Source organism: Pseudomonas sp. MYb60 (assembly GCF_002979555.1).
Classification (GTDB): domain Bacteria; phylum Pseudomonadota; class Gammaproteobacteria; order Pseudomonadales; family Pseudomonadaceae; genus Aquipseudomonas.
On the sequence record NZ_PCOZ01000007.1, the window covers coordinates 1 to 55,845 of the forward strand.

General features: G+C 60.4%; 55 protein-coding genes, 1 tRNA gene and 1 pseudogene (1 of these 57 only partly in view). 35 read left to right on the forward strand and 22 right to left on the reverse strand.

Annotated features, from left to right (window positions below):
* The 13 genes from CQ041_RS13350 to CQ041_RS13410 form a co-directional block, all read left to right on the forward strand.
* Positions 1 to 108: electron transfer flavoprotein subunit alpha (locus CQ041_RS13350; RefSeq protein WP_099421406.1), on the forward strand; the 108-nt coding region annotated here is incomplete at its 5' end.
* A gap of 72 nt (positions 109 to 180) precedes the next feature.
* A complete protein-coding gene (locus tag CQ041_RS13355; protein WP_105522939.1) occupies positions 181 to 996 on the forward strand; it encodes an ABC transporter substrate-binding protein in 816 nt (271 codons plus the stop codon).
* Positions 997 to 1,005: 9 nt separating this feature from the next.
* Complete coding sequence (locus CQ041_RS13360) at positions 1,006 to 1,368, forward strand: DUF4398 domain-containing protein (RefSeq protein WP_105522940.1); 363 nt, start codon at positions 1,006 to 1,008, stop codon at positions 1,366 to 1,368.
* Positions 1,365 to 2,180, forward strand: a complete 816-nt coding sequence (locus CQ041_RS13365) for an OmpA family protein (RefSeq protein WP_105522941.1) — start codon at positions 1,365 to 1,367, stop codon at positions 2,178 to 2,180. Before CQ041_RS13360 ends, CQ041_RS13365 begins: the two co-directional genes overlap by 4 nt.
* 356 nt (positions 2,181 to 2,536) lie before the next feature.
* Positions 2,537 to 3,976: a PLP-dependent aminotransferase family protein gene (locus CQ041_RS13370; RefSeq protein ID WP_105522942.1), complete on the forward strand. Its 1,440-nt coding sequence runs from the start codon at positions 2,537 to 2,539 to the stop codon at positions 3,974 to 3,976.
* Positions 3,977 to 4,079: 103 nt separating this feature from the next.
* A complete protein-coding gene (locus tag CQ041_RS13375; RefSeq protein WP_105522943.1) occupies positions 4,080 to 4,571 on the forward strand; it encodes a translation initiation factor 2 in 492 nt (163 codons plus the stop codon).
* Positions 4,572 to 4,732: 161 nt separating this feature from the next.
* Positions 4,733 to 4,987, forward strand: a complete 255-nt coding sequence (locus CQ041_RS13380; RefSeq protein WP_105522944.1) for a YkgJ family cysteine cluster protein — start codon at positions 4,733 to 4,735, stop codon at positions 4,985 to 4,987.
* Between the two features lie 40 nt (positions 4,988 to 5,027).
* Complete coding sequence (locus tag CQ041_RS13385; RefSeq protein ID WP_105522945.1) at positions 5,028 to 5,633, forward strand: START domain-containing protein; 606 nt, start codon at positions 5,028 to 5,030, stop codon at positions 5,631 to 5,633.
* 103 nt (positions 5,634 to 5,736) lie between these two features.
* Positions 5,737 to 5,973, forward strand: a complete 237-nt coding sequence (locus tag CQ041_RS13390; protein WP_105522946.1) for a hypothetical protein — start codon at positions 5,737 to 5,739, stop codon at positions 5,971 to 5,973.
* A 214-nt stretch (positions 5,974 to 6,187) separates the two neighbouring features.
* Positions 6,188 to 6,529, forward strand: coding sequence for a ribonuclease E inhibitor RraB (locus CQ041_RS13395; RefSeq protein ID WP_105522947.1), 342 nt, complete (start codon positions 6,188 to 6,190; stop codon positions 6,527 to 6,529).
* 398 nt (positions 6,530 to 6,927) lie between these two features.
* Positions 6,928 to 8,337: a circularly permuted type 2 ATP-grasp protein gene (locus CQ041_RS13400; protein WP_105522948.1), complete on the forward strand. Its 1,410-nt coding sequence runs from the start codon at positions 6,928 to 6,930 to the stop codon at positions 8,335 to 8,337.
* 4 nt (positions 8,338 to 8,341) lie between these two features.
* Positions 8,342 to 9,292: an alpha-E domain-containing protein gene (locus CQ041_RS13405; RefSeq protein WP_105522949.1), complete on the forward strand. Its 951-nt coding sequence runs from the start codon at positions 8,342 to 8,344 to the stop codon at positions 9,290 to 9,292.
* Entirely contained in the window at positions 9,289 to 10,092 is an 804-nt protein-coding gene (locus tag CQ041_RS13410; protein ID WP_105522950.1) for a transglutaminase family protein, read from the forward strand. The genes CQ041_RS13405 and CQ041_RS13410 overlap by 4 nt, the downstream gene beginning before the upstream one ends.
* A 50-nt stretch (positions 10,093 to 10,142) precedes the next feature.
* Here the strand turns inward: CQ041_RS13410 and CQ041_RS13415 are convergent, their stop codons facing one another.
* Positions 10,143 to 10,949 (reverse strand): cytochrome c, encoded by an 807-nt coding sequence (locus tag CQ041_RS13415; RefSeq protein ID WP_105522951.1) that lies wholly within the window; start codon positions 10,947 to 10,949, stop codon positions 10,143 to 10,145.
* Between the two features lie 649 nt (positions 10,950 to 11,598).
* Between CQ041_RS13415 and CQ041_RS13420 the strand changes: the two genes are divergently transcribed.
* The 3 genes from CQ041_RS13420 (at position 11,599) to CQ041_RS13430 (ending at position 15,870) form a co-directional block, all read left to right on the forward strand.
* The gene (locus CQ041_RS13420; RefSeq protein WP_105522952.1) at positions 11,599 to 12,804 is read left to right on the forward strand and encodes an acetyl-CoA C-acetyltransferase; all 1,206 of its coding nucleotides are present in this window, start codon (positions 11,599 to 11,601) and stop codon (positions 12,802 to 12,804) included.
* A 16-nt stretch (positions 12,805 to 12,820) separates the two neighbouring features.
* Entirely contained in the window at positions 12,821 to 14,968 is a 2,148-nt protein-coding gene (locus CQ041_RS13425) for a 3-hydroxyacyl-CoA dehydrogenase NAD-binding domain-containing protein (protein ID WP_105522953.1), read from the forward strand.
* A 170-nt stretch (positions 14,969 to 15,138) separates the two neighbouring features.
* Entirely contained in the window at positions 15,139 to 15,870 is a 732-nt protein-coding gene (locus tag CQ041_RS13430) for an amidotransferase (RefSeq protein ID WP_105522954.1), read from the forward strand.
* Here the strand turns inward: CQ041_RS13430 and CQ041_RS13435 are convergent.
* The 3 genes from CQ041_RS13435 to CQ041_RS13445 all read right to left on the reverse strand — a co-directional run bounded on the left by CQ041_RS13435 (position 15,848) and on the right by CQ041_RS13445 (position 18,563).
* Positions 15,848 to 16,819 (reverse strand): magnesium and cobalt transport protein CorA, encoded by a 972-nt coding sequence (locus tag CQ041_RS13435; RefSeq protein ID WP_105522955.1) that lies wholly within the window; start codon positions 16,817 to 16,819, stop codon positions 15,848 to 15,850. The two genes, CQ041_RS13430 and CQ041_RS13435, sit on opposite strands and share 23 nt — an antisense overlap.
* A gap of 128 nt (positions 16,820 to 16,947) precedes the next feature.
* On the reverse strand, positions 16,948 to 17,670 hold the full coding sequence (locus tag CQ041_RS13440; protein ID WP_105522956.1) for a 1-acylglycerol-3-phosphate O-acyltransferase: 723 nt from the start codon (positions 17,668 to 17,670) through the stop codon (positions 16,948 to 16,950).
* A 200-nt stretch (positions 17,671 to 17,870) separates the two neighbouring features.
* On the reverse strand, positions 17,871 to 18,563 hold the full coding sequence (locus CQ041_RS13445) for a crotonase/enoyl-CoA hydratase family protein (protein ID WP_105522957.1): 693 nt from the start codon (positions 18,561 to 18,563) through the stop codon (positions 17,871 to 17,873).
* A 336-nt stretch (positions 18,564 to 18,899) separates the two neighbouring features.
* Here CQ041_RS13445 and CQ041_RS13450 point away from each other — a divergent pair.
* Positions 18,900 to 18,989: transfer RNA gene (locus CQ041_RS13450), tRNA-Ser, on the forward strand.
* Between the two features lie 122 nt (positions 18,990 to 19,111).
* Here CQ041_RS13450 and CQ041_RS13455 read toward each other — a convergent pair.
* The gene (locus CQ041_RS13455) at positions 19,112 to 19,447 is read right to left on the reverse strand and encodes a hypothetical protein (RefSeq protein ID WP_105522958.1); all 336 of its coding nucleotides are present in this window, start codon (positions 19,445 to 19,447) and stop codon (positions 19,112 to 19,114) included.
* Positions 19,448 to 19,628: 181 nt separating this feature from the next.
* A complete protein-coding gene (locus tag CQ041_RS13460) occupies positions 19,629 to 20,000 on the reverse strand; it encodes a DUF2784 domain-containing protein (RefSeq protein ID WP_105522959.1) in 372 nt (123 codons plus the stop codon).
* A gap of 109 nt (positions 20,001 to 20,109) precedes the next feature.
* Between CQ041_RS13460 and CQ041_RS13465 the strand changes: the two genes are divergently transcribed.
* Positions 20,110 to 20,796 carry an HAD-IA family hydrolase gene (locus CQ041_RS13465; protein ID WP_105522960.1) on the forward strand — a complete coding sequence of 229 codons (687 nt, stop codon included), beginning with the start codon at positions 20,110 to 20,112 and terminating at the stop codon, positions 20,794 to 20,796.
* Positions 20,797 to 20,866: 70 nt separating this feature from the next.
* Here CQ041_RS13465 and CQ041_RS13470 read toward each other — a convergent pair whose 3' ends face one another.
* A complete protein-coding gene (locus tag CQ041_RS13470) occupies positions 20,867 to 21,613 on the reverse strand; it encodes a 3-oxoacyl-ACP reductase family protein (RefSeq protein ID WP_105522961.1) in 747 nt (248 codons plus the stop codon).
* Between the two features lie 126 nt (positions 21,614 to 21,739).
* Here CQ041_RS13470 and CQ041_RS13475 point away from each other — a divergent pair, with 126 nt between their 5' ends.
* A complete protein-coding gene (locus CQ041_RS13475) occupies positions 21,740 to 22,663 on the forward strand; it encodes a LysR family transcriptional regulator (RefSeq protein ID WP_105522962.1) in 924 nt (307 codons plus the stop codon).
* 134 nt (positions 22,664 to 22,797) lie between these two features.
* Here the strand turns inward: CQ041_RS13475 and CQ041_RS13480 are convergent, their stop codons facing one another.
* The 3 genes from CQ041_RS13480 to CQ041_RS13490 form a co-directional block, all read right to left on the reverse strand.
* Positions 22,798 to 23,526 carry an aspartate/glutamate racemase family protein gene (locus CQ041_RS13480; RefSeq protein WP_105522963.1) on the reverse strand — a complete coding sequence of 243 codons (729 nt, stop codon included), beginning with the start codon at positions 23,524 to 23,526 and terminating at the stop codon, positions 22,798 to 22,800.
* Between the two features lie 13 nt (positions 23,527 to 23,539).
* Positions 23,540 to 25,066: an NCS1 family nucleobase:cation symporter-1 gene (locus CQ041_RS13485; RefSeq protein ID WP_105522964.1), complete on the reverse strand. Its 1,527-nt coding sequence runs from the start codon at positions 25,064 to 25,066 to the stop codon at positions 23,540 to 23,542.
* Between the two features lie 405 nt (positions 25,067 to 25,471).
* The gene (locus CQ041_RS13490; protein ID WP_105522965.1) at positions 25,472 to 26,206 is read right to left on the reverse strand and encodes a phosphoadenylyl-sulfate reductase; all 735 of its coding nucleotides are present in this window, start codon (positions 26,204 to 26,206) and stop codon (positions 25,472 to 25,474) included.
* A 153-nt stretch (positions 26,207 to 26,359) separates the two neighbouring features.
* Here CQ041_RS13490 and thrH point away from each other — a divergent pair, with 153 nt between their 5' ends.
* Complete coding sequence (gene thrH / locus CQ041_RS13495; protein WP_105522966.1) at positions 26,360 to 26,977, forward strand: bifunctional phosphoserine phosphatase/homoserine phosphotransferase ThrH; 618 nt, start codon at positions 26,360 to 26,362, stop codon at positions 26,975 to 26,977.
* Positions 26,978 to 27,117: 140 nt separating this feature from the next.
* On the opposite strand, the gene CQ041_RS13500 is transcribed toward thrH, so the two are convergent.
* The 6 genes from CQ041_RS13500 to CQ041_RS13525 all read right to left on the reverse strand — a co-directional run bounded on the left by CQ041_RS13500 (position 27,118) and on the right by CQ041_RS13525 (position 32,520).
* Complete coding sequence (locus CQ041_RS13500; RefSeq protein ID WP_105522967.1) at positions 27,118 to 27,474, reverse strand: type II toxin-antitoxin system HigA family antitoxin; 357 nt, start codon at positions 27,472 to 27,474, stop codon at positions 27,118 to 27,120.
* Positions 27,474 to 27,776: a type II toxin-antitoxin system HigB family toxin gene (locus CQ041_RS13505; RefSeq protein WP_105522968.1), complete on the reverse strand. Its 303-nt coding sequence runs from the start codon at positions 27,774 to 27,776 to the stop codon at positions 27,474 to 27,476. The genes CQ041_RS13500 and CQ041_RS13505 overlap by 1 nt, the downstream gene beginning before the upstream one ends.
* A gap of 228 nt (positions 27,777 to 28,004) precedes the next feature.
* Entirely contained in the window at positions 28,005 to 29,348 is a 1,344-nt protein-coding gene (pabB, locus tag CQ041_RS13510) for an aminodeoxychorismate synthase component I (RefSeq protein WP_105522969.1), read from the reverse strand.
* Between the two features lie 111 nt (positions 29,349 to 29,459).
* Complete coding sequence (locus CQ041_RS13515) at positions 29,460 to 30,446, reverse strand: alpha-L-glutamate ligase-like protein (protein ID WP_105522970.1); 987 nt, start codon at positions 30,444 to 30,446, stop codon at positions 29,460 to 29,462.
* The gene (locus CQ041_RS13520; protein ID WP_105522971.1) at positions 30,446 to 31,978 is read right to left on the reverse strand and encodes an inactive transglutaminase family protein; all 1,533 of its coding nucleotides are present in this window, start codon (positions 31,976 to 31,978) and stop codon (positions 30,446 to 30,448) included. The genes CQ041_RS13515 and CQ041_RS13520 overlap by 1 nt, the downstream gene beginning before the upstream one ends.
* 5 nt (positions 31,979 to 31,983) lie before the next feature.
* The gene (locus CQ041_RS13525) at positions 31,984 to 32,520 is read right to left on the reverse strand and encodes an ATP-dependent zinc protease (protein ID WP_105522972.1); all 537 of its coding nucleotides are present in this window, start codon (positions 32,518 to 32,520) and stop codon (positions 31,984 to 31,986) included.
* A 267-nt stretch (positions 32,521 to 32,787) separates the two neighbouring features.
* On the opposite strand from CQ041_RS13525, the gene CQ041_RS13530 reads away from it, so the two are divergent.
* The 6 genes and pseudogenes from CQ041_RS13530 to CQ041_RS26835 form a co-directional block, all read left to right on the forward strand.
* On the forward strand, positions 32,788 to 33,498 hold the full coding sequence (locus CQ041_RS13530) for a GntR family transcriptional regulator (protein ID WP_105522973.1): 711 nt from the start codon (positions 32,788 to 32,790) through the stop codon (positions 33,496 to 33,498).
* Positions 33,498 to 34,391: a methylisocitrate lyase gene (gene prpB / locus CQ041_RS13535; RefSeq protein WP_105522974.1), complete on the forward strand. Its 894-nt coding sequence runs from the start codon at positions 33,498 to 33,500 to the stop codon at positions 34,389 to 34,391. Before CQ041_RS13530 ends, prpB begins: the two co-directional genes overlap by 1 nt.
* Before the next feature lie 40 nt (positions 34,392 to 34,431).
* Positions 34,432 to 35,559, forward strand: a complete 1,128-nt coding sequence (prpC, locus tag CQ041_RS13540; RefSeq protein WP_105522975.1) for a 2-methylcitrate synthase — start codon at positions 34,432 to 34,434, stop codon at positions 35,557 to 35,559.
* A 139-nt stretch (positions 35,560 to 35,698) separates the two neighbouring features.
* Positions 35,699 to 38,293, forward strand: coding sequence for a Fe/S-dependent 2-methylisocitrate dehydratase AcnD (gene acnD, locus CQ041_RS13545; protein WP_105522976.1), 2,595 nt, complete (start codon positions 35,699 to 35,701; stop codon positions 38,291 to 38,293).
* A 9-nt stretch (positions 38,294 to 38,302) separates the two neighbouring features.
* A complete protein-coding gene (prpF, locus tag CQ041_RS13550) occupies positions 38,303 to 39,493 on the forward strand; it encodes a 2-methylaconitate cis-trans isomerase PrpF (protein WP_105522977.1) in 1,191 nt (396 codons plus the stop codon).
* Positions 39,494 to 39,511: 18 nt separating this feature from the next.
* Positions 39,512 to 39,892 (forward strand): annotated as a pseudogene (locus CQ041_RS26835) (MmgE/PrpD family protein); the annotation flags it as partial.
* Positions 39,893 to 39,898: 6 nt separating this feature from the next.
* Here the strand turns inward: CQ041_RS26835 and CQ041_RS13560 are convergent.
* Genes CQ041_RS13560 through CQ041_RS13580 form a run of 5 tightly spaced genes read right to left on the reverse strand, consistent with a single transcriptional unit; the run spans position 39,899 to position 45,381 of the window.
* Positions 39,899 to 40,627: an alanyl-tRNA editing protein gene (locus CQ041_RS13560; RefSeq protein WP_105522978.1), complete on the reverse strand. Its 729-nt coding sequence runs from the start codon at positions 40,625 to 40,627 to the stop codon at positions 39,899 to 39,901.
* Between the two features lie 2 nt (positions 40,628 to 40,629).
* Complete coding sequence (locus CQ041_RS13565) at positions 40,630 to 41,622, reverse strand: serine O-acetyltransferase (RefSeq protein WP_105522979.1); 993 nt, start codon at positions 41,620 to 41,622, stop codon at positions 40,630 to 40,632.
* 37 nt (positions 41,623 to 41,659) lie between these two features.
* The gene (locus tag CQ041_RS13570; RefSeq protein WP_105523240.1) at positions 41,660 to 42,574 is read right to left on the reverse strand and encodes a PLP-dependent cysteine synthase family protein; all 915 of its coding nucleotides are present in this window, start codon (positions 42,572 to 42,574) and stop codon (positions 41,660 to 41,662) included.
* A 24-nt stretch (positions 42,575 to 42,598) separates the two neighbouring features.
* Complete coding sequence (moeB, locus tag CQ041_RS13575; protein ID WP_105522980.1) at positions 42,599 to 44,461, reverse strand: molybdopterin-synthase adenylyltransferase MoeB; 1,863 nt, start codon at positions 44,459 to 44,461, stop codon at positions 42,599 to 42,601.
* A gap of 26 nt (positions 44,462 to 44,487) precedes the next feature.
* Complete coding sequence (locus CQ041_RS13580; protein WP_163002049.1) at positions 44,488 to 45,381, reverse strand: DMT family transporter; 894 nt, start codon at positions 45,379 to 45,381, stop codon at positions 44,488 to 44,490.
* Between the two features lie 160 nt (positions 45,382 to 45,541).
* Between CQ041_RS13580 and CQ041_RS13585 the strand changes: the two genes are divergently transcribed.
* On the forward strand, positions 45,542 to 46,966 hold the full coding sequence (locus tag CQ041_RS13585) for a PLP-dependent aminotransferase family protein (protein ID WP_105522982.1): 1,425 nt from the start codon (positions 45,542 to 45,544) through the stop codon (positions 46,964 to 46,966).
* A 127-nt stretch (positions 46,967 to 47,093) separates the two neighbouring features.
* Here CQ041_RS13585 and CQ041_RS13590 read toward each other — a convergent pair whose 3' ends face one another.
* A complete protein-coding gene (locus tag CQ041_RS13590; protein WP_003193298.1) occupies positions 47,094 to 47,912 on the reverse strand; it encodes a pyruvate, water dikinase regulatory protein in 819 nt (272 codons plus the stop codon).
* Positions 47,913 to 48,090: 178 nt separating this feature from the next.
* Here CQ041_RS13590 and ppsA point away from each other — a divergent pair, with 178 nt between their 5' ends.
* The 8 genes from ppsA to CQ041_RS13630 form a co-directional block, all read left to right on the forward strand.
* Entirely contained in the window at positions 48,091 to 50,466 is a 2,376-nt protein-coding gene (ppsA, locus tag CQ041_RS13595) for a phosphoenolpyruvate synthase (RefSeq protein WP_105522983.1), read from the forward strand.
* Between the two features lie 105 nt (positions 50,467 to 50,571).
* Entirely contained in the window at positions 50,572 to 51,549 is a 978-nt protein-coding gene (locus CQ041_RS13600) for an alpha/beta fold hydrolase (RefSeq protein ID WP_105522984.1), read from the forward strand.
* Between the two features lie 184 nt (positions 51,550 to 51,733).
* Complete coding sequence (gene rraA, locus CQ041_RS13605; protein WP_105522985.1) at positions 51,734 to 52,225, forward strand: ribonuclease E activity regulator RraA; 492 nt, start codon at positions 51,734 to 51,736, stop codon at positions 52,223 to 52,225.
* Between the two features lie 25 nt (positions 52,226 to 52,250).
* A complete protein-coding gene (locus CQ041_RS13610) occupies positions 52,251 to 53,246 on the forward strand; it encodes a zinc transporter ZntB (protein WP_105522986.1) in 996 nt (331 codons plus the stop codon).
* 86 nt (positions 53,247 to 53,332) lie between these two features.
* Complete coding sequence (locus CQ041_RS13615; RefSeq protein WP_005790375.1) at positions 53,333 to 53,578, forward strand: hypothetical protein; 246 nt, start codon at positions 53,333 to 53,335, stop codon at positions 53,576 to 53,578.
* 2 nt (positions 53,579 to 53,580) lie between these two features.
* Complete coding sequence (locus CQ041_RS13620; RefSeq protein WP_003175519.1) at positions 53,581 to 54,405, forward strand: mechanosensitive ion channel domain-containing protein; 825 nt, start codon at positions 53,581 to 53,583, stop codon at positions 54,403 to 54,405.
* An 87-nt stretch (positions 54,406 to 54,492) separates the two neighbouring features.
* Positions 54,493 to 55,083, forward strand: coding sequence for an RNA polymerase sigma factor SigX (sigX, locus tag CQ041_RS13625; RefSeq protein ID WP_010208495.1), 591 nt, complete (start codon positions 54,493 to 54,495; stop codon positions 55,081 to 55,083).
* Between the two features lie 107 nt (positions 55,084 to 55,190).
* Positions 55,191 to 55,845 carry the 5' portion of an OmpA family protein gene (locus tag CQ041_RS13630; protein WP_105522987.1) on the forward strand. 326 nt of this gene lie beyond the right edge of the window, so the window shows 655 of its 981 coding nt (coding positions 1-655); the start codon lies at positions 55,191 to 55,193; its stop codon lies beyond the right edge, outside the window.

Consider the following 55,845-nt stretch of genomic DNA (forward strand, 5'->3'; position numbering starts at 1 on the left):
ATCGTCGCGATCAACAAGGACGAAGAAGCACCGATCTTCCAGGTGGCCGATTACGGCCTGGTGGCGGACTTGTTCGAAGCCGTACCTGAGTTGGAGAAGCTGGTCTAATCCAGTCGCTTCACTTATAAAGAGCCCGGTCCTTGTGACCGGGTTTTTTTTGCCGTTTTGGGAGGGAGTGTCATGGAGTTGCGCCGTTGGACCCTATTGCTGGGCCTCACCCTGTTGCCAGGCCTGTCCTTGGCCGCGGGCAAATGCGAGCGCCTGGTGATCACCGGCAGCCCGGACGCACCGCCGTTGCTCTGGCGCGACCCGCAAGACCCCACGCACCTGATCGGCGCGACTGCCGAGGTACTGCAGCAGATAGGCAAGGACCTCGGCGTGAAGATCGACCTGCTCTACGGTGGCAAGCGCGCCCTGGCACTCGACGAAGTGCGCAGTGGGCGCATGGACATACTCGCCGACGCGCCGCTGAACCTGGGCGAGCTGGAAACTCTCGACTACATCCACCCGGCCTTGGTGCACACCGACTACCTGGTGTGGACACGCAAGGATTCGGCGCTGGCCTATGCCACGGCTGCCGACTTGCACGGTCATAAGGGCGCTGTTTCGGAGCGGGCACGCTTGAGCGCCGCCTTTGAAACCTTCGCCGGCCAGCAACTTACCCTGCAACGCCTGCCGAGCCTGACGCCCGCCTTTCAGAAACTGCTGCTCGGCGAAGTCGACTACGTACTGGCGGGGCGGTATTCCGGCATGGCCATGGCCCAGAGCCTGGGGATGAGCAACGACCTGGTCGGGCATGACGTGCCGGTCGATCAACCCGGCCTGTACCTGGCGATTTCCCACAACTCGGCCTGCAATGATCCGTGGTTGCGCGGACAGCTCGCCAAAAAGATGACAGAATTGCCCGCGTCTGGTCTGACGCAAGCCGCACTGCAGCGCAATCTGGAGCGCTGGAAGGCCCAGTTGCAGCAACCCGTCAGCACCCCAACAAAGTAGGGATTTTCAGTGACTCTTCGACCTCTTTTCGCGGCCCTCGCCGTTGTCGCTCTGGCGGGATGTGCTACCGATCCTGCGCCGAATGAACAAATGCGCCTCACCCAGCAAGCCTTGGAACAGGCCAGTGCCGTGGGTGCCAACGCGGATGAATCGCCTGAAATGAAGCTGGCCGAAACCAAGTTCGCCCGCGCCAAGGGCAGTATGGCTGATGAGTCCTACAAGAACGCCCGCATGCGCGCCGAACAGGCCGAACTGGATGCGCGCCTCGCCGAAGCCCAAGTGCTGACCCGCAAGAGCCAGGAACAACTCAACGTGCTCAACACCCGCATCACGCGCCTGCGCAAGCAATTGCAGTTGGGAGAAGCCCAATGAGCCCGTTGATCCGTGGTCTGAGCTGTGCGCTGTTGATGGGGAGCGCGGTATTGGGCGGTTGCGCCAGCCACCCTGACAGCGAGCAGGCCCTGCAACTGGCAGGCGACGATTTCCAGAAGGTCAAGGAAGACGCCAACGTCCTGCGCATTGCGCCCAAGGACGTGATTCGCGCGGGTGAGTCCCTGGCCCGCGCCGACCGCTTGTCCAGTTATTGGGGCAGTGCCGGCGACGTGGTGCACTACGCCTACCTGAGCCGACGCTACAGCGCCATCGCCCGCGAACACACCGAGCAGGCACTCAACGAAGAGCGCGGCGCCAAGCTCGAACTGGAGCGTCAACGGCTGCAACTGGCGCTGCGCGAGAGCAAGCTGATCAGCGTGCAGCAACAGGGCAAGTGGCTCGAAGAGCAGATCGCCAGCCTGACCACTACCCAGACCGATCGCGGCCTGGTGATGACCCTGGGGGATGTGCTGTTCGACACCGGCGAAGCGGAGTTGAAAAACTCGGCCAACCGTACAGTGTTGAAAATCGTGCAATTCCTGCAATTGAACCCCAAACGCGTGGTGCGCATCGAGGGCTACACGGACAATACGGGCGGCGAGCGTGAAAACCTCAAACTGTCCCATGACCGTGCGCAATCGGTGGCCGATGTGCTGGTAGACCTCGGCATCGACGAAAAACGCATTCAGGTCGAGGGTTATGGCGACCAGTTCCCGGTGGAGGCCAACGCGTCCGAGCGGGGCAGGGCGCAGAACCGCCGGGTCGAAATCGTCTTCTCCGACGAAAAGGGCCAGCTCGGCGCCTCTCGGTAGGCGCCGGACACTGATCCAACTGTGTGGGGCTTGCCCGCGAAGGAGTTGGATCAGCCAATATTTCACTGGCCAGCTCCCACATCGGATGTGTGTCGAGCCCGAAAAAAAGCCCACCACCCGTCCCCTGCAGGAGCGGGCTTGCCCGCGAAAGCGGCGTATCAGTCAATATTTCAGTGGCTGACACACCACTTCGCGAGGGCAAGCCGGCTCCCCTATCTGTTTGTGTAGCCCCACACAGTTTTTACTGTCACTGCGGCCCACGCTCGACTATTCTCGCAACTGTCCCCGTACACTTTCAAACTGTGCCGGTATGTTTCACACAAAAATAAAATACCCGTGAAATCGAGTGCTGCGTCATGACCAATCTGTTGCTTTACCAACGTATCGCCCAGCAACTGGCTGAGGATATCCGGCGCGGTGTCTATCAACCAGGGGAGCGTGTGCCGTCGGTGCGCAAGATGAGTTCCCAGTTGAACGTCAGCCATGCCACGGTGTTGCAGGCTTACGCCAACCTGGAAGACCAGGGGCTGATCCGCGCGAGGCCGCAGTCCGGGTATTACGTGCACCAGACCCCGGCGCTCACCGCGCCGACGCCGGACATCGCGCGAGTCGAGCGCCCCGGGTTGGTCACCCGCAGTAGCATCATCCAGCAGGTATTGGGTGAATCGCGGCGCGAAGGGGTGTTCCCGCTGGGTGCCGCCGTGCCGAGCGTGGACTACTTGCCGGTGCGAGCGCTGCACCAGCAACTGGCCAAGGTCACGCGCTTCCAGAGCCCGCGGGCATTCAGCTATATGTTCAGCCCCGGATTCGAGCCGCTGCGCCGCCAAGTGGCGATCCGCATGCGCGATGCCGGCGTGGTGGTGGACCCGTCCGACGTGGTGATCACCCACGGCTGTGTGGATGCGTTGCAGATGTCGCTGCGAGTGCTGACGCGGCCAGGCGACCTGATTGCCGCCGAATCACCGACCTATTACGGCTTGTTGCAATTGGCTGATCTGCTGGGGCTGAAAGTCATCGAGATCCCCAGCGATCCGTCCACCGGCATGAGCCTTGAGGCCTTGCAACTGGCCGCCAACCAATGGTCGATCAAGGCCCTGGTATTGACCACGCGGCTGAGCAATCCACTGGGCGGAACCATGCCCGAGGAGCGGCAGAAACAGTTGCTGCGCCTGGCGTCGGACTTCGATATCCAGATTGTCGAGGATGATATCTACGGCGAGCTGATGTTCGAGGTCGGCCGCACCAAGGCCCTCAAAGCCTATGACCGTCTGGACCGGGTGATCTATTGCTCGAGTTTTTCCAAGACTTTGTCGCCGGGGGTGCGCATCGGCTGGATGATCGCCGGCAAATACCAGCAGGAAATCCAGCGCCTGCAGATGTTCAGCACTCACTCGGCGTGCAGTGTCACCCAGATGGGGGTTGCGGCCTACCTGGAGAACGGCGGCTATGACCGCCATTTGCGCTACATCCGCCAGGAGTACCGCAAGAACCTCAGTGCCTTCCAATTGGCGGTGCAGCAGTATTTCCCCGAAGGCACTCAGATGACCCGTCCGACCGGCGGTTTTATCCTGTGGGTCAGTTTGCCTGGGCGGGTCAATACCCAGGAACTGCACGTGCGTGCATTGCAACAGGGCATCAGTATTGCGCCGGGGTTGATCTTCAGTAATACCGAACAGTTCAACCACTGTATCCGGCTCAATTGCGGTACGCCGTGGAACCGTGAAGCAGAGCGTGCGCTGATGACGTTGGGGATGCTTGCCAACCAGCTGTGTCAGGAAACGGCGGCGGGGTTTTAAGCTGGAAAATGCGCGCTAACCGATAGCTGGCTAATCACTGTGCTTGTCATGCCGTGCACAACAAGCGAGCATATGGCCCTCTGCCTTTAATGCTGTAGGCGACATGACCTCGATTTTTCGCACTGCTTTGGTGATTGGCCTGTTAAGCCTGTGTAACGTCAGTACAGGGCTGGCGGCAGCCCCTGTGGCTGACACCCAGCCGGCCGCCAACACCCAGCAGCAAGCGCCCGCGAAAAAACCAACCGCGTCCCAGAAGGCCCCGGCGGCGAAAAAAAAAGCCACCACGGTGAAGAAGCGCGCTGCGAATACGCGTAAATCCAAGGCATCCCGCGAGGTGACGCAGACTCAACTGGCACCCGCACAGTTGGACCTGTCCCTGCCCTCGGACATGGTCAGGCATTTGCAACCCATCGGCACCATGCCCAAGCCCGCGAGCGTGCCGCTGCTGCCGCCGATGTTCGGTGAGAAACCCACTGACAACAGCGCCTTCCAGATCAACGGCCGCTTGCTCAGCAATGAGATGAAGCTTCAACTGCGCAACGAAGAGCGGCGAGATGTGGAAGGCGCCGCGTTGGAATTCGAGTTCAAGCAGTAATCTTTTCCTGCAAAGGTGACGTGCGCCGTCGACCACCTGTCGCAGACTGGTCGGTCACTTTTGTTTTGCGCGAAAAACCCCTGTTGGACCATTTTAAAACGGCTGTTTAAGGGCGTAACCTAGCCCGGCCATCCCATTGAGTCATCGAGGACCTGCTGGTCATGAATTGCCGTGAAGGCTGTGGCGCTTGCTGCATCGCCCCCTCCATCAGTTCGCCCCTGCCTGGAATGCCCCACGGCAAACCGGCGGGCGAACGCTGCCTGCACTTGTCGGTCGAACAGCTGTGCCAACTGTTCGGGCAGCCCGAGCGACCTGCGGTGTGCAGTGATTTCAAGGCGGATATCGAGGTCTGCGGCAGCGACCAGGCCGACGCCATCCGGTTGATCGGTTGGTGGGAGCAGATGACGGCGGCTTGATGGGCTTAACTATCGGAACTTCGACAATAAGGAATACAAAATGGGTTCGCTGAAACGAATGGCTGTGCTCTGTGGTTTTAGTCTTGTGTGTGCTGCCACCGCCCAGGCCGACGACTGGAAAGTCGCCAAGGACGATGACGGTATTACGGTTTCTCTGAGCGACGTGGCTGGCTCGAAGTACAAAGCCTATCGCGGCGTGACGGTGATCAAGGCGCCGCTGGCCAAGATTGTCGCGTTGCAGGAAGACGTGGCTGGGGCCTGTTCCTGGATCCACGAGTGCAAGTCCCAGAAACTGGTAGACAAAAAGGGTGATGAAAGCTGGACCTACACCCAGTTCAAAGCCCCGTTCCCTGTGACCGATCGGGATTCCTACCTGCACATCACCACCACCCAGGGCGCCGACGGCAGCCTCACGCGCAAACTGGAAGGCGTGCCGACCTACAAGCCTGACGAAAAAGGCTACGTACGGGTGGCCCAGGTGGAAGGCTTCTGGAAACTGGTGCCCAAAGGTGACAAAGAAACCCAGGTTACTTACCAGGTGCACACCGAGCCAGGTGGCAGCGTACCCTCGTGGTTGGCCAACAAGTTCGTGGTGGACGCGCCGTTCAACACCTTGAAGGCGCTCAAGGATCACGCCGAACAGTAAGTGCAGCCTGTCAGGTGCCCCCTGCCTTGAGTGGAACGTTTGCCGAGCCCTTCAGGTCAAGATAGTGGTAAGCCCACACACGGGTTTTATCGAGGAGGCACCGATGCAAAAGTGGCAAATTACCTTCGTTGATGATCACGGCGAAACCGCCGTTCGGGAGTTCACCTGTGAACAGAAGCCCAGCCTCGAAGACGCTGCGCACATGATTCGCAATGAGCTGGTGCCCGTCGCCGCCGAACTCGACCTCAATGACCTTGAAGGGCGTAAGCCTGAGCCGACGGTCAAGATCCTCAAAGACCAGAACAGTATTCAAATCGTCGATATCTCCCCTGTTGCCTGAATATTCCCTGTCTGCACGTCACGCCTCCACTGGTGGAGGTGATAGCTTCGCGCTACTCTGCAATCGAGATCAGCGAATGAATCGCTAAGCTCTGGTCTTGTCAGCTACATGCTTGTTTTCCAGCGGTGAGGTCATTGCCGTAGCACCCGCGCCAGTCAGGCGCGGGCTTCGGAAAGCACGGAAAGTCTATCCATCGGTTAGAGGAGCACTTTTCATGAGCACAGCCTATCAAGAAGACATCAGCACCCACGTACTGCGCCGCATGAAAGAAGGCGGTTTTGATTTCTCGCGTTTCCACCCCATCGAGTTCTACGCCATTTTCCCCGATGAAGAACGGGCGCGAAGGGCTGCGGGCGAGTTTCGCGGGGAATCCCTGAATGCCCAGGTCAGTGCGCGCGACGATGGCGCCTGGTACCTGGAACTGAGCAAGATCATGTTCGCCACCTACGACGGCATAGGAGACTTCGAGCAGGACTTTGAAGCAGTGGTTGAACCTTTGGGTGGCGTGCTTGAAGGGTGGGGCGTCAAGCAGGAAGTGCGTGGTTTACCCATGTAGCGCGAAATGAGCAACACAGCGTATCGGCTGGCCTTAGGGTCGGCCGATTTTGTTTGTGCCGTGGGAAAATTATTCTGAACTTGCGAGCCATTTTTGCGCACCAAAAAAAAAGCCACCCGCTGAGGGTGGCCTAAAGGGAAGAGCGATGCGCTGAAGGTTGTTCAGCTGATGGCGCGATTATCCGCACGCCTGGCCGGGCAGTGAAATCAACTCTGGCTATGCTGTTGATAGACAAAGCCCGCATTGGGATGAAGCGCGGGGCAGTGCGCCGCGCATTCTGCGCACCAGGACGGTGCGACAAGAACTCTGTGGTTATTCAACCGATTGATTTTTAAGTGTTTATGCCGCTGGCACGGGCCTTGCGAAGGTTCCTGTGCCTGGGTGACAAGGAGTTCGGCATGATCCGCACTTATTACGATGAAATGTACGATGGGGCAGGGCAGGTACGCCCCCATTACCGCGAGTTCGCCCGCTGGTTGGCCGAGACCCCTGCTGAACTGCTGGCCCAGCGCCGGCGCGAAGCCGATTTGCTGTTTCACCGCGCCGGCATCACCTTCACGCTCTATGGCGACGAACAGGGCACGGAGCGCCTGATCCCCTTCGACACTATCCCGCGCAGCATTCCGGCCAGTGAGTGGCGGATCGTCGAACGCGGCTGTATCCAGCGGGTCAAGGCATTGAATATGTTCCTGGCCGACCTGTATCACGAGCAACGCATCATCAAGGCCGGCATCATTCCCGCCGAACAGGTGCTGGCCAATGATCAGTACCAACTGGCCATGCAAGGGCTGACCCTGCACCGCGATCTTTATTCCCACGTCTCCGGTGTCGATCTCGTTCGCGATGGCGACGGCACCTACTACGTGCTGGAAGACAACTTGCGCACCCCCAGCGGCGTCAGCTACATGCTGGAAGACCGCAAGATGATGATGCGCCTGTTTCCGGAATTGTTCGCCGCCCAGCGTATCGCGCCCATCGACCATTACCCCAACCTGCTGCTGGACACCCTGAAAAGCTCCAGCCCGCTGGATAACCCCAGCGTCGTGGTGCTGACGCCAGGGCGCTTCAACAGTGCGTTCTTTGAGCATGCATTCCTGGCGCGGGAAATGGGCGTGGAGCTGGTGGAAGGCGCCGACTTGTTCGTGCGCGACGACCACGTGTTCATGCGCACCACCGACGGGCCCAAGGCGGTAGACGTGATTTACCGTCGACTCGACGACGCCTTCCTCGATCCGCTGGCGTTCAACCCCGAATCCATGCTCGGCGTGCCGGGCCTGCTCGCCGCCTATCGCTCCGGCAATGTGGTGTTGGCCAATGCCATCGGCACCGGGGTAGCGGATGACAAGTCGGTGTACCCCTTCGTCACCGAGATGATCCGTTTTTACCTGGACGAAGAACCTATCTTGAAGAACGTGCCGACATTCCAATGCCGTAAGCCAGACGAACTGTCCCACGTACTGGCCAACCTGCCAGACCTGGTGGTTAAGGAAACCCAAGGCTCCGGCGGCTACGGCATGTTGGTCGGGCCAGCCTCCAGCAAGGCTGAAATCGAAGCCTTTCGCGCCCGGATCAAAGCCAAGCCCCACGCTTATATCGCCCAGCCGACCCTCTGTTTATCCACCTGCCCGACCTTCGTCGAAAACGGTATTGCGCCGCGCCACATCGACCTGCGCCCGTTCGTGTTGTCGGGCAAGGAAACCCGCGTGGTGCCCGGTGGCTTGACCCGGGTGGCGCTGCGCGAAGGCTCGCTGGTGGTCAACTCGTCCCAGGGCGGCGGCACCAAAGACACCTGGGTGGTCGAGGACTGATGCCATGTTGAGTAGAACTGCCTCGGATTTGTACTGGATGTCTCGCTACCTGGAGCGCGCGGAAAACCTCGCGCGCATGCTCGATGTCAGCTATTCGTTGTCGCTGATGCCCCAGGACGGGCGCGGCGATGGCCTGCACGAACTGGCGATGCCGCTGTTGATCACCGGTACCCTGGATGACTATCACGAACGCCACGGCGACCTGCACGCCGAACGCCTGCTGCATTTTTTTGCACTGGATGCGGCCAACCCGGCGAGTATCTACAGTTGCCTTGGTGCGGCGCGGGCCAGTGCCCATGCGGTACGTGGGCGAATTACCGCTGACATGTGGGAAAACATCAACGCCACCTGGTGGGATATTCGCGAGATCGCCCAGCAAGGCTTGAGCCGCTATGGCATGAGCCGCTTCTGCGAGTGGGTCAAGGAGCGTTCACATCTGTTCCGTGGCGCCACCTACGGCACCATCATGCGTAACGACGCGTTCCGCTTCATTCGCCTGGGCACCTTCATCGAGCGCGCCGACAATACGCTGCGCCTGTTGGACGCCCGCTACGAAATGGCGGGCGAGCGCGCCGAAGCCGTCACCGATGGCACGGCCCACGCCTACTATCAATGGAGCGCCTTGCTGCGTGCGTTGTCGTCGTTCGAGGCCTACACCGAGATCTATCGCGACGCGCCAGGCGCCCGGCAAGTCGCAGAGCTGTTGCTGTTGCGCGCCGATGTGCCGCGTTCGCTGCGCGCCTGCAGCGAAGAGATCGACCAGATCCTCGCGAGCCTGCCGGGGCTCAATGGCCGGCCGGCCCAGCGCCTGGCCGCCGAGATGGATGCGCGCCTGCGCTTTACTGCCATCGATGAAATCCTCGAGGAAGGCCTGCACGCCTGGCTGACCGACTTTATCCCCTTGGTCCGCCAGTTGGGCGATGCCATCTACAGTTCCTACCTGGAGGCGGCATGAGACTCTCCATCAGCCACGAAACCACCTACCACTACGAAGATCAGGTGCGCGCCAGCATCCAGTACCTGCGGCTCACGCCCCATGACAGCGAGCGCCAACATGTCCTGAGCTGGCAACTGGACCTGCCCCGCCCGGTGCGCGCCCAGGTAGACCCGTTCGGCAACATCCTGCACGTGTTGACCCTGGATGAGCCCCACGATGCCATCATCATCGGCGCCCGTGGCCAAGTGGACATCGACGAGTTGCGCGAGGCGGAGCACGAAGCGCAGTCGGCGTTTCCGTTCCTGCGCTGCACTCGCCTCACCGAGCCGGATGAGGCCCTGCGTGGCTTCGCCGCCCAGCACTGCCATCAGCGCCGTGACCGCACGGCGTTGATCGACCTGATGCAGGCCTTGAATCAATCGATGGTCTACACGCCCGGTGCAACGGAAGTCGACACCAGTGCTGCCGAGGCCTTCGCGGGCGGGGCCGGGGTCTGCCAGGACCACACCCACGCCTTCCTGGCCTGCGCCCGCAGCCTGGGGATTCCGGCGCGGTATGTGTCCGGCTATCTGTACAGTGAAGACAGCACCCACCTCGCCAGCCACGCCTGGGCCGAAGCGTGGCTGGACGACGCCTGGTACAGCTTTGACGTGACCAACCAACTTGCGCGCCCGGAGCGGCATTTGAAATTGGCGGTTGGCCTGGATTACCTCGACGCTTGCCCGGTACGCGGCATGCGGCGTGGAGGGGGGCATGAGCAGATGCATGCCAAGGTGTTCGTGGCGCCTACTCCGGTAATTTCCGTGCAGCAGCAATAGCCGCCCTAACAGTAAAGATCCAAGGTCGGAGCGGGGGAGCTACGCCGGGTTCAGGGCTGCGGTTTGCGTCCCGCCATGTGCTTGAGGTAGCTCACCAGCCAGTCCAACTCATGGTCCGGCAACACACCCGCAGCAAACCCCGGCATCTTCGCCTGTGGCCAATGTCTCAGGCTCTGCGGATCGCGGATGTATCGCTTGAGGAAATCCCCGCTGAAATATTCCGTCGGGTTGTAGGGAATGTTCAGGTCCGGACCCATCTGTGCATCGCCCGCGCCATTGAGGCGATGGCAGGCCAGGCAGTTTTTCTGAAACAGCGCAAAACCCTGGTTGATCGGGTCACTCGCCGAGAGCCTGGGGTCAGGCAGCAATGCCGGAAAACGCTCCGCCACGGTCTTCAACTGCTGGATGGCGGAGATCTGAAAAGGCCACTGCTCGGGGCTGATATGCCCGGCCTGCGGGTTGGTCCATACCAGGTAGAACGGCCCGGCGCTCGGTTTGCCTGCTGCCAGCGCAGGCCACGGATGAGCCGGGTCTTCAACCGCCAACCACGCGCGGGCACCCTGTTGTTCCAGCAGGGGGGCGGCGGCAAGTTCAGCGGCGAAGCCATCCAGGGCTACCGCTTGCAGGTGGCTCTGAGGTTTCAGGCCCGGCAGGAGAACCGTCAGCGGCACTGCGCGATAGGTCATGTCGCGCTTGTAGGAAACGTCGTTAACCACGTGCACGGTTTGCGCTTGGGGGTGATTGAGCAGCTCTGCGGTCTGCCAGGTGTGGCGGGCGTGGTCGAGCTTGACGGTCAATGACGCGGCACCTACCGGCAGGGCAATCAGCAGGCCCAAGAGGGCGAAAATCGATTTCAAGAGGCGGGCCCCAGCTACGTGTCAATATGGCCAACCATACCTGAAATCCACGTGCAAAAAGACAGCCCCTGTGACAGGACCGCTACACGCAATGTCCCGGCAGGGGCTGCCAAAAGCTGCCATCCTGATGCTGTACACGCACGGAATGTGGGGGTTGAGGGATCACCCGATAACCTTGGTTAAATTGGGCAAGATCAGAATCAGTGTGGTGGCGAAAAGAATGAGTCCCGCCTGACGTACTTTCGAATGTTTGAACATGGCTGACCGCCTTTTGTTGTTATTCCTGAGCGTCAAATACGTGCCGTTTTTATTTCAGTATGGCGAGATGACGTGTCACTTTTCTTACAGTTGCTCCAGCAAAACCCGGCAGCAACTTCCTACTGATTCAACCTTAGAGCCCACGTTCTTCGTGGCTTAGATCCATTTCGTATCAGCTAATAAGCAAGTCCTCTAAAAACGGCATGAGGCCTATCGCCATCTTGGCGCCAGACCCTTGGCTAGACAGCTAAAACGATTAATCGGTGGAATAGCTTAGGTGCCTACCGTTCGTCCGACTGAGAGGGTCATTCGCAATGAGCGCATCCGTCATTGAAACCGTGTCAATCGGGCCTAAGGTAGAGGCCTACCTGCACAGCGGCGCGAGAACTCCATGACCCAAGCTCTGATCTATGACGCGATACGCACGCCCCGTGGCAAGGGCAAGGCTGACGGCGCGCTGCACAGCGTCAAGCCGGTAAACCTGGTGGCCGGCCTGCTCACCGCGCTGGCCCGGCGCAGCGACCTCGATACCCAACAGGTGGATGACATCGTCCTCGGCTGCGTCACCCCCGTGGGCGACCAGGGCGCCGACATTGCCAAGACGGCTGCGCTGGTGGCGGACTGGGACATCAGCGTGGCGGGCGTGCAGGTCAACCGCTTCTGCGCGTCGGGCCTGGAGGCGGTCAACCTCGGTGCGATGAAAGTACGCTCCGGTTTCGAAGACCTGGTGGTGGTTGGTGGTGTCGAGTCCATGTCCCGCGTGCCCATGGGCAGCGATGGCGGCGCCTGGGTGCTCGACCCGCAGACCAATCTGCACAGCCACTTCACGCCCCAAGGCATCGGGGCAGACCTTATTGCGACCCTGGAAGGCTTCACGCGCCAGGACGTCGACGCCTTCGCCCTACAGTCCCAGCAGAAAGCGGCCAGGGCTCGTGCGGACGGTTCCTTCAGCAAGTCGCTGATTGCGGTGCAGGACCAGAACGGCATCGTGCTGCTGGACCACGACGAATTTATCCGTGGCGACTCCACCCTGGACGGCTTGGGCAAGCTCAAGCCCAGCTTCGAAATGATCGGCCAGATGGGGTTCGACGCCACCGCACTGCGGGTGTACAGCCAGGTGGAGCTTATCCATCACGTTCACACACCGGGCAATAGCTCCGGGATCGTCGACGGCGCCGCGCTAATGTTGATCGGCTCCGAGGCCAAGGGCCGCGAATTGGGCCTGCCACCTCGGGCGCGTATCGTCGCCACAGCAGTGACCAGCACCGACCCGACCATCATGCTGACCGGGCCGGCCCCGGCAACCCGCAAGGCCTTGGCCAAGGCGGGGTTGCGTGTCGAAGACATCGACCTGTTCGAAGTCAACGAAGCGTTTGCGTCCGTCGTCCTGAAATTCATCAAGGACATGCGCATCGATGCTACGCGGGTCAACGTCAATGGCGGTTCCATCGCCCTGGGTCACCCGCTGGGCGCCACCGGGTGCGCGATCCTCGGCACCTTGCTCGACGAGCTGGAAGCGCGCCAGCAGCGTTACGGCCTGGCCACTCTGTGCGTCGGCGGTGGCATGGGCATCGCCACGATTATCGAACGTCTCTGAGCCTCAGGAATCCGTCATGACCCAAGCGATTCGTTACGAAAAAGGCCAGGACCAAATCGTGGTGCTGACCCTCGACATGCCCGGCCAGAGCGCCAACACCATGAACGGCGTGTACCGTGAGGCCATGGCGGCCACCGTCGCACGCCTCGAAGCAGAAAAGGACCACATCGCCGGGGTGGTGATCACGTCGGCCAAGAAGACCTTTTTCGCCGGCGGCGACCTCAATGAACTGATCAAGGTCGACAAGGCCAACGCCAAGGGTTTCTACGACAGCGTGGGGGTACTCAAAGCCCAGTTGCGTCGCCTGGAAACCCTGGGCAAACCGGTGGTGGCCGCTATCAATGGTGCGGCGCTCGGCGGTGGCTGGGAGATTTGCCTCGCCTGCCATTACCGCATTGCGTTGGACGATTCCTCGGTGCAGCTTGGCCTGCCTGAAGTCACCCTGGGCTTGTTGCCGGGCGGTGGCGGAGTGGTGCGCATGGTGCGCCTGCTGGGGCTGGAAAAGGCCTTGCCGTATTTGCTCGAAGGTAAAAAGCTACGCCCGCAACAGGCACTGCAAGCGGGGCTGATCCACGGTTTGGCGGCGAATCGCGATGAGCTGCTGGCCAAATCCCGTGCCTGGATTCTGGCCAATCCCGAGCCCCGGCAGCCTTGGGACGCGAAGGGCTATCAGATTCCCGGTGGCACGCCGTCCAGTCCAAAAGTTGCGCAAATGCTGGCTATCGCGCCGTCGATTTTGCGCAGTAAAACCCAGGGCTGCTTCCCGGCGCCGGAGAAAATCCTCTGCGCGGCGGTTGAAGGCGCTCAGGTGGATTTCGACACCGCCCACCTGATTGAAACCCGCTACTTCACCGAACTGGTTACAGGCCAGGTGGCGAAGAACATGATCGGCACGTTCTGGTTCCAGCTCAATGAAATCAACGCCGGCAGTTCAAGACCCCAGGGAATCGCCCCCTGCGTCACCCGAAAAGTCGGGGTGCTCGGCGCCGGGATGATGGGCGCGGGTATCGCCTACGTCAGCGCCTGCGCGGGGATCGAGGTGGTGCTCAAGGATATCAACCTGGCGGCGGCCGAGAAGGGCAAGGCGCATTCGGCGGCGCTGCTGGACAAGAAGCTCAGCCGTGGGCAACTGACCGCCGAGCAGCGCGATGCCATCCTCGCGCGGATTCATCCTGCGGCGTCGGACAGCGAGCTGGCGGGTTGCGACCTGATCATCGAAGCGGTGTTCGAAGACCGCGAACTGAAAGCCAAGGTCTCTGCTGCCGCTCAACACGTTGTCGGCGCCGATGCGGTGATCGCCTCCAACACCTCGACCTTGCCGATCAGCGGCTTGGCCAGCGCAGTGCCGGACCCCGGCACGTTCATCGGCCTGCATTTCTTCAGTCCGGTGGACAAGATGGCCTTGGTGGAGATCATCAGGGGCGTCCGTACCTCAGACGAAACCCTGGCCCGGGGTTTTGATTTCGTGCTGCAAATCAAGAAAACCCCGATCGTGGTCAACGACAGCCGAGGGTTCTTCACCTCGCGGGTGTTCGCCACCTTCACCAACGAAGGCATTGCCATGCTGGGTGAAGGGGTCGCCGCGCCGATGATCGAGACCGAAGCGCGCAAGGCCGGCATGCCGGTGGGGCCGTTGGCGGTGTCGGACGAAGTGTCCCTCAGCCTGATGAGCCATATCCGACAGCAAACCGCGAAAGATCTGCAGGCCGAGGGCAAGGCAGTGCCGACCCATCCTGCCACGGTGGTGATCGATTGGCTGGTGCGCGACTGCCAGCGCGCGGGCAAGGCGGCCGGGGGTGGTTTCTATGAATACCCCAGCGATGGGCAGAAGCACTTGTGGCCTGAGCTGAAAAGCCGCTTTGAACGGCCCGATCGACGGATTCCTGCGCAGGATGTGCGCGACCGTCTGCTGTTTATCCAGGCCATCGAAACCGTGCGCTGTGTGGAGGAGGGGGTGTTGACGTCCACTGCCGATGCCAACGTCGGTTCTATCTTCGGCATTGGCTTTGCGGCGTGGACAGGTGGGGCGTTGCAGTTCATCAACCAATACGGCTTGAACGACTTCATCGCCCGCGCCCGCTACCTGGCCGAGCAGTACGGCGAGCGCTTCACGCCTCCGGCGTTATTGTTGGAAAAAGCCGCACAAGGCACCCAGTTCGTGTAAGCGCTAGCGTGCTCGCACAGCACCTCTTAACGACGTGTCTTTCCACGCTGATCGCATTATCGTTGGCGACTTTCGCGAGCACGCTCGCGCCTACAAGGGGCTTGCCTGCGGATGTGTTTCAGGGCAGGCTTGGGTGTGCATTATTCCCTTCACCGTGTCAGGTATTTTTTATGTCGCTACGCGTCTGCATTCTGGAAACCGATGTCCTGCGCCCGGAGTTGGTGGATCAATATCAGGGTTACGGGCAGATGTTCCAGCGTCTGTTCTCCCAGCAGCCCATCGCCGCAGAGTTCACCGTGTACAACGTGATGAAGGGCGAGTACCCGGCTGACGACGAGTCATTCGACGCCTACCTGGTCACTGGCAGCAAAGCTGATTCCTTCGGCACCGACCCGTGGATCCAGACGCTCAAGACCTACCTGCTTGACCGCTACGCGCGTGGCGACAAGTTGCTCGGTATCTGCTTCGGCCATCAGTTGCTGGCCCTGCTGTTGGGCGGCAAGAGCGAGCGTGCCAGCCAGGGTTGGGGCGTGGGCACCCACAACTATCAAATGGCCGCCAAGGCACCGTGGATCAGCCCGGTGGTGGAAGAGTTGACGTTGCTCATTAGCCACCAGGACCAGGTCACCGCGCTACCGGAAAACGCCACTGTGATCGCGTCCAGCGAGTTCTGCCCGTTCGCCGCGTACCACATCAACGACCAGGTGCTGTGCTTCCAGGGCCACCCGGAGTTCATCCACGATTATTCCCGCGCGCTGCTGGATATTCGCCAGCAGAACCTCGGCGAGCACATCTATAGCAGCGGCGTGGCCAGCCTGGCGCGTGACCACCACGGCGTCACCGTGGCGGAATGGATGATGCGCTTCGTGGCGCACAAGCCTAAAGCCAACCCGAACGCTTGAAACTGGCCCACAGGCTGGTGCAGCCCACGGCGATGAACCCGAGCACCGCAAAATAGCCGTAGTGCCATTGCAGCTCGGGCATGTTCTGGAAATTCATCCCGTAAATCCCCGCCACGGCGGTGGGGAACGCCAGGATCGCCGCCCAGGCCGCGAACTTGCGCTGTACCACGCTCTGGCGCGAAGCCTCGAGCAGCACACCGATCTCGATGGTCTGGCTGGCGATGTCGCGCAAGGTGGTGAGGTCTTCCATCTGCCGCGTCACGTGGATCTGCACATCGCGAAAATACGGACGCATGTTCTTGTCGATGAACGGGAAGCTCAGCTTCTGCAGCTCCTGGCTGATCTCCACCATCGGCGCCACATGGCGCTTGAGGCGCAAGACATCGCGACGCAGGCCGTGAATCTTCTGGATGTCGCGTTCACTCAATGAACTGCACAGCACGTTGCGCTCCAGCTCATCGATTTCGGCATGAATCGCTTCGCTTACCGGCTGGTAGTTCTCGGTGACGAAATCCAGCAGCGCATAGAGCACGAAATCTTCCCCATGCTCCAGCAACAACGGCCGCGCCTCACAGCGCTGGCGAACAAAGCCGTAGGACGCCGAATGACCATTGCGCGCAGTGATGATGTAGCCGTTGCCAGCGAAGATATGGGTTTCGATGAACTCCAGCTTGCCGTTCTCGCGCACCGGCGAATAGGTGACGATAAACAGCGCATCGCCGAAGGTCTCGAGCTTGGGCCGGCTGTGTTTTTCCAGGGCGTCTTCGATGGCCAGTTCATGCAGGTTGAACTGGCGTTGCAGGTTGGCCAGCTCCCGGGCGTCGGGCTCTTCCAGGCCGATCCACACAAAGTGCCCAGGTTTGGCGGCCCAGGCTGCACCTTCATCTAGGGTGATATCGGTAACTTTTTTGCCGGCGCTGTAGACGGCGGCCGCAACAACTCTACCCATGGTGCAGATCGCTTCTTGTTGGGATGACAGATGTTGGGCAGCTTAGCCTGAATACCGTTCCGTTGCGGACGTTCACCTGTGGTTAGCGAGTTTGCTCGCGCTGGGGCGCGAAGCGGCGCCAATACTCTTTATCCCGCACTCAATTCCTGGTCCATCTGCGCAATGCACTCCTCCATCTGCTCCTGACACCGCTGCATCAACCCCCCAACGTCATCCGCCGTCATCCCCACCGTAGGAATCGGCGGCAACGAACGTATGAGCACCTCCCCGCTGTGCCAACGATCGAGCCGCATGGTGTTGACGTAATTGCTCACACACACCTGCACGATCGGCACGCCCGCCGCAATCGCCATGTGAAACGCGCCTTTCTTGAACGGCAACAGCCCCTTGCCCAGGTTGCGCGTGCCTTCCGGGAACACCCAGATCGAGGTGTCCTTGTGTTGCAACGTGTGGGTGGTGGTCAGCATCGCCCGACGCGCCTTGTGCGCATTGCCGCGGTCGATCAGCACGTTACCCGCCAACCAGAACAATTGGCCGAACAGCGGCACCCATTTCAGGCTTTTCTTGGCGATACACACCGTGCGGTGTGGCACCACATTGCCGAATACAAACAGGTCGTAGTTGGACTGGTGATTGGCGATGATCACACAGGTACCGGGCTTGTCGCGCAGTGAATCCACATCGGTCTTCACCTTCAGGCCCAGCAGCCACATGGCCGGTAGCGCATACAGGCGAGCACACAGGCGGCTGTTGTCCGGGTTGAACGGCCGGCAGATTCCGATCAGCACACCCAGCATGCCTGCGATCATAAAGTGCAGGCCCATCAACAACATACGCAGCAGAAAAAGCATCGACACGGCCTATCAGGGCAAAAGGTCGCGCAGTGTACGGTTGTGCACTGTCTTCGGCAATTAGCCGTGCAGAGGTAGGAGATGGGCGATGTTTAAGCACATGTTTCAACATCTGCGGGCAAGGGCGGGCTAGAGCGTTTGAGGAAAGTGAGCAAACGCTTGTAGGAACTGGTATGCCAGTTCCTACAAAAGCGGTGGCGTCAGGTCAGACTGTGGCTCTGGTCCTGGATGATGGCTTCATCTAAGGCTTCGAGTAGCGCGTGCCGCACCTTCAGCTTGGTGCGCTTGTGCGCGTTCATATTGAGCTTCTTCAACTGCCGCGCCGCTTCCAGGGTCGCCGCGTGCAATTCTTCCGGCGCCACCACCTTATCGAGGAAGCCCGCCTGCAAGGCGCCCTGTGGGTCAAACATCTCGGCATTGATCACCGAGCGATGAAACGCCGACTTGCGCAGACGATCCCGCGCCAGCTCAATGCCAGCGTGGTGCATGGTCATACCGATGGCCACTTCGTTGAGGCCGATGCTGAACGGGCCTTCCACGCCAATCCGATAATCCGCCGACAGCAACAGGAACGCCCCCTTGGCCACCGCATGCCCAGGGCACGCCACGATCACCGGGAACGGGTGGGACAACAGACGCCGCGCCAAGGTAGAGCCCGAGGTCACCAGGCCGATGGCTTCTTTAGGGCCGGCGGTCATCACCTTCAAATCGTAACCACCGGACAGAATCCCCGGCGTGCCGGTGATCACCACCACCGCGCGGTCTTTCTCGGCCTGGTCCAGCGCTTCATTAAAGGCACTGACCACCGCCGGAGAAATGGCATTCACCTTGCCGTTGCTCAGGGTCAGGGTCGCGATACCGTCTTCGAGGTGGTAAGCAATCAACTCACTCATGACGCGGTTCCTTGTAGGACTTGTTATAGATGGGCTGCTTATAGAAGCGCATGCACAGACGTTACCCACCCCATCTGCCCCGGTAAAGCGCCATGACTGACTGCCCAGTCAGACTTTTCACGCATGTGCTGCGCCGGACGGCGCGGAGCAGGGCGCATTAGCGTGTTCAGCCAGGCGCTGCCGATGCCTGAGAATGGCAGAATCATCACCCTCTGACGGGTGCGTTCCAGCATTTCCCGCTAACCGCATGAAAATTCTGAAAAAAACCTTTGCCATCGGAAAGGCTTTCGACTACATTAGCGCGCCTCGACAGACTGAACTGGTTTGACGAGATACGGTGAAGTGTCCGAGTGGCTTAAGGAGCACGCCTGGAAAGTGTGTATACAAGAAATTGTATCGAGAGTTCGAATCTCTCCTTCACCGCCATATTCGATGTAAACAAAACCCCTGGTTTCGAGAGAAGCCAGGGGTTTTGTGTTTCTGGGTGTTCTAATCCCAACATAAAAAACACCGGGCTATTCCCGGTGTTTTTTGTCCATCCTGAAAGCTTACTGCCCCGCTTTCAGCTTAACCACATCACCCGAAATCTTGGTGGTGTAGCCGCTCAGTACCCATGCCCAGAACCATTTTTCCTGAACCTGCGTATTGATCAGCGCATCACCGCCCTTGGCCTTGATGGCGGCGTCTTGTGCGCGGACGAAACGGCTGTTCTGGCCGATAGGGATCACGCCGAACAACATGATGCCGGTGGCGCTGGCTTCGCTGTGACCCAGCACGGTGTATTGGCTGCTGTCGTATTGTGGCGACTTGATGGCGGTGCCGGTGCAGCCTGCCAGGGTGAAACCAAGAACGGCTGCTGCAACTACTTTACTGACGTACTTCACTGAATAACTCCATGCACTAAAGCCCGGGATTCAATTCTCGGGGGCTGCACTTTAATCGCTCTTGTAACAGATTGAAAACAATCGCCTGTCGGCCAAGAGCGTGTTCAGGCGTGCGGGTCGTTATAGAAGGCGGCGTAGGCTGGTGACGGCTTTTCAAAACCCACTGCCGATCCCAGGCGCCTCAGCGACGTGTCTGCACAAACCGCCGAATCAACCCTCCATACACCGCAACGTTGATCACTACCACCACTGCAGCCAGTACCCATTGAATCTCCGGCGTCAGCCCGGCGGGATAGATCAGTGTGAGGATGTAGTGCTCGATAAACCCACCGCCATAGCCGTCCTGCCCGGCCAGGTGGCGAAACAGGTTTTCCCAGCGGGTGAGCGGGCAGGGCAAGTGCAGCACCTCGACGGCGATCCCCCAGGCCACCGCCGGCAGGTGCAGCCAGATCACGCGGCGCCATCTGAGGGCCAGCAACCCGCCGAACAGTACGAACAGGATAAAACCGAGGTGGAACAGCACCAGGCTGTCAGCGGCGAGACGGTAGAGCATCATGGATCATTCGAAAGGGGAGGGGCGAACAGTCTAAAGGGTTGCCGGGCGGCAAGCGTGGCCGTTATTGTGCTGAATCCTTTTAGTCCTTTGCCCAGGGATCTGTTTGATGAACGCACCGCGTACCGCCGGCCCGATCAAGGCCGTGATTTTCGATATGGACGGTTTGTTGCTGGATACTGAAGGCATCTACACCGAAGTCACGCAGATCATCGCCGAGCGCTACGGGCGGACCTATGACTGGAGCATCAAGCAGCACATCATTGGCCGTGGCGCGCAGGACCTGGCCGACTATGTGGTCAAGGCACTCGAGCTGCCGATCACCCCGGCCGAGTTCCTGAGGATTCGCGAGCCGTTGATGACCGAGCGTTTTCCCAAGGCCTTGGGCATGCCCGGCGCCGAAGCGCTGGTGCGGCACTTGAATGCCCACAATATTCCGATTGCCGTGGGCACCAGTTCGTCGCGCCATTCGTTCGGACACAAGACCACATTGCACCGCGAATGGTTTGCCTTGTTCGGCACCATCGTCACCGCTGACGACCCGGAAGTCGGCGCCGCCAAGCCTGCGCCGGACATTTTCCTGACCGCTGCCCGCCGGCTGGGCGTTGCGCCCGAGGATTGCCTGGTGTTCGAGGATTCGCCGTTCGGTGTCACCGCTGCCAAAGCCGCCAACATGACGGCCATCGCCGTACCTGATGAGGCCATGGCCGACAGCAAGTACCACCACGCTGACCAGATCATTCGCAAACTCGCGGAGTTTGATTTGGCGGCGTATGGCTTGCCACCCATGCGCTGAATAAGCACGGTCAAAATGTGGGAGGGGGCTTGCCCCGTCCCACATTTGGTTTTGCAGTGCTGCTGGAGTCTCAGGCGCTGAAGCCACCATCGATGGTCAGGCTGGCACCGGTGATGTAGCCCGCTTCCGGGCCCGCCAGATACGCCACAAAGCTGGCAATCTCTTCGACATGCCCGTACCGGCCCACCGCCATCAAGCCCATCAGGCTCTCGGCAAAATCGCTGTCTGCCGGGTTCATGTCGGTATCCACCGGGCCAGGTTGAACGTTGTTGATCGTGATGCCCCGCGGCCCCAGGTCACGCGCCAAGCCCTTGGTCAAGCCGACCAGCGCCGCCTTGCTCATCGCATACGGACCACCGCCGCCAAAGGGCATGCGTTCAGCGTTGGTGCTGCCGATGTTGATCACGCGGCCACCGTCACCCATGTGCTTGGCGGCTTCCTGGGTAGCGATAAACACACTGCGCACGTTGATTGCCAGGGTCTGGTCAAAATCTTCCAGCTTGAAGTCTTCCAGCGGTGCGATAGCCAGCACGCCCGCGTTGTTCACCAGGATGTCCAGGCGGCCGAAGGCGTCGACGGTAGCGTTGACTGCGTTGCGGATCGCAGCGGCATCGGCGCTGTCAGCGCGGATCGCCAGGGCTTTGCCGCCCTCGCTGATCACGCTGTTCTGCAAGGCTTCGGCCTTGGCGGCCGAGCTGACGTAGGTAAAGGCAACCGCTGCGCCTTGGGCTGCGAGGCGCTTGACGATGGCGGCGCCGATGCCACGGGAACCGCCTTGAATCAAGGCGACTTTGCCGCTGAGGTTTTGTGTGGTCATGTCGATCTCCTAGCTGTTCAAGGCGGAATGCCTTGTTGTTGGAGCCGAGTATCGACCTCACCGGCCCCTCCCGGTAGACCGTGATTGCTATAGTCTGTGTAAACCAAAAGTTTAGAGTTAGGCGAAATGGAAAGCTTTGGCAGTATCGAATGCTTTGTGCGCAGCGCTGAAGGCGGCAGCTTTGCCGAGGCGGCCCGGCACCTGAGCCTCACGCCGGCGGCGGTGGGTAAAAGCGTCGCCAAGCTGGAGGCGCGCCTCGGTGTGCGGTTGTTCCAGCGCAGCACCCGACGACTGACCCTCACCGAAGCCGGCAAGCTGTTTCTCGACGAAGTCAGCGGCAGCCTCACCACGATCCAGAACGCGGTAGCCAACCTCGCCAGTGCCGAAGGACAGCCAGTGGGGACGCTCAAGGTCAGCATGGGCACCGTGTTCGGCAATCGCTATATCGTGCCGATGCTGGGTGAATTCATGGGACGCTTTCCGGCGATCAGCCCGGATTGGCATTTTGATAATCGCCAGGTCGACCTGATCGGCCAGGGTTTCGACGCGGCGATCGGTGGCGGTTTCGAATTGCCCCAGGGCGTGGTGGCCCGCAAGTTGACACCGGCACACCGCGTGTTGGTGGCTGCGCCAGGCTATCTGGCCCAGCGCGCGCCGGTGATCGGTCCCGAAGATTTGGCGCATTGCCACGGTATTCTGATTCGCTCACCCCAGACCGGTCGCATCCGCTCTTGGCAACTCACCAGCCGCGAGCGCGAACACCGCCCGTTGGTGCTCAAGCCGAGCATGACCATGAGCGACTCCGAAGCCGCCTGCTGTGCCAGCGCTCAGGGCTTGGGGATAGCGTTGGTGAGTATGCCGATGGCGGTGCCGTTTCTGGACAGCGGGGCGGTGGTGCGGGTGTTGCCGGAGTGGTATGTCGATGATGGCAATATCTCCATCTACTATGCCGAGCACAAATTACTGCCCGGCAAGACCCGGGCGTTTGTGGACTTCATCATTGAGCAGTTTTCCGGGCAGCAACTGGGGCAGCGATTCAGTGCGGTTTGATGGTCATTGGCAATCGAGTCGCCTGCATCGCGGGCACGCCGGGCTCCCACGGGGGACTGGCGGTGGGCCTGTTTTTCGGACTCGACACACATCCAATGTAGGAGCTGGCGTGCCTGCGATGGCCACACCTCGGTCTACCGGCCGAACTGGCCCGGCCAGCCAATGACCTTCTTCGGCCTCGGCGTCGCATAGGTTCGAATCTTCGACGTCGACAACCCCAGTCGTACCAGCGATTCCGCGATGGTCACCGCCGCCGTCACGCCATCCACTACCGGCACGCCGGTGCGTTGGCGAATCTGCTCATCCAGCCCGGCCATCCCGCCGCAGCCCAGGCAGATCACCTCGGCCTTGTCGTCTTTGATCGCCAGCTCTGCCTGGCGCACGATGGCTTCCATGGCCGCCAGCGGGTCTTCTTCCAGTTCCAGCACCGCCATGCCGCTGGCCCGCACCGACGCACAACGCTGATACAGGCCCGCGAGTTTCAAGCGGTCCTCGATCAGCGGCACGGTGCGGTCCAGCGTGGTGACCACCGAGTAGGCGTGACCCAGGAACATCGCGGTGCTGGCGGCCGCTTCGGTGATGTCCACCACCGGCACGTTCAGCAATTCCTGCAGGCCTTCGCGGCCATGTTCGCCGTAGCCCGCCTGGATCACCGCATCGAACGGCTGGTCGTAGGCCATCACCCGGTCCATCACCGCGATGGCTGCCAGGTAGCTTTCGAAATTGCCCTCAACCGACTCCGCGCCGAAGTAGGGGGTAAGCCCGACGATCTCGGTTCCCGGCGAGGCCACGGCCCGCGCTTGCTGGGCGATGGTGTCGGTGATGGATTCGGTGGTGTTGACGTTGACCACGAGGATACGCATGGAAGGTCCTTGATTAATGACTGACGTTATCGACGGCAATGCTTTCGCCACTGACATCGGCGTAGAACGGCTGGCGCTTGGCGATTAACAGATAGAGCAACCCCGCAATACCGGCGCCAAACATCCAGGAGAACGGTGAGACGCTGGCGAAGCCGGGCAACAGGGCCAGGAGAATGGCGATCACTGCCGCAGGAATGAACGCTGCCACCGCCCGCAGGTTGACCCCGCGGCTGTAGTAATAAGCGCCATTCGGGTCTTCGCTGTACAACTGCAGCACGTCCACCCGGTTTTTACGGATCAGCCAGTAATCGACCATGATCACGCCGTACAGCGGCCCCAGCAGCGCGCCCAGGCCGGAAAGGAAATACACGATCACCAGCGGGCTGTTGTAGAGGTTCCACGGCAGGATCAGCACCGCCACGGTGGCGCTGATCAAGCCGGCGCGGCGGAAGTTCAGGTACTTGGGCGCCAGGTTACTCAGCACAAAGGCCGGTGCGACGAAGTTGGCCATGATATTCACCGCCACGGTGACGATCAGGAACGCCAGGCAGCCCAGCACCAGGAAGAGCGTGTTGGGGATGGCCGCGATGATTTCGGTGGGGCTTTCGATCACCCGGCCATTGAGCTGAAACTGCCCGCCGCACAGCAGCACGGTGATGATGGCAAACACCAGGATGTTCACCGGCAGGCCCCAGAAGTTACCGACCTGAATCGTCTTGCGGCATGGCGAGGAGCGGGCGAAATCGCAGAAGTTGAGGATCAGCGTGCCGTAGATCGCCAGCCACAGTGCGCCGCCGGCAAAGATATTGCGCCACATCTCGCCGCCGCTGAGCGGCTCGCGGATCGACCAGGCGATGTTGCCGCCCGTCTGGAAATACATCCAACCCGCCAGCGCGGCCACGGTCAGCAGGATCACCGGCCCGGCAAAGCCTTCGTAGCGACGCACCATCTCCATGCCGTAGGCGAGGATCACCAGCTGCACCAGCCAGATCGCCACGAAGCATGCCCAGCCGAGGGATGACAGGCCGAGGATCGCGTCATGGTCGTATTCGGCAAACCCTGGATGAATCGCCGTCAGCAACACGCGGAACACCACCGAGGCCAGGTAGGTCTGGATCCCGAACCAGGCAATCGCGATCACTGCGCGGATCAATGCCGGAATCTGCGCGCCATGGATGCCGAAACTGATCCGGCTGATCACCGGGAACGGCACCCCGGTCTTCTGGCCCATGTAGCCCGACAGGTTCATGAAGAAGTACACCAGTGCCGCGCCGATACCCAGCGACATCAGGATCTGCCAACCGCCCAGGCCCAATGCATACAAGCCAATGGCGAAGGAGTAGTTGGCGATGTTGTGCACGTCGTTGGTCCACAACGCAAAGATGCTGTAGCGCCCCCACCGCCGGCCTTCGACCTTGGTGGGCGCCAGGTCCTTGTTGTGCAGGCGCGGGCTTAGTACCAACGGCCCGGGGCTTGCGGCCTCGGGGTTCAGGGAGGAGGGCAGATCCAGTGCGATGTCGTTCGAGAGGCTTGTACGCATTCCGGCAGGCTCCAGCACATCTGCAGCCAGGCCGCGGATGGCAAAGTGTATGTAGGTTTTGTATTGATTGTATACAAATCTCTATTCACCTTAAGCCACATGCGTGCCAGTTTTTGATCTATCAAAAACAAAGATAATTTCTTTTTTGTAGGTTGTATCGGTAACTTGTTGAATCAAAGGAAATATAAATTGACCGTTTGAACAGCTATTTATTTTTTCACTTAAAAGGGGCCGTGCAGAACGGAGAAAGACAGGCGAGGAAAGGTGTTACGTAATGGTGCGACTCAAGACAGATTGCACACATAAATGGCACAAATAGTTACATGCGTGTGTACATGTATAGCGACCAATAAAAAAATGTGGGAGGGGCGTCGCCCCTCCCACATTTTTTAACCGCGTTGGCCTTTAGGCCTTGCTGATGATATTCCCCGCATGCAGCCCGCATTCCTTCTGCGTGGCTTCTTCCCACCACCAACGGCCTTCGCGCTCATGTTGGTTCGGCAACACCGGGCGGGTGCACGGTTCACAGCCAATACTGATAAAGCCGCGCTCATGCAGGCTGTTGTACGGCAACTCCAACATGCGGATGTAGCCCCAGATCTCTTCACTGGTCATCTGCGCCAGCGGGTTGAACTTGTACAACGTGCGTTCTGGTGTGGAGAACGCCGAGTCGATCTCCAGCGCCGCCACCTGGCTGCGGGTGCCGGGGCTCTGGTCGCGGCGCTGGCCGGTGGCCCAGGCACTGACGCCGGACAGTTTGCGGCGCAGCGGCTCGATCTTGCGCACACCGCAGCATTCGCCATGGCCGTCCTTATAGAAGCTGAACAGGCCCTTTTCCTTCACGAAGGGTTCCAGCTTGGTCTGGTCCGGCGAAATCAGCTCGATATCGATCTTGTAGAACTCGCGCACCTGCTCGATGAACCGGTAGGTCTCCGGGTGCAGGCGGCCGGTGTCGAGGCTGAACACCTTGACGTTCTTGTTCAGCTTCCAGGCCATGTCCACCAGCACCACGTCCTCGGCGCCGCTGAAGGAAATCCACAGGTCATCGCCGAACTGGCTGAAGGCCAATTTGAGAATGTCCTGGGCAGACTTGTTGGCATAAGTCGCGGCGAGTTCAGCGACGTCGAAGGCTTGGTTCATCAGCACGGTTCCTGCAAGGTCAGTGGCGCTATGCGCTCTATAGGTGGGCGATGGTATCAAAATCCGCTCTGCGTTGCGGCGGCGAGCGCGAATGGCTAGAGTTCGGCAGTCCTTTTGCTCGCTCAACCAACAACATCAAAATGGGAGTGTCTTGTGGAAATTGCCTGTCTCGACCTGGAAGGGGTGCTGGTTCCGGAAATCTGGATTGCCTTCGCCGAAAAAACCGGTATTGAATCCCTGCGCGCTACCACCCGGGACATTCCCGACTACGACGTACTGATGCAGCAACGCCTGCGCATCCTCGACGAACACGGGCTCAAGCTCGCCGACATCCAGGCGGTGATCGCCATCCTCAAGCCGCTGGACGGCGCCATCGAGTTCGTCAACTGGCTGCGCGAACGTTTCCAGGTGGTGATCCTCTCGGACACCTTCTACGAATTTTCCCAGCCGTTGATGCGTCAACTCGGCTTTCCGACCCTGTTGTGCCACCGCCTCATCACTGACGAAACCGACCGTGTGGTGAGTTACCAACTGCGCCAGAAAGACCCCAAGCGCCAGTCGGTGCTCGCGTTCAAAAGCCTGTACTACCGCGTGATCGCTGCCGGCGATTCCTACAACGACACCACCATGCTGGGCGAGGCTGACCGTGGGATTCTGTTCCATGCGCCAGAGAATGTAATCCGCGAATTCCCGCAGTTTCCGGCGGTGCATACGTTTGAGGATTTGAAGCAGGAATTTATCAAGGCGTCGAATCGGCCGTTGAGCCTGTAAGCCGTTCAGCGCGGCTAAGGCCCTATCGCAGCGATGCAGCGACCCGACAAGCCAGCTCCCACACTTGAATGGGGTCATACATCAAAATGTGTGAGCGGGCTTGCCCGCGAAGAGGCCAGCCCGGTCACTGCAGACCTGCCTTAAACCCCCGCCAACAAGCGCTCATAAGGAATCTGCAAGCCTCCATGCAGACGCTTGATCATCGACAAGCTCAACTTGCGCTTGTGGTTCAACACTTCTGACACGCGCCCACTGGTGCCAATAAAAGGCTCAAGGTCTCGGGCGGTCATGCCCAGTTGTTCCATGCGAAACTTGATAGCCTCCACCGGATCAGAGGGTGGCATTGGATAATGCTCTGCCTCGTACTTGTCGATGAGGATGGCGAGGATTTCCAGCTCGTCGCCCTCAGGCGAGCCAATGTCTGCTCCCCAGATCTGCTCCACGCGTGCGAGCGCGGCAGTCAGATCTTCCTGGGAGTGAATAGGTTTGATGTTCATCACACGGTCTCCGCGTTGATCTGATCGTACTGGGCGGGGGTCCCAATGAAGCGTATGAACCCAAGCTGTCTCAGATAGTCGATCGCCATGATGACTCGATACTTGTTGCCGCCTACGTTGAATACAACCCTGCCGGCCTTGAGAATGCTCGCCGTTCTGAGTTCTGCCTTGAGTGCCTGTGGTGTCTGGTATTCGGCCTTTTCCATATGGCGATACAGCTCGACAAGCGGCGTTTTTGCATCGGAATACGCTGGGTGGCTTTCCCAACACGTTCGTAGGGTAGATAGAGCAATTATCCGCATCGCTGCAACCTCCCAATTTGGGAGGTGATAGGTGTGGTCAGGTGGAGATGCAATCTCGGAAATAATTTCTCACGAGTAAGCAGACGCCTCATGTGATCCCTCACAAACGGCTGGTGGACGGTCGGAGCTGGACGCTATCTTCCAGTTCATGCTCCGCCCACGGTCGTTCTGATTCAGATCTTTTCCTGCTGCGCGGCGTTACGTCTGAGAGCCTGGACAGGTAGGGCGCTACAGGCTTTCCAAAGTGTGTAACAGCACCCGCACCTTGGTCAGCGACTCCTGATATTCCGCTTCCCACTCCGAGTCCGCGACAATCCCGCCGCCGCCCCAGCAGCACACTTGGCCGTCCTTCACCAGCAAACTGCGAATGGCGATGGAGCTGTCCATTTCGCCACGCACATCCAGATACACCAACGAGCCGCAGTACAGCCCGCGTCGGGTCGGCTCCAGTTCGTCGATGATCTGCATCGCGCGGATCTTCGGCGCGCCGGTGATGGAGCCGCCGGGGAAGCTGCCAGCGATGAGGTCGAGGGCGTCCTTGTCGTCTGCCAGTTCGCCGATGACGCTGCTCACCAGGTGGTGGACGTTGGGGTAGCTTTCCAGACTGAAGAGTTCCGGCACGCTTACCGAGCCGGTGCGGCAGGTGCGGCCGAGGTCGTTGCGCAACAGGTCAACGATCATCAGGTTTTCGGCGCGATCCTTGGGGCTGGCCAGCAGTTCGGCGGCGTTGGCGGCGTCGTCCTCCGGCGTCACGCCACGGGGGCGGGTGCCTTTGATCGGGCGCGTTTCGACGCGGCCCTCACTGATGTGCACGAAGCGCTCCGGCGACAGGCTCAGCACTGCGCCGTCATCGGGCAGGCTCTGGAACCCGGAAAACGGGGTCGGGCAGGCTTCGCGCAGGGCGCAATACGCCACCCATGGGTCGCCGGCGCACGGCGCGCGAAAACGCTGGGCGAAGTTGACCTGGTAGCAGTCGCCGGCCTGGATGTAGTCCTGGATCCTCACGATGGCCTGACGGTAGTCTTCGGCGCTGAGGTCCGGAGCCATGGGGCCCTGCAACGTGAACGTCGCCGTTGATTCGGTGTTTGTGCCCTTGAACGCTTCAATCAACCGTTGTTGTTCGTGACCCGCCAGTGCCGGGTGAAACACAAGCTGGCTGGTCTGGGTGTGGTGATCGCTGATCAGGGCCCAGGCATACAGCCCGAAGCGCGCATCCGGCAGGTGCAAGTCGTCCGCCGCCAGCGTTGGCATAGGCTCAAGGTGCCGGCCGAAATCGTAGCTCAGGTAACCGATCAATCCACCGGCAAACGGCAATTCAACCCCGGCAGGCAAATCCGCTTCGCCCAATTGTGTGAGGTTTTCCCGCAAGCGTTGCAGGAAAACACTACCGGTTTCGTCAGGCGCCACCGTCAACGTCTCCAGCGGCCACGCACTGAGCAGGTCATAACGCCCGCGCTCGGCGGCCGGGCGGCCACTGTCCAGCAGCACCGCGCCAGGCGCGTGACGGATCGCCGCGAAATACTCGGCGGGGTTGGCCCGGTAGGGCAGCGGGTATACAGAGCAGGTCGACATGTGACGCGAATCAGCCGTTGGCGTGGGGGAGGGGATTGTAGTCCGCCACAGGATTTGGGCCTAGAGCGCGGTTTGAATGTGGGAGGGAGTCCTCCCACATTGGGTGGGTGTTCAGCCTTCGACCGGTGGGATATGCCCAAACATCTCCTGCACAAACTTCACCCGTTCTTCCGGGGATTCGGTCACGCCAGCTGCTTTCAATTCTTCAAGCCGCGCTTCTACCGCATGGGTGCGCAAGGTCAAACCGCAGTCATTGGCAATCTGGATATTCAACCCCGGCCGTGCATTCAGCTCCAGGATCAATGGGCCTTTCTCCTGATCAAGCACCATGTCCACACCGATATACCCCAGGCCGCACAATTCGTAACAACCGGCCGCGAGCTTCATGAAGCCGTCCCAGTTGGGCAATTGCACGCCATCCACCGCATTGGTGGTGTCGGGGTGTTTGGTGATGATGTTGTTCAGCCAGGTGCCCCGCAGGGTCAGGCCGGTGGCCAGGTCCACCCCCACGCCAATGGCGCCCTGGTGCAGGTTGGCCTTGCCGCCGGACTGGCGGGTCGGCAAGCGCAGCATCGCCATCACTGGGTAACCCATCAGCACGATGATGCGGATATCGGGTACACCTTCGTAGCTGATGCTCTTGAAGATCTGGTCGGGGACCACGCGGTATTCGATCAACGCGCGATCGCGGTGGCCACCCAGGGAATACAGGCCGGTGAGGATGCTGGAGATCTGATGCTCGATCTCTTCATGGCTGATGATCTTGCCGGACACCGTGCGGTAGCGTCCCTCGAAGCGGTCTGCCACCACGAGGATGCCGTCGCCGCCAGCGCCCTGGGCGGGTTTGATCACGAAGTCACTGCGCCCGCCGATGATTTCGTCGAGCTTGTCGATTTCCTTCTCGGTGGAGATCACCCCGTACATTTCCGGCACGTGGATGCCGGCCGCCAGGGCGCGCTCCTTGGTGATGATCTTGTCATCCACGATCGGGTACAGGCTGCGCTTGTTGTACTTGAGCACGTAGTCGGCGTTACGCCGATTGATGCCCATGATCCCCCGCGCTTCCAGGGCCTTCCAGGTCTTCCAGAAACCGAACATTACTTATCAGCCTTCAAGAACGCCTTGAAACGCACCAGCTCGGTCAGGCGGTAACCGCGATAACGACCCATGGCCAGCATGAAACCCACCAGGATCAACAGGATCGCCGGGAAGGTGAACACGAAATACACCAGCTCCGGCACGCTCATGATCAGGTGCGCCAGGGACGCCGCGAACAGTGTGCCGATCGCCACTTTCAGCGCGTGGTTGGCACCGCGTTCTTCCCAGGTAATCGACAGGCGTTCGATGGTCATGGTCAGGATCACCATCGGGAACAGTGCCACCGACAAGCCGCGCTCCAGGCCCAGCTTATGGCTGAACAGGCTGATGGCGGCGATCAGCACCACCACGAAGGTCAATACCACCGACAGCCTTGGCAGCATCTGCAGCTTCAAGTGCTCGAGATAGGAGCGCAGCGACAGCCCCAGCGCCGTGATGACCGTAAACAGCACAATCCCGAAGCCCAGTTGCGTCTCGCGGAACGCCAGGGCGATCAGCACCGGGGTGAACGTGCCCAGGGTCTGCAGGCCGATCAGGTTGCGCAGGATCAGGATCACCAGCACGCCAATCGGGATCATCACCATGATCATGAAGGTCTGCTGGGTTTGCAGCGGCAGGCCGTACAGCGAGTATTCGAGGAAGTTGGCGTCGGTGTTCTCGTCGGTCAGCTTGGCCAGGCGAATCGCGTTCATTTCGCTGTTGTTCAGGCTGAAGGTGACCATGGCCTTCTTGCCGCCGTCGACGGTGATCAGGTTTTCATCGCCGGTCCACCACAGCAGGCGGTCGGTCGGCAGGCCCTGTTCGCCGGTTTCCGGATTGAAGTACAACCAGTCATTGCCATTGAAGCTGCGCAGCCACAGTTCCGGGGTTTGCGGCTGGTCGGCCACCAGGCGAATGGTGTGGACCTTTTCCACCGGCACATGGGCGATGGACAGCAGCAGTTCGACAATCTTGGCCTTGTGCGGCGTGGACGGATCGCCCGCCAGCAGCAGCTTGACGTTGTCGTCGTTGAGGTTGTTGGTGCGCTTGATGGCTTCGCTGATAAAGGTCTCGACGTCGGCCGAGTGCTGGCGGATCGGCGCCAGCAGGGCTTCGGCGGCGATTTTCTCCGGGCCTTCCACGGCGATGCTGTCGCGGAAGGTCGGGCCCTTGATCTTGATCTTTTCACCGCTATAGCGCTTGGTGAGCACCAGGCGGTAATACAGGGTCTGGTTGCCGCTGGCGCGGCGTGCCGACCAGGTCACCTTGCGGTTGCCATCGGCACGATTGACGCTTACGCCATAGTTGTTGGAGATGAAACTCTCGTTGAGGCTCACGAAGTCGCGGCTAAGCGGCGGCACGAACATCTGGATCTTCACCGGGTCCTTGGGGTTGGCGACGAACTCGACCTTGGCGTCGATGTTCCACAAGTCGTCGGTGGCGTCCTCGGTGACGGGGATCCCCAGCACGAAAATCTGGTAGGCGGTGACCGAAATACCCAACACCACCAGGATGGCGATCAGGATCTTCAAGTGCAGGGTAAGAGAGCGCATTCGGGTTACTCGGCGGTATGAGCGTCGGCGGCACAGGCAGGTTTGCCGGCGGCGTATTTAAGACTGGGGTCGACCAGCGCATCGAAGCGTTTGAGCGCTTCGGAGCCGATCAGCAGCGGATATTGGAAGGCGCTGCGGTCAGTCAAGTTCACTTCGATGCTGCGTAAAGCGTTGCCCATGCAGATGTCCAGGGCAATCACCGGACGAGCGGTGTAGTTCTTGTCCTCATCGGGGTCGTAGTCACCGGCGCGGCGCTTGATCTTGCTGACACGGGCCAGTGGGCGTTCGATGGGGTGGGAATGGGCGGTGTCGATGGCCAGGTAGAAGCGTACCCAGGATTCGCCGTTGCGCTTGAAGCGCTTGATGTCACGGGCGCTGAGTGAGGCGGTCTTGGCGCCGGTGTCGAGTTTGGCGGCGACTTCCAGGTCGATACCGGCCAGTTGGGCATATTCGTTGAGCCCATACACGGTCTTCTCGGCGGCAAGGCCAAGGCTCGGCATGAACAATAGGCAAATCAATAGGGGGAAGGGCTTGAGTCTCATAAGTCCTGAGGCGATGCAGTGCGAAATTCAAGGCGACTGGCATTACTGCACAAACTCCCTCGTGCGCCTTTTCATCCAAGGATGTCGGGCAAATACGGCGCGCATTCTAACATGATGCTTTTTTGGCGCCAGCGCTGGCAGCCGGCCATGCTCTTATAGGGAGCGCGAAGGGTTATTAGACGATTGTCGACAATGTGCATTTAATCTTTGACTGTGAGAGGGTTATTGGCTAGTTTTTGCCACATTGATTTGAAAGGTGTCGACAATATGCTCGAGCAAATGGAAGCCGCGGTGGCGACCACCGATGATTCCCAGACCATGTCCGAGAACGTCTTCCGCCGTATCCAGGCCGCCATCGTCAAGGGCGAGATCGCCCCGGGCAGCAAGATCTCCGAGCCGGAGCTGGCGCGCACTTATGGCATCAGCCGCGGCCCGCTGCGCGAGGCCATCCACCGCCTCGAAGGCCAGCGCCTGCTGGTGCGCGTGCCACATGTCGGCGCCCGAGTGGTGTCTTTGAGCCATGCCGAGCTGATCGAACTCTACGAAATCCGCGAGTCCCTTGAAGGCATGGCCTGTCGCCTGGCAGCCGAACGCATGACCGACGGGGAGATCGAAGAACTGCGCCAGGTGTTGCACACCCACGAGCGTGACGAAGCCTTCCAGGCCGGCCTTGGCTATTACCAGCAGGAAGGCGACTTCGATTTTCATTACCGGATAATTCAAGGCGCCGGTAATCGCACCCTTACGCAGATGCTCTGCGGCGAGCTTTACCAGTTGGTGCGCATGTACCGCATCCAGTTTTCCGCCACCCCTAACCGTCCACGGCAGGCCTTTGCCGAGCATCACCGCATTCTTGACGCGATTGCCGACCGCGACGGTGAAATGGCCGAACTGCTGATGCGCCGCCACATCGGCGCGTCCAAACGCAACATTGCCCGTCATTTCCCCGACGGCGCAGCCCAATCACGAGGTGAATGATGAGTTCCAATAACAAGAGCACCCCAGGCCAGCGTTTTCGTGATGCGGTCGCCAGCGAGCAGCCGTTGCAAGTGGTGGGCGCGATCAACGCCAATCACGCGTTGCTGGCCAAGCGCGCCGGCTTCAAGGCGATCTACCTGTCGGGCGGTGGTGTCGCGGCCGGCTCCCTCGGTGTGCCGGACCTGGGCATCACGGGCCTGGATGACGTGCTCACCGACGTGCGCCGTATCACCGACGTCTGCGACCTGCCGCTGCTGGTGGACGTCGACACCGGCTTCGGCTCCTCGGCGTTCAACGTCGCGCGCACGGTCAAGTCGATGATCAAGTTCGGCGCTGCCGCCATCCACATCGAAGACCAGGTGGGCGCCAAGCGCTGCGGCCATCGTCCGAACAAAGAGATCGTGACCCAGCAGGAAATGGTCGACCGCATCAAGGCGGCCGTGGATGCGCGTACCGATGACAGCTTCGTGATCATGGCGCGCACCGATGCGCTGGCCGTGGAAGGGTTGGAGTCCGCGTTGGAGCGTGCCGCCGCGTGCATCGAAGCCGGCGCCGACATGGTCTTCCCGGAAGCCATCACTGAACTCGAGATGTACAAGCTGTTTGCATCAAAGGTGAAGGCCCCGATCCTGGCCAACATCACCGAATTCGGCGCCACGCCGCTGTACACCACCGAACAGTTGAAATCTGCCGATGTTTCCATCGTGCTGTACCCGCTTTCGGCCTTCCGCGCCATGAACAAGGCCGCCGAAAACGTCTACACCGCGATCCGTCGCGACGGCACCCAACAGAACGTGATCGACACCATGCAAACCCGCATGGAGCTTTACGATCGCATCGACTACCACACCTTCGAGCAGAAGCTCGACGCGCTGTTCGCAGCCAAGAAGTAACGAACGCGCCTCCCTATAAATACAAGATTGGAGAACAGACATGGCTGAAGCAAAAGTACTGAGTGGTGCCGGCCTGCGTGGCCAGGTCGCCGGGCAGACGGCATTGTCCACCGTGGGCCAGGCCGGAGCCGGCCTGACCTATCGCGGCTACGACGTGCGTGAACTGGCCGCCGATGCACAGTTTGAAGAAGTGGCCTACCTGCTGTTGTACGGTGAACTGCCAAGCAAAGCCGAATTGGCCGACTACAGCAAAAAGCTGAGCAAACTGCGCGACCTGCCGCAAGCGCTGAAAGAAGTGCTCGAGCGCATCCCGGCTGACGCTCATCCCATGGACGTGATGCGCACCGGTTGTTCTTTCCTCGGCAACATTGAGCCAGAACAGGACTTCAGCGCCCAGCGCGACGTCACCGACCGCCTGCTCGCCGCGTTCCCGGCGATCATGTGTTACTGGTACCGCTTCAGCCACGACGGCAAGAAGATCGACTGCGTGACCGACGAACCGACCATCGGCGGTCACTTCCTGCACCTGCTGCATGGCAAGAAGCCGAGCGTGCTGCATGAAAAGGTCATGAACGTGTCGCTGATCCTCTACGCCGAACACGAGTTCAACGCGTCGACCTTTACCGCTCGGGTGTGCGCTTCGACCCTGTCCGACCTGTATTCCTGCGTCACCGCCGCCATTGGCTCCCTGCGCGGCCCCCTGCATGGCGGCGCCAATGAAGCGGCGATGGAAATGATCGAGCGTTTCTCCTCGGCCGAAGACGCTGTGGAAGGCACCCTCGGCATGCTGGCGCGCAAAGACAAGATCATGGGCTTTGGCCACGCGATCTACAAAGACAGCGACCCGCGTAACGAAGTGATCAAGGGCTGGGCAAAACAGCTCGCTGACGAGGTGGGCGACAAGGTGCTGTTCCCGGTCTCCGAAGCCATCGACAAGACCATGTGGGAGCAGAAGAAACTGTTCCCCAACGCCGACTTCTACCATGCGTCGGCGTATCACTTCATGGGCATCCCGACCAAGCTGTTCACGCCGATTTTCGTGTGTTCGCGCCTCACCGGCTGGGCTGCGCATGTGTTCGAACAGCGTGCCAACAACCGCATCATCCGTCCAAGCGCCGAGTACACCGGCGTCGAGCAGCGCAAGTTCGTGGCAATCGAACGTCGCTGAATGGGAACACCGGCGATCCCAAATTGTTAACCGGATCAAATGTGGGAGGGGGCTTGCCCCCCCTCCCACATGTTGACCGCATTTCAATTTTGGATTGGTGCAGGTCGTCCCTTTTTATCACCGTGACCGAGTCCTGACGATGAACACTGAATTTCGCAAACCGCTCCCCGGCAGCCGCCTGGATTTCTTCGACGCCCGTGCGGCAGTCGAAGCCATCACCCCCGGCGCCTTCGCCACCTTGCCCTACACCTCTCGCGTGCTCGCCGAAAACCTGGTGCGTCGTTGCGACCCGGCCACCCTCAACGCGTCCCTGAGCCAGTTGATCGAACGCAAGCGCGACCTCGACTTCCCCTGGTTCCCGGCCCGCGTGGTGTGCCATGACATTCTTGGCCAGACCGCCCTGGTGGACCTTGCCGGGCTGCGCGACGCCATCGCCCTGCAAGGCGGCGACCCGGCGCAAGTCAACCCGGTGGTGCCGACGCAGTTGATCGTCGACCATTCCCTGGCCGTTGAAGCCGGGGGGTCCGATCCGGACGCGTTCGAAAAAAACCGCGCCATCGAGGACCGTCGCAACGAAGACCGTTTCCACTTTATCGAGTGGACCAAGAAGGCTTTCAAGAACGTCGATGTGATCCCGCCGGGCAACGGCATCATGCACCAGATCAACCTGGAGAAAATGTCCCCGGTGATCCAGGTACGCGACGGTGTGGCATTCCCGGATACCTGCGTCGGCACCGACAGCCACACGCCGCACGTGGACGCGCTGGGTGTGATCGCCATTGGCGTCGGCGGTCTGGAAGCCGAAAGCGTGATGCTCGGCCGTGCCTCGTGGATGCGCCTGCCGGAGAGCGTTGGCGTGGAGCTGACGGGCAAGCTGCTGCCGGGCATCACCGCCACCGACATGGTGCTGGCACTGACCGAGTTCCTGCGTAAACAGAAAGTGGTGGGCGCCTGGCTGGAGTTTTTCGGTGAGGGCGCGTCAAACCTGACCCTCGGCGACCGCGCGACCATCTCCAACATGGCCCCCGAATATGGCGCCACGGCGGCGATGTTCTATATCGATCAGCAGACCATCGCTTACCTGAAGCTCACCGGCCGTGAAGACGAACAAGTCACCCTGGTCGAGCAATATGCCCGCCACACCGGCCTGTGGGCCGATGACCTCAAGGGTGCGCAGTATGAACGTGGCCTCACGTTCGACCTGTCCAGCGTCGTGCGCAACATGGCAGGTCCCAGCAACCCGCATGCCCGCGTCGCCACCAGCGACCTGGCGGCCAAAGGCATCAGTGGCCAATGGGAGGAAGTCCCCGGTCAAATGCCCGATGGCGCAGTGATCATCGCCGCGATTACCAGTTGCACCAACACCAGCAACCCGCGCAACGTGATTGCCGCAGGTCTTCTGGCACGCAATGCCAACAAGCTCGGGCTGGCGCGCAAGCCCTGGGTCAAATCCTCGCTGGCGCCGGGCTCGAAAACCGTGGCCATGTACCTGGAAGAAGCCGGCCTGGACCATGAGCTGGAACAACTTGGTTTCGGCGTCGTGGCGTTCGCCTGCACGACCTGCAACGGCATGTCCGGCGCGCTCGACCCGGTGATCCAGCAGGAAATCATCGACCGCGACCTCTATGCCACTGCCGTGCTGTCGGGTAACCGCAACTTCGACGGACGCATTCATCCGTACGCCAAGCAAGCGTTCCTCGCGTCGCCGCCGCTGGTGGTGGCTTACGCGATTGCCGGCACCATTCGTTTCGACATCGAAAAGGACGTGTTGGGCCTCGACGCCAATGGCAAGGAAATCCGCCTGCAGGACATCTGGCCGAGTGACGAGGAAATCGACGCGGTGGTGAAGGCGGCGGTGAAGCCTGAGCAGTTCCGCAAGGTCTACATCCCGATGTTCGCGATCCACGAAGACACCGGCCCCAAGGTCGCGCCGCTGTACGACTGGCGCCCGCAAAGCACCTACATTCGCCGCCCGCCTTATTGGGAAGGCGCGCTGGCCGGTGCGCGTCCGCTCAAGGGCATGCGCCCGCTGGCCGTGCTGCCGGACAACATCACCACTGATCACCTGTCGCCGTCCAACGCGATCATGCTCGACAGCGCCGCCGGCGAGTACCTGGCGAAAATGGGCTTGCCGGAAGTCGACTTCAACTCCTACGCGACCCATCGTGGCGATCACCTGACCGCCCAGCGCGCCACGTTTGCCAACCCGAAACTGTTCAACGAGATGGTGATTGAGAACGGCAAGGTCAAGCAGGGCTCCCTGGCGCGAATCGAACCGGAAGGCCAGGTCACGCGGATGTGGGAAGCCATCGAAACCTACATGCAGCGCAAGCAGCCGCTGATCATCATCGCCGGCGCCGACTACGGCCAGGGCTCGTCACGCGACTGGGCAGCCAAGGGCGTGCGCCTGGCCGGTGTGGAGGCGATTGCCGCCGAGGGCTTCGAGCGTATTCACCGCACCAACCTGGTGGGCATGGGCGTGTTGCCGCTGGAGTTCCTGCCGGGCACCGACCGCCACACGCTGAAGATCGACGGCAGCGAAACCTATGACGTGGTCGGCGCGCGCACCCCGCGTGCGCTGCTGACCCTGGTGATCAACCGCAAGAACGGTGAGCGTGTCGACGTGCCGGTGACCTGCCGCCTGGACACCGCCGAAGAAGTGTCGATCTACGAGGCGGGCGGTGTGTTGCAGCGTTTTGCCCAAGACTTCCTGGAATCGGCGGCGACCGCCTGAGGGGTAACCATGGCACACGTAGCGCAAATCAAGATCCCCGCCACCTATATGCGTGGCGGCACCAGCAAGGGCGTGTTTTTCAGCCTCACGGACCTGCCCGAATCGGCGCAGGTACCGGGCGCGGCGCGTGACGCCCTGTTGCTGCGGGTGATCGGCAGCCCCGATCCCTATGACAAGCAGATCGACGGCATGGGCGGCGCCACGTCCAGCACCAGCAAGACCGTGATCCTGGCCAAGAGCAGCCGCGCCGAGCATGACGTGGACTACCTGTTCGGCCAGGTGTCCATCGACAAGCCGTTTGTGGATTGGAGCGGCAACTGCGGCAACCTGTCGGCAGCGGTCGGCTCTTTCGCCATCAGTGCCGGGCTGGTAGACCCCTCCCGCGTGCCCCATGACGGCGTGGCCGTGGTGCGTGTCTGGCAGGCCAACATTGGCAAGACCATCATCGCCCACGTGCCGATTACCAACGGCGCGGTGCAGGAGACCGGCGATTTCGAACTGGACGGCGTGACCTTTCCGGCCGCCGAAGTGCAATTGGAGTTCATGGACCCGGCGGCGGAAGAAGAGGGCGGCGGCGGCGCGATGTTTCCCACCGGTAACCTGGTGGACGACCTCGACGTGCCGGGTGTCGGCACCTTCAAGGCAACACTGATCAATGCGGGCATTCCGACCATCTTCATCAATGCTGAAGACCTCGGCTACACCGGCACCGAGTTGCAGGGCGCGATCAACAGAGACCCGAAAGCCCTGGCCATGTTCGAAACCGTACGGGCCCACGGCGCCTTGCGCATGGGCTTGATCAAGCACTTGGACGAAGCTGCCCAGCGCCAGCACACGCCGAAGGTGGCATTTGTGGCCAAACCTTTGGACTACGTGGCGTCCAGCGGCAAGGCGATCAAGGCCGATGATGTGGATTTGCTGGTGCGAGCGCTGTCCATGGGCAAGTTGCACCACGCGATGATGGGCACTGCGGCGGTGGCGATTGGCACGGCGGCAGCGATTCCCGGGACCTTGGTCAACCTCGCGGCGGGTGGCGTGGAGCGCAACGCGGTGCGGTTCGGGCATCCGTCCGGCACGCTGCGCGTGGGCGCCGAGGCCACCCAGGTCAACGGTGAGTGGGTGGTGAAAAAAGCCATCATGAGCCGCAGCGCCCGGGTGCTGATGGAAGGTGTCGTGCGTGTGCCCGGCGACGCTTTTTAGCGACGTCCACCCCTTCAACAAGCCATGATCATGGCCCACGAAATCCAGGGTGTGATTGCCCTGGAGAACGCCTTCAATCGGGTCGGCCTCGACCATGTGCAGCTGGTGAAAGTCGCCTCCACGGCCGTCACCGCCAAGCTGATGGGCACCAACCGTGAGCACTGCCTGCACTACATGACCGCCGTCCCACTGGCGTTCGGCAACCTTGTGACCGAGCAGGTGGCGGTGGAGTACCCGATTGGCCATCGTCGCCGCCGACTGGAGGGCATCCCGCTGTTGGAGGACACGTTCAAGGCCAACCTCGCAACGCGATTTACCGGGCACCGCAGTGCGGAAATTTTTGCCTTGTGCAAGGACCAGGCATGGCTTGAGGCAACGCCGGTCAATCGTTTCGTGGACCGGAGGCTATTCAAACCTCAGAATCACCCTGCGGTTATGCTTGCTCTTCTTCTCGATTTTCTCGCAGAACACCCGGCCGATTTCTTCGGTGTTGATCACATGGGTGCCCCCACACGGCTGGATATCGATACCGGCAATTTCGATTACCCGCACCGACCCCTGGATCACCGGCGGCGCCACCGCCTGGGTACGGGTGATCTGCAGCAGGGTGGAATACTCCGAGGCCGGCATCGACAGGGTTTTCACGGAGTGGGCCTGTTCGATCAGGGCGTTGAGGTCGTGGGTAATGCTGTCCTTGTCGAGGGTCATTTCCGGAAGGTCGAAATCCAGGCGACCCTTGTCGGCGCTGATGCTGCAACCGGTGACTGGCGCGTCGATAAGCGAGCACAGCAGGTGCAGGCACGTGTGCATTTTCATGTGCTGGTAGCGCCGCTCCCAATCGAGGCTAGCGTCCACCTGCACCCCGGCCGTCAATTGTTCGGGACAGTGCTGCACCTGGTGCCAGATGATCGCGCGCAGCACCGGGTCGCGCACGGTGCCGGTCACTTCCACCTGCGTACCGTCCGCCAGGGTGAAATGACCGGTGTCGCCCGGTTGCCCGCCGCCGGTGGGATAGAACAACGTGTGTTCCAGAGCGATGCCATGCTCGCTGACGGCGATGACTCGCGCGCTGAACGCATTCTGGTACGGCGCGCTGTCGAACAGCGCCAGGGTTTCCATGGTATGGACGGACATGTTCAACCTCCGACGTTCAAAGGACTGGCTTGCAACAGGGTGCGCACCATTGCACTCAAGCCAGGGGGGGCGAGCAGGGTGATCTCGAACTCCGGGCCGCAGACTTTCAGGTTCAGCGGCAAGCGCGGCAGATGGTTGCCCGACTCGACGCGGTGCAGGCGAAATTGCAGGTGGTGTCGCTCCTTCACGGTGGGCTCCAGCATCAGGCCGTGCAGGGGGTGGAAGTCGGCATCCAGCACAGTGACCTTGTGGCTGGCGTTGATCTCGCCGACCACGTGCAGGCGCTCATCCAGGGCGAAGGCACCGAGGTAATTGCTGTGGTCCGAATCATCGTTCTTTTGCAGCTGGACCTGATTGACCACCTTGACCTTGGTGCCGGCGGGCACGTCCTGGGTGATCACGCACGATGGGCTGATAAACACGTTGTCGCCGATCAGCACGTAACCCAGTATCCGAGCGCCGGAGCCGATCTCGACGTTGTTGCCCAGGCGCGGATGACGCTTGCCGTCAGGGTTGTTGGCGATGCCACGGGCACCCAGTGTCACGCCGCAGAGGATGTAGCAGTCGTTGCCGATCTCGCAGGTTTCACCGATCACTGTGCCGTAGCCGTGATCGAGCACGAAGCGTCGCCCAATGCGCGCCGCCGGGTGGATTTCGGCGCCGGAGAGTACCTTGCCCTGGTTGCTCAGCTTGAGGGCAATGCGCGAAAACACACCGTTGGTGCGATCGGGGAAATTCCATACCAAGTGTGCCAGCCGGTAATACAACACGGCCTTGAACGAGGCATAGGATTCCAGGATCAATTCACCGCGCCCACGTGACGCCGGGTCCCGGTAGGCGTAGGCAATCAGGTCCTCGGCCACCGCCTGGGCGGCATTCTGGATCAGCGGCGCGAGGTGTGGTTCCAGCTGCTTCATCTGCCCGGGCGGGAGGGTCTTGATGAGGTGGGTGAGCAACTCATCGTGCAATTGTTGCATGTCGATAAAGCCGCTCATGGTGGCGCCCCCGCATTCTGGATGGTTGGAAAACGGCTTATTCGAAACTGTGCAGGTAGCTGTCGGCATTGTCGTAGACCATGGTCAACACCACCGTTTCAGGTGGGAGTTCGGGGGCGAGCTTGGCGATGGCTACCATGTTGGCAGCAGAAGACAGGCCCAGGCTGATGGCGTCGGTGCGCATGATGCGTTTCATCATGTCGATGCATTCCTGGCGCGAGACCTTGAGCATGCCGTCGATGATGTCGAGGTTGAGGATGCTCGGCACCAGGCCTATCGACAGGCCCTGGATATGATGCGGCGCGTGCTGGTTTTTCAGCAGGTCGCATTCCTCCGGCTCCACGCCGATTACGCGGACAGCGGGCCAGGTGGTCTTCAGGGTTTCACCGATGCCGGTGATATGCCCACCGGTGCCGATACCACTGACGAAATAGTCCACGCGGCGCTCGCCAAAGGCACGGATGATCTCCCGCGCAGTGGTGTCGCGATGGGTCTGTGGGTTGGCACCGTTGCGTTGCTGGTTGAGCATCACGTAGCTGGGGTTTTCCAGTTGCAGCTCCATGCACTTCTCGCCATGGGAGTTGTTGCCCAGGCGGCTGTCCGACAGCACCACCTTGGCGCCGTACAGGCGCAGCAGTTTGCGTTTTTCGGGGCTGTAGTTGTCGGGGATCACCAGCACCACCTTGTAGCCCAGCACGTTGCCGGCCATGACCAGGCCGATGCCGGTATTGCCGCCGCTGGGTTCGATGATGGTTTGCCCGGAGTCACGGATGAGCACGCCCCGGCGCTCGGCGTCGAGGATCATGCCCAGGGCGATGCGCGCCTTGTGGCTGCCACCGGGGTTGAGGGATTCGAGCTTGGCGTAGACCTCGATGCCCAAATCTTCGGAAAACTGTGCCAGGCGCACGATGGGCGTGTGACCAATGGCGTCGAGTATAGAATTGTGCAACATCAGATAGGAGCCCATGGCCGGAGGTCAGTACAAAGGCATGTCGGGTTCGACATCGCGTACCCAGTGTTTCATGCCACCCTGCAGGACTTTGGTGTTGGCGAAGCCCGCCGCCAGGAGCGTGCTGGCAGCCTGCTCGGCGCGGGTGCCGGCGTAGCAGATCAGGTAATGGGTGTTGTCCCGGCTGAGGCTGTGCAGGTGCCCGTCCAGTTCGGACAACGGGATGTGCACCACGCCCGGCAGCTTGCACACCTCCAGTTCGCTGGCGTCACGCACGTCCAGCAGTACGTCGGCACTGCGCGGGTGATCGAGTAGTTGCTTGAGGACGCGGGGCTTGATGTAGCGTTCCTCGGCCAGGGACGGCCTGCTTGGCACGGCGTCGGCACACGCGGACGGCGCGAGCTGTTCGCTGTGGCGCAGTTCCGAGCAGCAGGGGCAATCGGCGCGGCGCTTGAAGCGGATCTCACTGAACTTCATCGCCAGCGCATCGAAGCGCATCAGGCGCCCGGACAACGGCTCGCCTATGCCGATCAGCAGTTTGATCGCTTCGGTGGCCTGGATCATCCCGACCACGCCCGGCAATACGCCGATCACGCCGCCGGCGCTGCAATTGGGCGCCAGCTCCGCCGGTGGCGCCTGGGGAAACAGGCAGCGGTAGCAGGGGCCGCCTTTATAGTTGAGCACGCTGATCTGCCCGTCGAAGCGGTAGATGGCGCCGTAGACCAAGGGTTTGCCCAGTTGCACGCAGGCGTCGTTGACCCGGTAGCGCGTGTCGAAATTGTCAGTGCCGTCGATCACCAGGTCGTAGGCGCCCACCAGGTCCAGGGCGTTGTCGGCATTCAGCGCGGTGTCGTGGGCGTTGATCTGGATATGGGCATTGAGATCCTGCAAGCGTCGTTTGGCGGACTCGACCTTGGGCAGGCCCAGCGTGCTGTTGCCGTGGACGATCTGGCGTTGCAGGTTGCTGCTTTCCACCACGTCGAAATCCACCAGTCCCAGGGTCCCGACACCGGCTGCCGCCAGGTACAGGCTGATGGGCGAGCCCAGGCCACCGGTGCCGATGATCAGCACCTTGGCATTCTTGAGTTTCAACTGGCCGTCGCGACCGACACCGGGCAGCGTGATGTGGCGCACATAGCGTTGCACTTCCTCATTGCTGAGGGTTTCCATATCCATGCCGCCGGAGGTGGCGAGCAGCACTTCGATCCTGGCTTTTTCCGGAAGCCGGTCGTCGGCGCTGATCAGTTCTTCCTCGGCGGTGAACAGGAAGTGTTCCTTGAGCTGGTTGTTTTTTTCGTGGAACAGGTGCGGGCGCAGCTGCGGGTGGCTGTTGCAGAGGTTTTCAATGACTTCGCGCAATGTCGATCCGGTGCCCTCGAGGGTCGATTCCGGCAGCTTGGCCACGCGAACCAGAATGTCGGGGAAAGAGACAGCGTTCATGGACAACTCCGTGTGCAGGTCGTTGAAAGGGTTGAGGGCGAAATGCTTGCCATCCCAGGCAAACAGCTTGGAACCCAGGGCCTGGCCCTGGCGAACGTCTACCACCAGGTAGCTGACGGGGTAGATGGGCTCGCCCATGAACAGCGCCTTGTCCTGGTCTTCGTCGCTGAAATAGGCGCCGACATCCGGGTGGGAGTGATAGATCACCACCACCGGGTTATCGCTGCGAAACGCCTTGTTCAGCAGCAGGGTGTCGGCGACCGCAAAGGTGTAGCCGTTGGCCGCGCTGCGCGGGTACATCCCGGGGTCCTTGCGATGCAGCTCGTTCTGGATATTGCTGCCCAGGTACACGCTGCCGTCGGCGAAGACGAAGCCGCAACACTCTTCCGGGTAGGTGCGGCTGGCGTGGGCGTAGATCTGTTCCAGGGCTTGGGGGCGGAGGACGTCCATGTGGCGCTCGCGTTGCAGTGAAAGGGTCAATTTTTCTTGGCCAGCAGTTTTTCAACCGGCAGCTTGGTGATCGCAAAACCGGCCAGCAGGATGGCCGAGTACAGCACCAGGTCGCGGGTGATCGACACGCCTTCGTACCAGGCGCCGATGATGACGGCGAACACCGGGAAGATAATGAAGACGAACGACAGGATGATCGGGCTCAAGCGCTTCAGCAGCATGAAGTACACGATGAAGCCGCCCACCGAAGCCACCAGCCCCAGGTAGAACAGCGCCCCCCAGGAGCGCGGTGTAATGGCGTCGAAGGTCGGTGCCTCGAACCACAGGCCGGCCACGAACAGCATCAGCCCGGCGATGCCGATGGGCAGGGTGTTGTAGGTGATGACGCTGATGGCGCTGCCTTTCTGCTTGGTGATCACGTAGCACAGGGCATGCATGATCGCGGCGGTAAGGATCGCCAGTACGCCAAAGAACTCGGCGTGATCCAGGTGCAGGCCCTGGCTCTTGATGATCATGTAGAGGCTGCCGAAACCGATGCCGATGCCGACCACCTGGGAGAAGTAGATGCGCTCACGCAGGAACAGCGCGGAGAAGATCAGGATGAACACCGGCATGCAGCTGAACAGCAGGGCGGTGAGGCCGGACGAGACATGCATCTCGCCGTAGTTGAGCAGGTAGTAGGGCACGCTGAAGTAGGACAGGGTCACGAACACGAAGAACCAGCGGCTCTCGCGGGGAAACAGGATGGGCTCGCGGCGTACCAGGGCAAAACACAGGAACAGCGGAAAGGCGATCAGAAAGCGCAGGCCGGCGGACGTCAGCGGAGGCACGCTCTCCACGGCAATCTTGATTCCCAGCCAGGTGGTGCCCCAGCTCAGGCACACGATCAGGAACATCACGCTGGTCACCAGCCCTGCCAACCACTGTTTTTGGGTTTTTACCTTGGCGGTGTTTTCGAGAACGGCGGACATTGGCATCGTTTATTGCTTCCCTGAGCCGGAATTGAACTCTATATTGAGCTTGTAATGAGTTGTAAAACTCGGCGATTGAACCCGTAAAAGCACACTATTAGGGCGAAAGATGGCTGTCAAAACAAATATTGACATGGTGTCAATTATGCGTGAGGGGTTGTCCAGCGGGCAGGGCGTGAAGTACAAGCGCCTGTCCGATGTCATGGAACGGGGCATCCTTGAGGGCTTGATTGAACCCGGACGAAAATTGCCGCCCCATAGGGTGCTTTCCGACAACCTGGGGGTGACCATTGGTACCATTAGCCGTGCCTACGGTGAGCTGGAACGTTTGGGACTGGTTGTCGCGCGGGTGGGCGACGGTACTTTCGTGCGCAAGCGTGGGATGGAGCGCCAGCGCGATGAAGGTTTTCGCAACTTCAGCGAGGAGCCACGGCAGTACTTCGACATGAGCCGCAACATGCACATCCCGGGGCAGGAGACCGCGTTCCTGGCCCAGAGCTTCCAAACCCTGTCGACCAACGCCAAGTTCCTCCAGGACATCAGCGCCTACACCCCGGATGCCGGCCTGCCGCGTTACCGCGAGGCGGGTGCGCAATGGCTGGTGCAGCGGGATTTCCACCCGATTCCGGAGCAGGTCATCTGCGTCAATGGCGGCCAGCATGGCCTGCTGTGTTCGATGATGGCGTTGCTGCGCGCGGGCGACACCGTGGTTACCGAACAGCTGACGTATCCCGGCTTGATTACTGCCGCGCGCATGCTGGGCATTCGCCTGATCGGCCTGGAAATGGACGAGGAGGGCGTGCTGCCGGGAGCGCTGGATGAAGTCTGTCGAAATCACCGGGTTTCCGCCTTGTACTGCACGCCCACGATCCAGAACCCGACCACGGCGGTATTGTCGGTGGCGCGTCGGGAAGCGCTGGTCAAGGTGTGCCGCGAACACAATCTTCTCATCCTTGAGGACGAAGCCCACGGTGTGCTGGTGGAAGATCGTCCGCCGCCCCTCAGTTTTTTCGCGCCTGAACGTACGATTTTGATCAGCAGCCTGAGCAAGGCCGTGTCCGCCGGGCTGCGTGTAGGCTATGTGCATGCGCCGCCGGCATTGGTCAGTCGTATTTCGGCCGCCTTGCGCTCAACCTGCTGGATGGCCACCCCGGTCACCCTGGAACTGGCTACCCAGTGGATCGAAAACGGCACCGCCGAATACCTGCTGCGCCAGCAGATCAATGAGATCAGCCGACGCAAGGCCTTGGTTGAAGGGCTGCTGGCGGGACTGGAATACCGCACCCACCTCAACAGCCCGCACTTCTGGATTGAAGTCCCGGAGCCCTGGCGCGCGTCGGAAATCGAGGCGGAGCTCAAGCAGAATAATTACCTGATTGCCACGGCTGAGGCGTTTGCGGTGGGGCAGACGGCAGTGCCACAGTTCATTCGGGCGAGTATCTGCAACACCTCGGGGGATGATCAATTGTTGCGGGCGGGGTTTGATGCGCTGGCGACGGCGCTGGGGCAGGGGGGCGGAAGGTTTCAGTTGTAGGCAGGCTTACCGCGTTATCGTTCTTCGCAGGCAAGCCAGCTCGCACATTTGAATGCATTCCAGCGTTGGAACTCGGTCAAATGAGGGAGCGGGCTTGCCCGCGAAGGGGCCAGCTCAAGCAGCACCATTACTTGAACCTACGCTCCACCCCTTTTTCCACCAGAATCTTCGCCGAAATCTCTTCTACCGAAAAATGCGTGGAATTGATGTGCGCAATGTTCTCTCGGCGGAACAGATTTTCCACTTCACGCACCTCGAACTCACACTGCGCGTAGCTGGAGTAACGGCTGTTGGGCTTGCGCTCATTGCGAATCGCCGTCAGTCGGTCCGGGTCGATGGTCAGGCCGAACAGCTTGTGGGAGTGCGCGCGCAGGGCGGCTGGCAGCGTCAGGTGCTCCATGTCGTCTTCGGTCAGCGGATAGTTGGCGGCGCGGATGCCGAATTGCATGGCCATGTACAGACAAGTCGGGGTCTTGCCGCAGCGCGACACCCCCACCAGGATCAGGTCGGCCTTGTCGTAATAGTGGGTACGGGCGCCGTCGTCGTTGTCGAGGGCGAAGTTCACCGCCTCGATACGCTCCATATAGTTGGAGTTGTGGCCAATGGAGTGCGACTTTCCGACGGAGTAGGAAGAGTGTTCGCTCAGCTCTTGTTCCAGCGGCGCCAGGAACGTCGAGAAGATGTCGATCATGAAACCATTCGAGGTCGCAAGGATCTCACGGATGTCTTGATTGACGATGGTGTCGAAAATGATCGGCCGAAAACCGTCTTTTTCAGCCGCCAGATTGATTTGTTGTACCATGGCCCGCGCTTTATCCACGCTGTCGATATAGGGCCGCGTGAATTTGGCGAAGGTAATGTTTTCGAACTGCGCGAGCAGGCTCTGACCCAATGTTTCGGCTGTGATGCCGGTGCCGTCGGAGATAAAGAAAGCAGATCGTTTCATTTGAGCCCTGGGCCTTAAGCTGATGGCGAATCTTGGATATGATAGGCGCGATTTTGCCGTCCCGCAGTGGGCCGCATTCTCACTTATTTTCCAGGTCCAGGCCACAAGCGCTGGCGTTGGCTCCTACTGAGCCGCCGGCGTCCTGAGCTTTTCCAACACAGTTAGTGGAGAGATCACCTTGGTAGAGTACGTAGTTTCCCTCGATAAGCTCGGCGTCCATGATGTGGAGCACGTGGGGGGCAAGAACGCATCCCTCGGCGAGATGATCAGTAATCTTGCAGGCGCAGGTGTGTCGGTGCCCGGTGGTTTCGCCACCACGGCCCAGGCTTACCGCGATTTCCTCGAACTGAGCGGCCTCAACGCTCAGATCCACGCCGCGCTGGACGCCCTGGACGTCGATGACGTCAACGCCCTGGCCAAGACCGGCGCCCAGATCCGTCAATGGATCATGGACGCCGAGTTCCCCGAGAAGCTCAACGAAGAAATCCGCACTGCCTTCGCCGAACTGTCGGCCGGTAACCCGGACGTCGCCGTTGCCGTGCGCTCCTCGGCCACCGCCGAAGACTTGCCGGACGCCTCCTTCGCCGGCCAGCAGGAAACCTTCCTGAACATCCGTGGCGTGGAAAACGTGATCCGCGCGGCCAAGGAAGTGTTCGCTTCGCTGTTCAACGACCGCGCCATTTCCTACCGTGTGCACCAGGGTTTCGACCACAAGCTGGTGGCCCTGTCGGCCGGCGTGCAGCGCATGGTGCGTTCGGAAACCGGCACCGCCGGCGTGATGTTCACCCTGGACACCGAATCCGGCTTCCGTGACGTGGTGTTCATCACCGGCGCCTACGGCCTGGGTGAAACCGTCGTACAAGGCGCGGTCAACCCGGACGAATTCTACGTACACAAGGGCACCCTCGAAGCGGGCCGCCCGGCTATCCTGCGCCGCAACCTGGGCAGCAAGGCCATCAAGATGATCTACGGCGACGAGGCCAAAGCGGGTCGTTCGGTCAAGACTGTTGAAGTCGACAAGGCCGATCGCGCGCGTTTCTGCCTGACCGACGCTGAAGTCAGCGAGCTGGCCAAACAAGCGATGATCATCGAAAAGCACTACAAGTGCCCGATGGACATCGAGTGGGCCAAGGACGGTGACGACGGCAAGCTGTATATCGTGCAGGCCCGTCCGGAAACCGTGAAGAGCCGCACTTCGGCCAATGTCATGGAACGCTACCTGCTGAAGGAAACCGGCACCGTGCTGGTGGAAGGCCGTGCCATCGGCCAGCGCATCGGCGCCGGCAAGGTGCGGATCATCAAAGACGTGTCCGAAATGGATAAGGTCCAGCCAGGCGACGTACTGGTCTCCGACATGACCGACCCGGACTGGGAACCGGTCATGAAGCGCGCCAGCGCCATCGTTACCAACCGTGGCGGGCGTACCTGTCACGCGGCGATCATCGCCCGTGAGCTGGGGATTCCTGCAGTCGTGGGTTGTGGCAACGCGACCCAACTGCTGAAAGACGGCCAAGGTGTGACCGTGTCATGCGCCGAAGGCGACACCGGTTTCATCTTCGAAGGCGAGCTGGGCTTCGACATCAAGCAAAACTCCATCGATGCCATGCCTGACCTGCCGTTCAAGATCATGATGAACGTCGGCAACCCCGACCGTGCCTTCGATTTCGCGCAGCTGCCGAACGCCGGTGTGGGCCTGGCCCGCCTGGAATTCATCATCAACCGCATGATCGGCGTGCATCCCAAGGCACTGTTGAATTACGACGGGCTGCCACTGGATATCAAGGAAAGCGTCGACAAGCGTATTGCCGGCTACAACGACCCGGTGGGTTTCTACGTCGAGAAGCTGGTGGAAGGCATCAGTACCCTGGCGGCCGCGTTCTACCCGAAAAAGGTCATCGTGCGCCTGTCGGACTTCAAGTCCAACGAATACGCCAACCTGATCGGCGGCAAGCTCTACGAGCCGGAAGAAGAAAACCCGATGCTGGGCTTCCGTGGCGCCTCGCGTTACATCAGCGAAGCGTTCCGTGACTGCTTCGAACTCGAATGCCGCGCCCTCAAGCGCGTGCGCAACGAGATGGGCCTGGACAACGTCGAGATCATGGTGCCGTTCGTGCGCACCCTGGGCGAAGCGAGCCAGGTCATCGACCTGTTGGCGGAAAACGGCCTGTCCCGTGGCGAAAACGGCCTGCGCGTCATCATGATGTGCGAACTGCCGTCCAACGCCATCCTGGCAGAGGAGTTCCTCGAGTTCTTCGACGGCTTCTCCATTGGCTCCAACGACCTGACCCAGCTCACCCTGGGCCTGGACCGCGACTCCGGGATCATTGCGCACCTGTTCGACGAGCGTAACCCCGCAGTCAAGAAGCTGCTGGCCAATGCCATCCAGGCCTGTAACAAGGCCGGCAAGTACATCGGCATCTGCGGGCAAGGCCCTTCCGATCACCCTGACCTGGCCAAATGGCTGATGGAGCAGGGCATCGAGAGCGTCTCGCTGAACCCGGATTCCGTGTTGGAAACCTGGTTCTTCCTGGCGGAAGGCCAAGCGCCCGCCTAAGGTCGACACGTCAAAAGTGCCGGTCTCCTGTCGAGGGTGACCGGCATTCTTATCTGTACAGGGCGGAATCCTTGCGGACGTCGCCCTTTTTTGTGCAAGAGCATTATGCAAAGCAGCAGCAACCTGTTTCCTGTCGCCCTGATCAGCGCTGAACGTCGGGGTGATTTAAGTGAAGATGTGTACCGCCTGAAGCCTGGTAACAGCCCCGACGCCAGCGTCGAACTGGCCGTTACCCGCCTGGGCCTGGCCGATGCCCCGGAAAACCGTGGAGTTCCGGTGATTTTGCTGCATGGTAGTTTTTCCAACCGGCGCTTCTGGTATTCGCCGAAGGGCATTGGCCTGGGCGCCTATCTGGCGCGGCGAGGGTTCGATGTGTGGATTCCGGAGATGCGCGGCCATGGCCTGTCCAAGCGCAACCTGAACTACGCGCGCAACCGTGTCGCCGACTACGCGCGTTTCGATTTGCCGGCTATTGGGGCGTTCGTGCGTGAGCAAAGTGGGCAGATTCCTCACTGGATCGGCCACTCGCTGGGGGGGACGACGTTGGCGGCGGCCTTGGGCGGCCAGTACCTGGGAGCGCCCGCGGTGGCGTCGGTGGCGCTGTTTGGGTGTCAGGTCAGTCGCACGCATTGGCCGTTGAAACTTCCACCGGTGGAATGGACTGGCCGCTTTCTCCTCAAGCGCTTCGGCGAAATATCGGGCTCGCGCTTCAAGCGGGGCCCCGAAGATGAACCGGCGGGCGTGCTGATTGAGGCCATGCGTTGGAATGGCCTGTTTGGGCGTTTTGGCGAAGGCAAAAACGATTGGTGGAAAGGCCTGGCAAGCGTCGAGGTGCCGTTGTTGGCGGTGAGTGCTGCGGGAGATCATCAGGACCCTGATTGGGCCTGTCGGAAATTGTTTGAACAGGTCGGCTCCGAGCATCGCCAGTACCTGTGCCTGGGCCGTCAGCACGGCTTCAGCGGGGATTTCGGGCATGTGGAAATGTTGGTCAGCAAGCCCGCCCAGACCGATGTATGGCCATTGGTCGAGCAGTGGTTGAGGGATCCGCTGGCGCCACTGTCCGGCACAACGGCATCGGTTTGACCGGGCACCTCCGGGGCGTTTCGCTCTCGAGAGGTTGCGGCTAAGATATGACGCGCTGAGCGCTTCTGGTCATATTCAGTCGCGCAGTGGCTATTGCGTTACGGCGAAGCGAGTGGGATGTTCTGCACCTGCTTCAACCGGTACTTCCTTGAAAGACACTTCTTTGACAGAAAGGATTTTTTCGATGAACCATTACGTGACCCCTGACCTGTGCGACGCCTATCCGGACTTGGTGCAGGTGCTTGAACCCATGCTCAGCAACTTCGGGGGGCGGGACTCCTTTGGCGGTGAGATTGTCACCATCAAATGCTTCGAAGATAACTCTCTGGTCAAGGAACAGGCCGACCAGCCGGGCGCCGGCAAGGTTCTAGTGGTTGACGGTGGTGGTTCCCTGCGCTGCGCGCTGCTGGGTGACATGATTGCCGAGAAAGCCGCAAAAAGCGGTTGGGAAGGGCTGGTGATCTATGGGTGCATCCGTGATGTCGATGTCATCGCCCAGACCGATCTTGGCGTCCAGGCCCTGGCCAGTCACCCGATGAAGACCGAAAAGCGCGGCATCGGCGATTTGAACGTAGTGGTGACGTTCGCTGGCGTGACCTTTCGTCCGGGTGAATACATCTATGCCGATAACAATGGCGTGATTGTGTCGCCAACAGCGCTGAAAATGCCTGAATAAACCGCAATAGCCGATAGGGGTGAGGATGTTCGAGGAAGAAAACGCGCAATGGGGGCTGGTACATGCCCTGGTGCTGGACGGTAAAGGCGGTGCGCGTTCGATTGCCCGGACTGAGCTCGACGACTTGCAACTGCAGCCCGAGGAGAGCCTTTGGCTGCATTGGGACCGTAGCCATCCCCAGACGCAGACCTGGCTGCGCAAATCCAGCGGCCTGAGCGAGTTTGCCTGCGACCTGCTGCTGGAAGAAAACACCCGCCCGCGATTGCTGCCACTGCCGGATGCCGAGTTATTGCTGTTCCTGCGCGGGATCAATCTCAACCCGGGGGCGGAGCCTGAAGACATGGTGTCAGTGCGCATCTTCGCCGCCGCCACCCGTGTGATCTCCCTGCGCCTGCGCCCGCTGCGTGCCACCGATGAGCTGTTGGTGCAGTTGGCGGATGGAAAGGGGCCGAAGACCGCCTCGGAACTCATCCTTTATATGGCCCAGTACCTCACCAATAAGGTGCAGGACCTGGTCACCGACCTGTCTGAAATCGTCGATACCGAGGAAGAAAAGCTCGATACCGACGAACGGTATACGCCGGAACATGGCAGCGTCCTGCAGATCCGTCGTCGAGCGGCCGGGCTCAAGCGATTCCTCGCGCCGCAGAGGGATATTTTTGCCCAGCTCACGCGGATAAAATTGCCGTGGTTCTGTGACGACGATGCCGATTATTGGAACGAATTGAACAACAGCCTGACCCGCTACCTGGAAGAGCTCGAATTGACCCGAGAGCGCGTGGGGCTTGTGCTTGAGGCCGAAGACCGGCGCTTGAGCGTGCGCATGAACCGCACCATGTACCGCTTCGGGATCATCACTGGAATCTTCCTGCCGATGAGTTTTCTCACCGGTCTGCTGGGCATCAATGTCGGGGGAATACCCTTCTCCGCCAGCCCCTATGGATTCCTCGTCGCGTGCCTGCTGATGGTGTCGGTGGCACTCGGACAATGGTGGCTATTTCGACGATTGCGCTGGGTTTGAGCTGAATATGAGCTGAACGTAGGAAGGGTCCTATGTGACCCCGCGAAATTAACCCTCGTCTTTTAATACACTTGCGAGAGGTCTTTATGCACGATCCGTTCGAACAGTCTTTGCGTGACATGCTCAATGCGTCGCCGTCCAACCGGGACGACGATGCCTGCCTGGGCCGCGTGTTGAAAACCGCCAACCGTCAGGTGGGGGCGGGAGATCTGTTCGGTCTGCTCGGCCGCTGGTTGCCGGCGTTGATGATGGCCCTGAACAATGGTTCGGCCCACGTATCACCGGTTTCCCGTCGTAAACCTCTTGCTCGCACTGCTGATAAGGCTGATTGAATATGGAACTTGATCTCTGGACCCAGAGCCTGGTCACCGCGATGACCGCATTGTGGACCAAGGTGGCGAACTTCATTCCCAACCTGTTTGGTGCGCTGGTCCTGGTGTTGTTGGGCTTTGTCGTGGCCAAGCTGCTCGACACGCTGCTGTCCAAGTTGCTCGCCAAGCTGGGTCTTGATCGCTTGATGGCAGGCACAGGCCTGACCAAGCTTTTGGGCCGCGCAGGGCTGCAGGTACCGATCTCGACATTGATCGGCAAGATCGTCTATTGGTTTGTATTGCTGATTTTTCTGGTTTCTGCGGCTCAATCCCTTGGACTTGAGCGAGTTTCAGCTACGCTCGACATGCTGGCGCTGTATTTGCCGAAAGTTTTCGGCGGCGCGCTGGTATTGCTGGTAGGCGTTCTGCTGGCGCAATTGGCCAACGGGCTGGTGCGCGGCGCCGCTGAAGGGGTGGGGTTGGATTACGCTGCGGGCCTGGGTCGAATTGCCCAGGGCCTGGTGATCATCATCAGTATTTCGGTCGCGATCAGCCAGTTGGAGGTCAAGACTGACCTTCTCAACCACGTGATTGTGATCGTTTTGATTACCGTTGGTCTGGCCGTTGCGCTGGCCATGGGCTTGGGAAGCCGGGAAATTGCCGGTCAGATTCTTGCGGGAATCTATGTGCGTGAGCTGTACCAGGTTGGGCAACAGGTGCGTGTTGGCGAGGTTGAAGGGCAAATTGAGGAGATCGGCACGGTCAAGACGACAGTGCTGACCGACGATGGCGACCTGGTGTCGTTGTCCAATCGGATTCTCCTGGAGCAGCAGGTCAGTAGCCGCTAATCCGGCGAATCCTGCTAATGTACGCCGCCGCAAACCCGGCTGACCGGGCTGTGGCGGACATTGACCTGACTGTCGGCACGACTTGTTTTGAATAAAGCCCAAACGCTGTCCACGCGCTATGACCCCCGTGAGCTCTCTGATGAGGAGTTGGTCGCGCGCTCGCACACGGAGCTGTTTCACGTAACACGCGCGTACGAAGAATTGATGCGCAGATATCAACGCACTCTGTTCAACGTTTGTTCAAGGTATTTAGGGAACGATAGAGATGCGGACGATGTCTGTCAGGAAGTGATGCTCAAGGTGCTGTATGGCCTGAAGAACTTCGAGGGCAAATCGAAGTTCAAGACCTGGCTCTACAGCATCACGTACAACGAGTGCATCACGCAGTATCGCAAGGAGCGGCGAAAGCGTCGGTTGATGGACGCTTTGAGTCTTGACCCCCTTGAGGAGGCGTCCGAAGAAAAGGCGCCGGCACCCGAGGAGAAGGGCGGACTCGATCGCTGGTTGGTGTATGTGAATCCGATTGACCGGGAAATCCTGGTGCTGCGATTCGTCGCAGAGCTGGAATTTCAGGAAATCGCTGACATCATGCACATGGGTTTGAGTGCTACAAAAATGCGTTACAAACGTGCTCTAGATAAATTACGTGAGAAATTTGCGGGCGAGACTGAAACTTAGTGCGTGGCAAATATCTCTTACGTGTAGGCAAGTTCTGTTAGACTTGTCGCCGAGTTGTCCCCCGGTTTGTGGGACTGCTTTACAATCACCAGATGGGGATTTAACGGATGAAACTGAAAAACACCTTGGGCTTGGCCATTGGTTCTCTTATTGCCGCTACTTCTTTCGGCGTTCTGGCACAAGGCCAAGGCGCAGTTGAAGGCGAGCTGTTCTACAAGAAGCAGTACAACGATAGCGTCAAGCACATCGAAGACGGCTTCAACCCAGGCGCTCGCATTGGTTACTTCCTGACCGACGACCTGTCGTTGAACCTGTCCTACGACAAGACCAACCACACCCGTTCGAACGATGGCACTGGCAACCAGAAGATCAAAGGTGACACTGGCAGCCTGACTGCTCAGTACCACTTCGGTCAGGCTGGCGTTGACAGCCTGCGTCCATACGTAGAAGGCGGTTTCGGTCACCAGAGCCGTACCAACGTACTGGCTGACGGCCACAGCGGTCGCGACCAAACCACCCAAGCCATCATCGGCACCGGTGTTAAGTACTACTTCACCAACAACCTGTACGCTCGTGCCGGTGTTGAAGCTGACTACGGTCTGGACAACGGCAAGTGGGACTACTCCGCACTGGTCGGCCTGGGCGTGAACTTCGGCGGTAACGCTGGCGCAGCTGCTCCAGCTCCTACCCCAGCACCAGCTCCAGAGCCAACTCCAGAGCCTGAAGCTCCAGTTGCTCAGGTTGTACGTGTTGAGCTGGACG

What these genes read in the sequence shown, in the direction of transcription:
- CQ041_RS13355 (WP_105522939.1), top strand. Translation starts at nt 181, where the DNA reads ATGGAGTTGCGCCGTTGGACCCTATTGCTGGGCCTCACCCTGTTGCCA.
- CQ041_RS13380 (WP_105522944.1), top strand. Translation starts at nt 4,733, where the DNA reads ATGAATTGCCGTGAAGGCTGTGGCGCTTGCTGCATCGCCCCCTCCATC.
- prpF (WP_105522977.1), top strand. Translation starts at nt 38,303, where the DNA reads ATGGCACACGTAGCGCAAATCAAGATCCCCGCCACCTATATGCGTGGC.
- CQ041_RS13390 (WP_105522946.1), top strand. Translation starts at nt 5,737, where the DNA reads ATGCAAAAGTGGCAAATTACCTTCGTTGATGATCACGGCGAAACCGCC.
- CQ041_RS13615 (WP_005790375.1), top strand. Translation starts at nt 53,333, where the DNA reads ATGCACGATCCGTTCGAACAGTCTTTGCGTGACATGCTCAATGCGTCG.
- CQ041_RS13420 (WP_105522952.1), top strand. Translation starts at nt 11,599, where the DNA reads ATGACCCAAGCTCTGATCTATGACGCGATACGCACGCCCCGTGGCAAG.
- CQ041_RS13515 (WP_105522970.1), bottom strand. Translation starts at nt 30,446, where the DNA reads ATGTTCGGTTTCTGGAAGACCTGGAAGGCCCTGGAAGCGCGGGGGATC.
- CQ041_RS13620 (WP_003175519.1), top strand. Translation starts at nt 53,581, where the DNA reads ATGGAACTTGATCTCTGGACCCAGAGCCTGGTCACCGCGATGACCGCA.
- acnD (WP_105522976.1), top strand. Translation starts at nt 35,699, where the DNA reads ATGAACACTGAATTTCGCAAACCGCTCCCCGGCAGCCGCCTGGATTTC.
- CQ041_RS13525 (WP_105522972.1), bottom strand. Translation starts at nt 32,520, where the DNA reads ATGAGACTCAAGCCCTTCCCCCTATTGATTTGCCTATTGTTCATGCCG.
- CQ041_RS13590 (WP_003193298.1), bottom strand. Translation starts at nt 47,912, where the DNA reads ATGAAACGATCTGCTTTCTTTATCTCCGACGGCACCGGCATCACAGCC.
- CQ041_RS13385 (WP_105522945.1), top strand. Translation starts at nt 5,028, where the DNA reads ATGGGTTCGCTGAAACGAATGGCTGTGCTCTGTGGTTTTAGTCTTGTG.
- CQ041_RS13480 (WP_105522963.1), bottom strand. Translation starts at nt 23,526, where the DNA reads ATGCGTATCCTCGTGGTCAACGTCAACACCACCGAATCCATCACCGAC.
- rraA (WP_105522985.1), top strand. Translation starts at nt 51,734, where the DNA reads ATGAACCATTACGTGACCCCTGACCTGTGCGACGCCTATCCGGACTTG.
- CQ041_RS13430 (WP_105522954.1), top strand. Translation starts at nt 15,139, where the DNA reads ATGTCGCTACGCGTCTGCATTCTGGAAACCGATGTCCTGCGCCCGGAG.
- CQ041_RS13405 (WP_105522949.1), top strand. Translation starts at nt 8,342, where the DNA reads ATGTTGAGTAGAACTGCCTCGGATTTGTACTGGATGTCTCGCTACCTG.
- CQ041_RS13565 (WP_105522979.1), bottom strand. Translation starts at nt 41,622, where the DNA reads ATGAGCGGCTTTATCGACATGCAACAATTGCACGATGAGTTGCTCACC.
- CQ041_RS13470 (WP_105522961.1), bottom strand. Translation starts at nt 21,613, where the DNA reads ATGACCACACAAAACCTCAGCGGCAAAGTCGCCTTGATTCAAGGCGGT.
- CQ041_RS13445 (WP_105522957.1), bottom strand. Translation starts at nt 18,563, where the DNA reads ATGAGTGAGTTGATTGCTTACCACCTCGAAGACGGTATCGCGACCCTG.
- CQ041_RS13530 (WP_105522973.1), top strand. Translation starts at nt 32,788, where the DNA reads ATGCTCGAGCAAATGGAAGCCGCGGTGGCGACCACCGATGATTCCCAG.
- CQ041_RS13465 (WP_105522960.1), top strand. Translation starts at nt 20,110, where the DNA reads ATGAACGCACCGCGTACCGCCGGCCCGATCAAGGCCGTGATTTTCGAT.
- prpB (WP_105522974.1), top strand. Translation starts at nt 33,498, where the DNA reads ATGAGTTCCAATAACAAGAGCACCCCAGGCCAGCGTTTTCGTGATGCG.
- CQ041_RS13520 (WP_105522971.1), bottom strand. Translation starts at nt 31,978, where the DNA reads ATGCGCTCTCTTACCCTGCACTTGAAGATCCTGATCGCCATCCTGGTG.
- CQ041_RS13570 (WP_105523240.1), bottom strand. Translation starts at nt 42,574, where the DNA reads ATGTTGCACAATTCTATACTCGACGCCATTGGTCACACGCCCATCGTG.
- CQ041_RS13460 (WP_105522959.1), bottom strand. Translation starts at nt 20,000, where the DNA reads ATGCTCTACCGTCTCGCCGCTGACAGCCTGGTGCTGTTCCACCTCGGT.
- CQ041_RS13395 (WP_105522947.1), top strand. Translation starts at nt 6,188, where the DNA reads ATGAGCACAGCCTATCAAGAAGACATCAGCACCCACGTACTGCGCCGC.
- prpC (WP_105522975.1), top strand. Translation starts at nt 34,432, where the DNA reads ATGGCTGAAGCAAAAGTACTGAGTGGTGCCGGCCTGCGTGGCCAGGTC.
- CQ041_RS13505 (WP_105522968.1), bottom strand. Translation starts at nt 27,776, where the DNA reads ATGCGGATAATTGCTCTATCTACCCTACGAACGTGTTGGGAAAGCCAC.
- CQ041_RS13370 (WP_105522942.1), top strand. Translation starts at nt 2,537, where the DNA reads ATGACCAATCTGTTGCTTTACCAACGTATCGCCCAGCAACTGGCTGAG.
- pabB (WP_105522969.1), bottom strand. Translation starts at nt 29,348, where the DNA reads ATGTCGACCTGCTCTGTATACCCGCTGCCCTACCGGGCCAACCCCGCC.
- CQ041_RS13435 (WP_105522955.1), bottom strand. Translation starts at nt 16,819, where the DNA reads ATGGGTAGAGTTGTTGCGGCCGCCGTCTACAGCGCCGGCAAAAAAGTT.
- CQ041_RS13560 (WP_105522978.1), bottom strand. Translation starts at nt 40,627, where the DNA reads ATGTCCGTCCATACCATGGAAACCCTGGCGCTGTTCGACAGCGCGCCG.
- CQ041_RS13490 (WP_105522965.1), bottom strand. Translation starts at nt 26,206, where the DNA reads ATGAACCAAGCCTTCGACGTCGCTGAACTCGCCGCGACTTATGCCAAC.
- CQ041_RS13365 (WP_105522941.1), top strand. Translation starts at nt 1,365, where the DNA reads ATGAGCCCGTTGATCCGTGGTCTGAGCTGTGCGCTGTTGATGGGGAGC.
- CQ041_RS13440 (WP_105522956.1), bottom strand. Translation starts at nt 17,670, where the DNA reads ATGCTTTTTCTGCTGCGTATGTTGTTGATGGGCCTGCACTTTATGATC.
- CQ041_RS13425 (WP_105522953.1), top strand. Translation starts at nt 12,821, where the DNA reads ATGACCCAAGCGATTCGTTACGAAAAAGGCCAGGACCAAATCGTGGTG.
- CQ041_RS13500 (WP_105522967.1), bottom strand. Translation starts at nt 27,474, where the DNA reads ATGAACATCAAACCTATTCACTCCCAGGAAGATCTGACTGCCGCGCTC.
- CQ041_RS13585 (WP_105522982.1), top strand. Translation starts at nt 45,542, where the DNA reads ATGGCTGTCAAAACAAATATTGACATGGTGTCAATTATGCGTGAGGGG.
- CQ041_RS13410 (WP_105522950.1), top strand. Translation starts at nt 9,289, where the DNA reads ATGAGACTCTCCATCAGCCACGAAACCACCTACCACTACGAAGATCAG.
- moeB (WP_105522980.1), bottom strand. Translation starts at nt 44,461, where the DNA reads ATGGACGTCCTCCGCCCCCAAGCCCTGGAACAGATCTACGCCCACGCC.
- CQ041_RS13400 (WP_105522948.1), top strand. Translation starts at nt 6,928, where the DNA reads ATGATCCGCACTTATTACGATGAAATGTACGATGGGGCAGGGCAGGTA.
- CQ041_RS13475 (WP_105522962.1), top strand. Translation starts at nt 21,740, where the DNA reads ATGGAAAGCTTTGGCAGTATCGAATGCTTTGTGCGCAGCGCTGAAGGC.
- CQ041_RS13485 (WP_105522964.1), bottom strand. Translation starts at nt 25,066, where the DNA reads ATGCGTACAAGCCTCTCGAACGACATCGCACTGGATCTGCCCTCCTCC.
- CQ041_RS13610 (WP_105522986.1), top strand. Translation starts at nt 52,251, where the DNA reads ATGTTCGAGGAAGAAAACGCGCAATGGGGGCTGGTACATGCCCTGGTG.
- CQ041_RS13375 (WP_105522943.1), top strand. Translation starts at nt 4,080, where the DNA reads ATGACCTCGATTTTTCGCACTGCTTTGGTGATTGGCCTGTTAAGCCTG.
- CQ041_RS13600 (WP_105522984.1), top strand. Translation starts at nt 50,572, where the DNA reads ATGCAAAGCAGCAGCAACCTGTTTCCTGTCGCCCTGATCAGCGCTGAA.